A 54,760-nucleotide genomic window follows, 5' to 3' on the forward strand; every position below is an offset into this window, starting at 1 on the left:
TCCTTGGTTCCAAAATTACCAAGCAAAGCGTCTACAAATCTAGGGGCACCTCAGTCGCCTCGGTGCATTCCTCGTCCCCCCTGTCGTGTAGAAGATCACATCTGACATTAGCTGCGCCGCGGCAATTTTGAAAGATGGGCTCGAAGCGGACATGCGGCAGCCCGGAGAGCTGACGGCAACCGTCAGCTGCCGTCGCTTCCAGCCCAAAGCGGCAGTTCTGCAATTGCGCAAGATACTGCCACTGCAGCCCGCATTGCGGACATTGGCTCCTGCAATCGGTGTCTTTAACATCCACTGAAAAATAGAAAGGTCCTCAGGTGGAATGTGAATCCAACCTCGTCATTTCCATCGCCTCGCAGCGAAGTTAGACAGGATTGCCGCGCACGTTTATTACAAAGTCGCAACAGCTTGACCTGACACATTCGAATCGGAGCCAAAAGACACCGCACATCTAGGGCGCATCTAACATAGGAAAAAACGAGTAGTGGCACTTGATCAGAACATTAAGCTCGAACCTAAAAGTCTTGAACAAGGTGAACATCGCCTGACCGGTGCTGAAACGGAACAGGCGCTTGGCCATACCTTGCCGCGGGCACTCATTGATCTTCTGGACCCGATTAAAGCACCCGCTTTTTTCAATGGCTCCGTGCGCATCAAAGTGGAGGAATGCAATCCCCTGACGGACAAAGAGGGTCGGCAAAATGTGCTGATGCTGTTCGGGTTGACCTTAGGAAAAGACGGTATCTTGGCAAAGTATCAAAACTATAACGGGCGTTTTGCCCGACGGTGCATACCCTTCGCCGAGGATGGTTTGGGCAATCTCTTTGTTATTGATGCGGTTTCAGGCCAAGTTAAATTTTGGTATCATGAATGTATAGATGGCGAAACCAGCCCAAAGGCGCTGACCTTGGTCGCTGAAGATTTCGATAGTTTCATATCCGGTTTGGAACCTTTCGAAGAGGCGCAAAATCCTGCTCCATCGAGTGGCATCAAGAGGTTTCGGTTCGATTTTTGACAGTTTGCGGGTACACTCATCCGATGAAGCTCGCAGAAATGAAAAACTATTTGGCCGCCCATAGCGTCGAAGATGGCACCGCCTACAGTCATGGCAGGCTTGGCGGCGGCGACATCCACGGCATCGAAGAAATCGATGGCGTCTGGCACACCTATTACAGCGAACGCGGATATCGCGCCTGGCCCAGCGAAGAAGAGGCTGTGGCCTTTGTTGTGAAAGATGCCGAAAAGTTTGCGCGCGCTTACAACTTTTGGAAAGATTGAATATGTCTATGCGCCCTGACAAGGTTCATGCCTATTTCGCGCACCATGGACTGGAAGAAACCAGAAATCATGTTTTGAAAAACTTTGCCGTCCGCGCGCGTTGCCCCTTTGAACAAGCTGCCGAATAGGTCATAGCGCAGGCCAGATTGGCGCGATCTCAAAGCGCCCTATCCAATGACATATATTTGCGAAATCAAAGGCCGCAGCGGTAAAGAGAGGTGGGTTGGGAAAACTGAACAGCCGGGATAAGTGGATTTTCCGCGCAACAGCAGCATGATGCTGCAAGCGAGGAGATGACCATGACAAGACGACCGCGCCGGAATCACAGCCCGGCTTTCAAGGCGAAAGTCGCTGTCGCCGCGATCAAGGGTGAACGAACTCTGATTGAGCTGGCGCAGCACTTTGACGTCCATCCGAACCAGATCAAGCAGTGGCGTGACCAATTGCTTGAAGGCGCGAAAAGTGTGTTTGGCGATGCCGCCAAGGTTGATCTGGCGCCGGTGATCAACTTGAAGACGCTGCATGCCTAGATCGGAGGTAAGCGTTCCATCTGACCCCTTCCGACGATTCTATCTTAAGCTCGATCAAGTCCCTATATTGGCGCATAGCGCCAATACAGAGCGGTATAATTATACGCTTTCGGCCCTTAGGAGACATGTAACTAACCGTCCAGCGCTGCGCTGCAGCTTCACCAGAGCGGCCCTTCATCAGCGGCGCATTCAGCAAGCCTAGAGTTTGGGAAAGACAAATTCTAACTGACTGTCCGAAATTGAGCCTACGTTCAGTGCGCCTCAGACCACTGCCCGTTTCGGCTCCAAGTGCGCTGATCGTCAGCCGTTCGAGGGGCACCGCCGTCGCTTCAAACTCTCGTGCGACTGATTTATTGACCGAGCATTCCTCGGTCCTTGGGCTGTTTCATGTGGCCTTGCATTGCTTGCGGATCGCGTTGGTATGGTCGGCGTCTGACGAAGCCATCAATTCGAGTAAAGCGGCATTCGCATCCCGCGTCTCCTCAATCGTCATCGAAGAATGCGAGACGAGATCATCGAGGCTGTCAGAGTGCGATTCCACCTGGATCAAGCGGTCTAAAGCCTGGATACGGACGTCGTCGATATCTGGACACTTCTTCGCTAGGGCTTCGAGCTTCTGTTGCAGGGAGTGGCTACCTGGAACCTTGAAGGCGAGGAAAACGTCCAGAACCCGCCGGATCACATTGGGCATCATAAACCAGTACTCCGAGTATTTGCCTCCAGCTTCTTCGAATTGAAGCATCTTGTGGCAAAGGAAGTGGTATTCAGAGTCGTAGGCGCGCAGTTGGGACGGCAGTTCAACTATGCGGGCACTCCTGGCTTCTGTGCCCTCGGGCATTGAAACATCGAGAAATAGCAGCGCGGCTGTCGGCGGGTCTGCCTTACCCTGATTCCGCCAAGCTTTTTTGAACTCGTTCATGCAGTGCTGATTGTGGGTCAATATAAAAAGCTGGGCAGCCTTCGTCAGGCGCGATCGAATAAGCGAGCACGCATAGTTCATGGCCTTGGTGTCGAGGCTTGAGATGGGATCGTCGATGACGAGGATCAGGTCTTCAAGCGATTTCCCGTCGGCTTCCAGTGATGAGATGAAGTAGCAGAGCGCGATAGCAGTCTTCTCGCCTTCACTGGGCGGTCCTTTAACGATCTTGTTGTGACGACGTAGTTCATATCCTCCGTCGACCGCAAATATCGTCAGCTCACCGTGGCCCAGGTAGGCGCGAACAAGCTTCGTGATCTGGTCGGCGGCTGGGCCATGGATCCGCACCTTGGCGCTGAGTTCAGCAATCTCGCCTTCCAGCGTGCGAATCTCGTCTTCTAAGGAGTTCACCCGACCATTCGCTTCTGCCAGCGAATTTTTGAGCGCGGCGTAGGTCTCGTGCCCTTCGGCCAGATAGTGCTTTTTGATGGTCTCGCGGGCGTCGTCCTGGCGTTTAGCAAAATCAGCAGACGCTTCGTTATGCTCATTGATAACCGCATTTTGCACTGCGATGGCTTCTTTGAGGGCTTTATTCCTTGCCGCGATCTGATCGGGACTCGGTAGATTCTGCGCAATGGGTTTGGTTGGCTGTTCCACACGGGAAGAAAGAATTCGGCACGCTTCCTCCATGACAGGGACAAAGTCGTTCAGTATGCTGTCTGTGTCATGGCGAGCGGCAGTGTAACGCTCCGCAAACTGCAATTCGAGTTCGGCAGTCTTGGGCCAAGTGCTTGAAGCAGATCGGCTCTCGGTCAGAAGCGTTGAAGCCTTCGCGCCCGCTTCTTTAAGCTCTCCAAGCAGCTTTGAGAGCCGGTCGTCCAGTGCTTGAGCGAGCTTCTGTTTCCGAGCGTCGCTGATCGTGTTGCCGCAAAGCAGGCAATTTTCCAGGTCGTTTGCGCTGTGATAATCATGACCGGTCTTCAGCCAAGGAACCATAGCAGGGTGGCTTTCCATTTCTTCCAACGCAACCGTTCCAATACTCAGCTCGGCGAAGTGCCGTGCGCCTTCCACCGTTTTCCGTATGGCATCGACCTCTATTGCGACGACATTCAGAGCTGGCGGCGGCGCTGTGAGGCGGGTTACATCGACCAGAGCAGTGAGGGCTTCAGCCTTCAACCTAGCGCCTTTGTCGGACGGTAGCGTTTCGTAGTCCTTCTCCAGCTGTCTGGCTTCGTACCTGCGGTTGCCCAGATGCAGAGATGCCGCAACCAGCTTGGCCCGTTCTGTCCGGTAGTTCTTGAGCGCCTTTTCGCGCTCGTCAGCAATTCTTTTATCTGCCTCCCGTTTCCGCTCTTTGTCCGCGAGTGTCTGCTGAGCAGTACTGAGTTCGGCTGCAAGTTCGGACTGCTCTTCACTAATATAGAAAATTGAAGATGCGCGGCCCTCTTTCCACTGCAAATTTCGCGAGATGAAATCTTCATTGAATACGCGGACGTGGCTCTCAAGGCCTCCCAATGCGTTTGGTGCCTTGAACGTTGCGCCGCCATCGAGTGCAACCTCGAAGCTACAGCCTGTCGGAAGATTCTCCTGATGTTTCCCCTCCTCAAGGCAGGCAAATAACCTCGACAACGTACTCTTGCCGGATCCATTAAATCCGTAAACGAGATTAAGTTGGCGGAATGGAGGTATGTCTTCTCGTGCAGCTTTATTTGCCAGGACGCCGACGCCGCTCAGCGTCTTTATCGTTGCAATTGTAGCCATGCACGCCACCCCTTCTGCACATTTTGCCAAAGCCGCCTCTTTGCATTCGAGAGTAACAAAGTGCCTCGCGATTGAAATCCCCGTTGTAGCATAAAGAGGTGATTGGGGGTTCCGGTCTCGCCCTGAGGTCAAGACCGGCCGTTCGCGCACTAAGCAGCGAATGTCAGGTATCCGCCCATACTGTCCTACGTCTTGACCGCAGCAATCGAACATTTGCTGCTTTCACAAGATTTCCGTCCGCGTTGATCCAAGTGACCGGTGCTCAACCTGAATCCTTAAATTTCTGTCAGCCGGTTACGAAACTGCGAGTCTGCTCAAAGGTCGCCGCAGCACGGTGCTGTAGCTTACCTTCGCGGCTCCAGTTGCTCGAAAGCTCCGCTCTGCCTTGGTGGTGACATGAGACCAAATTCTGGGGTAAATCTGCGAGCTAAAATCTATCGACATAAAATTGAGATGGTCAGCCCTGAGCGTTTTTGTCGAACCAGTCTTCCATCATCCGCCGTATCATCTCTGGTCGCGATGGCTTGTCTGATTGAGCGTCGATCGCATCGTCCAGCCGTTTCAATGCATCCGGAGACACTCTTACCAGAACTGGTGTCGCGTCAGTTTTAGGGCGACCGATTTTTGCCATAATATCTCGGAACTTTCCAATATCGCCTATTGACTTTACAATATCGTATAGTAAGTTCGTGTAGACGCAAGGATTCAGCTTGCGCCTACACTAACCCCAACGATCCTGTGGAGATCATCATGGCTGACACTTTCCCTACCACGCTGAATAGCGTGTCTCAAACCCCGAATGCGGCGCTGGATTTGTCTTTGGCGAACGCCGCCGCCTTTTCGGAGTTTGATCGCTGCATGGCGCTGACGCGCGCTGCGATCGCGGCGGAGGCCTACGCCGATGCGGCAAATCAAGATCCCGCACTAGCGGGTTGCGACCAGGCCGCAGCCGATGCCTGGGCCATGGCCGACGAGGCGCTCTGGCGGTTCCACTCTGACCGGTCTGTGACCCTGTGGGATGTAAAGTATGCCGCATGGGTGCTTCTTCTGATGCTCGAAGACGACGGTGACGGCCTCGACACTCTGACGCAGCGTGCGCAAAGTCTGCGGTATCGGGCACAGCGGTTCGCCCGCAGTCCGTTGCCTGTCGAACTGCTCTCAGCACCGCGCATGGTCGTGGCCGCCGATCTTGTCGATGAGATTATCGCAGCTGCTCAAGAAGATCTGACCGCACGCGAGGCGCTCCGCGCGACGCCAGCTGTGAGCACCGATCTCGGGCTGTCATCGTCAAGGGTCGATGTGAAATGCGAAGAGATCGAGGACGGTTTGGACGTCAGTCCCGTCTGATCTGCCCCATTCCGATCTGATCGATTGCGGCATCCGAGCTTTCGGATGCCGCCGGTCTGCCTTTGCCTGCAGTTCATCCTTATTCAGGAGGTGCGTTCAATGAACGTTCATTCCCCCAAATCCGACACATTCATTATCGACGGCGATCCCTACCCTGCCCTCAACAAGCCGCTCAAGCCCGAGTGGGTGACATCAGCCGCGCACGCGGGCTTTGATCTGATCGGTCGCGCCCGTGACCGCTACCACGGCGTGTTGCGCTGTCGCACCTGCGCCACCGACGCGCTGGTGCGGATCAACGTCATTCGTGGCGCGACACCGCTGTGCCATGCCTGCATCCACGACCGGCGATCCCGTGCGGCCCAGGCTCTCGGCGCAGAGCTGATCGCCAAAAGTCCGAAGCATCGACACTACGGCCTGTTCCGCCTGTCCTGCGGCCATGTCGTGCGGCGTCAATACACACGTGTGGAGGCCGCCGCAGACGGCGGTCATGCTCTCGGATGCGAAGACTGCCGCGCCGCACGCGATGATGAGGCGGCGCGCGACTTTGGCTGGGTCTTGGTCGGTCCTGCCACGAGCGGACGCGCAGGGTATCGCGACTACCGCCACCATTGCGGCCACGTGCAATCCATCAGTGTCGGCAACATGCGCTGGGGGGACTGCACCTGTGCGGCCTGCGGTCAAGGATGGGCAGCCAAGCCGTCGTTCATCTACCTGTTCCGGATTGACCTGCCGGAGATGTCAGTCCTGAAGCTGGGCTATTCCGCCCGACCTGCCAAGCGCCTGCGCCACCAGCTTGGTCTGGACCGCAGCGTGTCGTCCGAAGTCATCCGGGTGCTCGCGCTCTCCTCCGGCAATCTCGCCGTGCGTGAAGAGAAAGCCTGTCATCGCCATATGCGCGACATGCATCCTGAACTGGCGTTGCCCAAGCGCGTGTTTGGCGACGCGATCAACACCCAAGGCGAGATCTATCATCTGCAGGCAGAACCCTTGCTGCAGGCCCTGATCGATGGCGTCACGGCGCGGGCCCGGTCCGCCGCAAACATCGCGCAGATATCCACCGCGCTGCAGGCAAACCGTCCGCGCCGCAAGACGCGCGCCACCTGACGCAGGCACTTGCGTCACTATCGCAAGATGAGACAGCGGTCCGCGACGGCCTTCGCCTGATCTCAGGCTTCGTCGCGGATCGCTGACACGTCAGAACATCGCCTACAGCACACCCACATCTCTGCCATTCACCGGTCGCCCCATCGGGCACCGAGCTCTTCTCTCATTCCGACAGATTGGATATCGCCATGACACATCCAAACACCGCACAAACAGACCTGAACACCCAAACGGCACCGTGCCTAACCCCGCCCGCCGCGGCTGCGACCACGCCTGACTGGCAACCGCTGGCCGACGCGGCCCTGCACCGGCTCTATCCGGATCGCCCGCGCGGGCTGCGGATCGGGGCGTTCCTGCGCAGCTTGCAAACCTCAGACGCAGAAGCCGACGCCTACGTTGATGCAACATGGAACGCGCATGCCAAGGATGATGCGCCATCGAACGCGGATGCGGTGTCACCCACGCCTGCTGACGGCCAAAGTAGCGCTGACGCGCTGCGGGCTTGGGAGATTGCCGAAGGTCTTGATGACGTGTTCGACCACGTTGTGGTCACAGATGACATCTCAGTGCCAAGCGGGATCCCCGCGGCAGTTGCCATGAGCGCTGGTGAGATCACCACAGCTTTTGCTGCGGGGGATGATCCATGGGCCACCGACAGCGTGACCCGGAACTGTCGCCCGCCCTACCCGGTTGCGGCCAGCACCGTGCTGGCCCTCGCGCAACTGGCCAAGACCTTTGGCGATCAGGCAGCGGTCAATGCGCTGCTGTCGGATGGGGCCGCCACCGTGCTGATCTGCGAGAGCACGGCGGAGGCGCAGCGCCTCAAAGATGCGCTGATGAAAGGGTTTCGCGCCAAGGGATCGCCCCCCGGTCAGCCGCCGTCGATGACCCCTCTCCGCCCGGAGGTCATCGTTCTTGATACGCGCACACCGTCCAAAATCTCGCTCGAACTGGCCCGCGCCGAGGACAAGCTGGCAGACCCCGCTCCGCTGGTGATCCTCGTTCCACCGGATCCGGAGCTGCCTGACGCGCTGTCGCTGCTGCCCGTCGTTCACATTGCCCGGCCCTGCGCCGAGGCGCTGATCTGGATCTTGCGGCTGACCCACAGTGCGACCGGCCAGATTGCCGAGGATGCGATGCACACGGCCCTGCCGCCTGACGCCGCGCTCGCAACGCTGCCGATGAGCACCGTCGACCTCGCCTTGCGCCAACCCAGCCCGTTACGTGTCGCGCGTAAGCTGGCAGAGCTGGCATTGCCGAAGACCATCGTCGCAGACGACGGGCCGACGCTCGATGATCTGCCGGGTCTTGGTGAGGCAGGCCAAACCCTGCGCCAGATCGCGGCTGATCTGAACGCCTACCGGGCGGGCACCCTGCCGTGGTCGGATGTCGCTAATGGCGTGCTGCTGACGGGCGCACCCGGCACCGGCAAGACCTTTGCAGCAGCGGCCCTCGCGCGTGCCGCTGGTGTGCCGCTGATTGCCACCTCATTGGGTGACTGGCAGACGGCGGAAGTAGGTCGCGGACACGAGATGATGCGCGCCATCGCCAAAAGCTTTGAGACCGCCATCGCGGCAGCATCGGGCCCGGCCAAGGGGGCCGTGCTGTTAATCGACGAGATTGACGCCATCCCCTCACGCGAAGGACCCTAGGATCACAATTCGAACTATTACCGCAATGTCACCAACATGCTGCTGGGACGGCTTGACGGGGCCATCGGTCGCGACGGCGTCATCGTCATCGGGGCCACAAACCATCCCGAACATCTCGACACCGCGATGGTCCGCCCCGGACGGCTGGGACTTCGGATCGATATGCAGCACCCCACGACCGCCGATCTGCCGGATGTGCTGCGTTATCATCTGCGCAATGATCTGCCGGACGCCGACCTGATCACCATCGCGCGCGCGGCCTCCGGTGCCACGATGGCGGACATCAAGGGGCTGGTGCAACGCGCACGCCAGACCGCCCGTGCCAATGGCCGCGATCTGGCGGTCAGTGATCTGATGACCGCCCTGCGGGATCAGCGCCCGCCGGTGCCGCAGGCGCTGCGTGCGCGTGTCGCCGTCGCCTGTGCCGCCAAGGCCGTCACAGCCCAGATCACCGGATACGCCCGCCCCGACCGGATCAGCCTGACAGTGGCACGGGAGGTCACGGCGCAAGTCGTGCTGACACCGCTGCCGGATGCGCGCACCCGCGCCGACATTCAGCGCGAGATGATCACCCTGTTGGCCGGGCGTGCCGCCGAAGAGGTGATCGTTGGATCCGTGTCCGGTCGCAGCGGCGGCGACGCGGCATCCGATCTGGCACGCGCCACCCGCCTGGCGATCGCCGCTGAACTCAGCTTCGGCCATGGGACGGGTCTGATCTGGTGCAGCGCCGACGCAGAGCCAGCCACGCTCTTCGCCCGGCACCGTGGATTGCGTGACCGCACCGCCCGCCGCCTCGACGCCGCCTACGCCCGCGCCTGCGATCTCGTCCGCACGCACCACACCCTGATCGCAGTGCTGGCCAGTGATCTGCTGGTCGATGGTATCGTGGAAAGTGAGGCTCTGCGTGATGTGATGGAAGTCGCAGCGCCGGAGAGCGATGGTGGCGGTGGGGGTGGGGGTGGGGATGATACGGCAGGGTTCTGGCCGAGGATGTAAATGATGCGCTCATCGCGGCACGGGCGGCGGGGATCGTCGCCCATGCCAGCCAAAAGCCTTTACGATTCCAGCTTGCGCCCGCCCGTCGCCAAATATCTTTTTTTAGATCGCGTGATCTGTGTCAGGACGATAGTCCGCCGGCTCCTCACTTTGGAGTTCGCCAGCATCCATCGAACGATGACGTGCTTCGCCTGATGGCGTCGCCATCCGCCCTGCCTGCGCGCGATCCGTTGCACATCTGGCAATGGTGCAGCGCTCCAATGCTTATCGAGGCGTGACGCCGGTGCGCAATGTTCTCTGTCGATAGGATCGCCCGGAGGCCTTTGAGGAGAACCATTGTTGGGTTAACCCAACGGCCAACGTCGTTTCCGGACATATAGACCGACCATCGTTGTCAGAACGACAATAGGTAAAGAAGGCCCGGCGGCAGGTAAAATGGGGGTGTTCAGTTAAAGGGTAAACGGCTCAGTTTTGCGAACAACGATCCACGGCTCAGTGGGTAACCCGTTCGAATTGTGGGGAACGAATAGGCGAGGTCAAACTCAGTCAAACCGGATTTTCACTTGTGATGTTCGTGTCGGCCCCAATTTATGAGTACAGCCTTTCATAAAGGAGCTGCATTTTTCTGAGTGGTGAACAGATGTTTGTTGGACGGCACCTTTTCAAAGAAACGGGTAGAGCGCGGCGCTATCCGACGAACGGCCTCATCGGGTTGCGCCGTCAAAATTGAAAGCAATCCACGAGACAAAAACGTTCACCATATAAAATAGGTACAATCATTTATTGATACTGATTGGCCAATATTCACGGCGGGCCTGTCACCTGCAAAGACGCAATCCATCAAACGGGGCTACCGTCATGTGCGCGTGTGACCCACAATTCAAAGTCTGCCTGTCGCTGTCGAACAAGTGTGGATCACAAACACTTTCCCGAAAGACAGACTGCCATCCCCTCAAGATCGGCTCCCTGCCAAAACCATCTCATTTCTTGCAGCCTGACAAAACCTACCCTTTCGTCGCGGGTCTGACAAAACCTGATTGATCTTCGGCCGTCTGACAGAACCTCCCTTATTGTCGTGCGTCTGACAAAACCGGTTCAAGTTCTGCGCCTCTGACAAAACCTTTCCTGAAGCCGTTCCCTGACAAAACCGGTCTGCATGCCGTGGCTCTGACACAACCTGTTTCTGTCTTGCCCCTCTGACAAGACCGTTTTGCAAATTCCGGGCCTGACAAAACCTGATGGGGTCGTGATGTTGGAAAGGGCGACCATCACTGCGGCATCATCGGCAGACCCTGGTCAGCGCCTGTCTTTGACAAGAACACCAGTCCGGCTGCGATCGTGATCTGTGATGCCCTCATCGACCGATCAACTTATCATCAACACCAGAACAAAGATGACCACTGATTGAACAGAACAGCACGTCAAGTCGGCGTTGATCACGCGCTGTAAGAAGCCCGTCCCCCCGAGTTGAGAACCGTTCCGTTCAAAAAGAAGCGTAAATCTCTTTGACGAGCGCATCTTGCGGTCAAAAGCGCCGCCGCACTGAGGCGCCCCGCGCGGTTTCAAGATCACCCAACATTATAAATCGACGAACACCTTCTTTCAGGCTGGCCCTGAATCCTCGTCCGGACCAATCCCCATCGTGCGATCCGTCGGCATCTTGTTCGATGTGCTCGTCCCATCATGTTCGATCTGCTCCTGCCCCGCGACCGCCCGCCGATAGGGCCGCAACGTCTCTGCATCCTGCGCGCGCTGCATCTGGCCGAACTGCCCTTCACGATAGGTTTGATAATCCACACGCTCGAGGGCAGCCCGGACCTCTTTGATCTTCTTGTCTGGGACGTCGGGCAACGCCTGCCTGATCCTGCGCAATAATCCACGCTCTGCGGCGGCGTCTTTCAGCAACAGTTTCAGAGGCCGCAAATAGTTTGCGATGATCGCTTCCAAATCAGCCACTCGCTTTTGCAGGCCGCTGACAGTCTCGGCGATGATCAGGTCCGCACGCGCGCGCTCCTGCGCACGGGCCTCCAGCACGGCCGCGTCTTTCAGATCAGCGATCTCGATAAAGGCTGCATCCAGTTCTGCATGTCGCGCTTTCAAACGGGCCGCTTCCTCGTTCACCCATTTGCGGGTCGTTTTTGGCTTGGGATCATCCTGCGTGCGAGGATAGCCCGGATGGATACCCAGCGCGGCAAAGGTCCGACCGAGCGCCTGGCGCAGCACCTCGAAGCTTCCCTCAAGCCGAAGCGTCGGATGCGACGCACGACCCACCGTGCGCACACCGGGCGAGGCCGCAACCTTGGCCTTGCGCGCCGCGAACGCGGCATCGGCCTCACCCTTTCTCCGACGGTCTACGGCACGCGGCTTGCGCAGATAGGTGGGTGCGACCAGCACATGCAGATGCGGCGTGTCCTCATCAAGATGAAGCGAGACATGCACCAGATCCGCGCCAAACTCTCGCTTCAGGGCCGTGGTTGCCACATCAAGCCAAGCCTCCAGTCGCGCCGCGTCCCATGTGCCGATCTGACCCGGCGCATCGGGCCGAAAGAAGTTTGCCGATGCCCCCAACACGATCCGCAAGTAGGGCAGACGCGCACGCCGGGACGGCATTTTGACCCCCGCTTTGTAGAAGTCCGCCAAGGCCGCCTTGGGACCTGCCGGATTGCCGAACAGCACCCGGTTCAAACAGGTGCGTGCGGGATCGATATTGGAGGAATCGGCCACGCGCTTGATCTCATGGATATCCATGTCCGTCACCATGTCGGCACTGGCAGGCTCACAATTGAACACCAAGAAAGATTGGTTGATCGTGTCTTTGGGCATGAGTTCATCTCGTAGGTTCGGCGCATTTTCTGCGGCATTCTTTTTCGAGGGTCAGGATTATCGTTCGGGCAGATCGGAGTTTCCTGTGGGCTCATAAGGAAACTCCGATCACCTGCTGGCCGTCCGGCGCGGTGTTGCCTGCAAAACCAGACAGCACGCGCCGGGATCACGCAGACATGTAAGGCCAGCTGACCTGCCAGGCCTGCAGCGACCGGCGCAACCTATTCCGGCTGCGGGGCCTGCCCCGACGGCCAGATCCGCGGGCTGATCGCAGCGCGCCGACTGGGCGCACCGCCCCGCGGCCCGCTGGGGGCCGCCTTCATCAGCCGCACAACATGTGCCCGCTGCAGCCAGGTCATCAGGTCCAAGAAGGCGTCACCTTTTTTGAACTTTTCAGGTGCCATGCGCTGCAATTCCCGCACGGGGATGGATGTAACCCTGTTGGCCTGCAACTTCTTGACGAGCTTGTAGGCCGCCAGTTCGGTCTCGCTGCACCCGTTCCGCCAGTAAACCGACCGTGCCATCGGCAGCAGGTAGTCGTCGAAGAGCCGACCCGCAGCGCGCACATCGTCGGCCTCGACAGTCTCCGGTGTATCGGGTCCGGTTGAGACCACGCGCATCAGAGCCAGCACCAACGCCAGCCGCGCGACCGTGCCGTCACTCTTGCCGATGAAGCGCATCAGCAATCCCTGACCTTGCGACTGCCGTGCGGCCGTGATGCGCGCAGCCATGAGCGCCCGCGCGTCATCAGTGAACGGCACCTCCTGCGGCGCGGGTCCGTGCATACCCTCATCCATCTGCAATGCCCTGAGACCGCGGAGCACATCCAGGATCGGACCATCATCGATGCGCGCATTCAGGTCGACGACCGACTCCGGAACACCCCACACCGGACAGAACCTGGCAAAAAGGCCGTCTGATGCGAGTTTGGGGACGTGCTTTTCGAGAACGTCAGGCTGGATACTGCCCACGATCGAAAGCAACACACCCGCAAGATCAGTATTCTCTTTGGCAGTATAACGCCGGAAAGGGGCACCATCGGCGCACTTGAGAAGCAGTGCGCGCAGGTCAGAAGGCATCGTCTTGACAAAGCCCGCGATCTCATCCGCCGTCATCAGCATACCGCGCCTGTGCTGCGCGAGCATCTCGATCAGCCCTGCATAGGTCATCATCTCGCACATCAGCAATGGTTTCGGACCGAGAGCGGCCTGAATATTCTCACCCCCGTCCGGCATCACTGCCTGCCGCCAGGCATGCGCGTCATCTTCCAAATCCGGCAGGCCAGCCGCCGCGTGCGCAGCCTGCTCTTCGGCCTCCAGCGTCCGGTATGGTTTGAGCGTCCGGCCCATGGCCGGACTTTTGGCGGCTGCCGGATCCCCGATCAGCAGGAACCACAAGATGCTGGGCACCGCCCACTCCGGACCGACACGCCCGACCCGCGCATTCCCGATCGCACCGGCCGCCATAGCCAAAAACGTTGCCACAACGTAACCCTCGGAGGCCCCGACCGCTTTCGCGACCGACCGAATGAAGTCAGCGATCATATCCGGAAAGATATCCAGCGGCACATCCACCTCAGGCAGCGCGCCAATCAGGTCCGGATCGACAGCCGGCTAATCCGCAAGATAGGCCCCGGCAGCGGTCTCGTCCGGAGCAAGTGCTGACGTCACGAACACAGGCTCTTCCGCAACCTGATCAGCAGACCCGAAGTCGTCAGCGTCGTCTTGCTGAGGCGCGTCCGGCGGCGGCAGTGGATCATCAACACTGTCAGCTGCAGGGGCCGGCGGATCGACGGAGTCAACATCGGCACCGCCCAGATCTTCAGCATCCATCGCAGGCTTGCCAGACTGCGACGTTGAACCATTGACCTGCGGCAGATCAGGTGTTGCAACCTCTTCATTTGCATCGGGCTCAGGCGTAGAGCTCTGCGCCGCTGGCGGGATCGCGACCGGCCCGTTGACGTTGTCATGCCGGATATCCTCTTCCGGAATGGAGGCGCGCATGACACCTGCCCCCACAATCGGCGAATTATCGGCGCTTGGTTCCGGATCATGGATTTTGGATTTGGAAAACATCGGAGATTTGGCCATTTGAAGTTCCTTTCAATGTTGAAGCCCCAATAATAGGAACTCAAAGCAGTATGGATACCCCTTGGCAAAGCTAATTGGACCGTTGTTTTGTCTTATTATACCCAAAAATGTGGACAAAAGTCGATGTCGGCGATTTTCGGCATGATGTGGCGCGAGCGCCGACAGATCTTCGAATCGGTGAATTATTCAAATGGCATATTTTTTTTTCGCATAAATATCGAATTCCAATTAATTTATTGGCCGACCAGCTTATCGTGTTCGAGGCGGCCGGAACTCGATTTTGGTGGCACGACATGACGGCAAACCAGCGTGTCAACGCAATCTCGTTCTCCACCCAGATTTAATTTCGATTTGTCCACCACTTTGTTCGCCGGACACGGTGCAATTCGTATTGACATCGGTTAGATTGCAATCACAGCGCCACCCGACACTCCCCCGTAATCGCAACCTTCAACAAACGCGCAGCCCGCGCACGGTATCACTTTGTCCAACGCACCGACATCAACGACAGCCAATGGCCCCGACCGCGCAAACGCGCGGGCGGACCGTCGGCGTGCGCTGCGTCAGGACAACGTCATCGATGCCGTACGCATCGAAAGGGCGCTGGAGACTGTCGCTCTGCTTCTGGAAGAGAACGAACGTTACCTGCCGATCTTCCTGCGGTTGGAATCCGAGCTCGAAGCGGCCCGTCGCTCGGCCAACGCACTGGCGCGGGCCAAGGCAATCGCGCGCAAGGCGCGCTGAGACCTCAGGCCAAGTGGTCCGGCACAGGCAGTGCGATGCGCGCGACAACATCGCGTCTCATCTGCAGCGCCATTTCGTCACCGTAGACCTCACGACCCCGGACTTCCTTGACGCTATGCCCCATGATCTCACCGCGATCGTCCATCGGCACTTGCGCGGCCTTCAACCGGCTTTCCCACGTATGCCGCACACCGCCAATGGTCACACCTGCCGGTAGCAAGCCGTTCTCGCGCAAAAACTTGTTCACGCCAGCCGAGTAGCTCCGTTTGTGGCGGTAGCGGGGAAAGCCCTCCGGATGGCGTTTCGCGGCCGCCAGCGCCAATCCGACAAGTGGCACCTGCCGTTCGGAATGCATGTTCTTGATTTCGCGCCTGTCGTCCGCGCTCTCGTCACCCTCCTCATTCGCGACCATCAAATGCGGGATCGGCGCGTCAAGTTTGAACGCCCGTGCGGGCAGATCCATGATTTCCGACTGACGGCACCCTGTCTCGATACTGATCAATAGGATATCGCGTGCCTCATCGTTCATTCCGTCCAGCGCACCTGGTGCCAACCATTTCTCCTTGATCAAATCGACTGGCACTTCTCGCTTGCGGGTCGGTTTGGCATGTCGGTCACGGATCGAGATACCGGCGTAAGGGTGTGGCGGTGCCGCTTGGCCGAGATCATCGTAAAACCGGCGCAGCATGCCTGCGATATAGTGGAAATCCTTGTTGGCAGAGGCGACCTTCAGTTTCCCGCTCTTCAGCCTGTCCTGCCACAGCCGACGATGCTGCAACGCTTCTGCCGCAGTCACGTCCACCACCCGACGATCTTCACCAATCGCCTCGATCAAATTGCGAACCGCGCGAATGCGCGGGTTCCGCCACAACCGCATCTGCTGCGCGCTTTTGAACCGGTTGTCATGCGATGCGATATCTTCGGTATGCGCGACAAGCCCGGACAGCATCAGGCCGGGCTCTTCAACGCCGCCCAACAGTGCCTCGGCTACCTCTGGCTGCACGTCATTGGACGGTGCTTGTGTCGCCTCAACACGGCGAAGCAAGTCAATCAGTTCCAGGTTCGCAACCGAGTCCGCAGATAGAAAAGCGTAACCCTGTCGCGCGGCCAGATCGCGCGCCGCCCGAAACCGGGCCTCCGCGTCGCCGTCACGCCCCGCAAGCCGCGCTTCCCATCCATCAAGGTATCCCGCCCAAACGCGCTCCACCTTCGACAGCGCGATCGCGCGCGAATCTGTTTTCAAGCTGTGCCAGATGACAGGCCGCGGCTCCACATCAGCAAACCGCGCAGGCACGCGCCGCTTCAGGTAAAACGTCTTGCCGCGTAAGGTGAGGTTGTCTGACATCGCACATCTCCGATACCCTCGGGTAGCAGAATGTGGTGCGAAATGGGTAGCAAATCAATAACATCAGAGTCAGCCCAGCCTCAGACTTTAGGCTAAATCACTGATAAAAAACGACATAAAACTTAAATTTTGGTTTGTTATGGCGGACTGGGGAGGATTCGAACCCCCGACCCCTTGATTCGTAGTCAAGTACTCTATCCAACTGAGCTACCAATCCGCGTAGGGCTGCATCTAGACCTAGCATCGGACCGATGCAAGCCCCCAAACCGGAAAATTCAGTCGTTCGTTGGGGAAAGTGCAAAATCCGCCTTGGGCAGTTTGATCTCGAACACGGTGCCGTTTTCGTTAGTCTGCGCCAGTGTCAGGCGGCCGCCGTGGCCTCGCACCAGATCGCCGGCGATCACCAGTCCCAGCCCGATCCCACCCTTGCGCGCGCCGCCCTGAAACGGCTGGAACAGGTGTTCGCGCGCCTTTGTGGGCAAGCCAGGCCCCGTGTCGGCCACGCGAATGCACCATGATGTGTCATCCTCGGCAGCCGTCACTGCGATTTCGCCAGCGCGGTGCGTCGCGGCGATGGCCTGCCGCGCGTTGCGCACAAGGTTGGTCAGCACCCGGTGCATCTGTTCCTCGTCGGCACGCAGCATCATCGTGGCCGGGATGTCTTCGGCAAAGGACACGGGATCATCGCCAGCGGCCAGACGTTCGCCCTCGATTACATCCGCCACGATGCGCGACAGGTTCACATGATCAAGGCGCGGCGCAGGTTCGTCCGCGCGACCGAACGCCAGGGTGCTTTCGCACAGGTGGACGGCACGGCTGATCGATCCGACCAGCTTGGGCGCCATCCGCTTGACCAGCGGGTCGTCGGATCCCTCGATCCGGTCGGTGAACAGCTGCGCAGCCGTCAGGATGTTGCGCAGGTCGTGACTGACCTTGGCCACAGCGCCCCCCAGTTGCGCAAGTCGGTCCTTTTGCTTGAGCGCGCCGGTCAACTGGGTCTGCATCGCCTGAAGCGCCACCTCGGCGTCACGCAATTCGCGCACCCCCGCGCTGGGTGCGATGATGCGGCGCGCGTCCTCTGGTGCGGCGGCATAGGCGGTCATGTGATCGACGACACCCTTGATCGGGCGCACCAGTAGCACGCGCACCGCCAGAAACAGCAAAAACGCGGTGATGACCGAAATCACCGCCGACAGCAGCAGCACGTTCAACCCGTATTCCAGCATCGCCGTGCGCAGCGGCACCTGCATCATCGTCACCTCGATCAGGCGCCCTGCCCCCTGGACCGGGTCACCGATCACGCGGATGATCCGCGGCTGGGTATCCAGCAAGGTCGCCATCGCATCGCGGATCAGCGTCGAGGCCGAGGGATCGCGCATGTCATAGGTGGCCGAGATCGGTGACGGAATCGGTGATGACAGCGCCAGCTGCCGCGCATCATCGCGCCGCAGCACGACGTTGAAGACGCCCGCGTTCTTCAGCAGTTCCGATTCCAGATCGGGCGAGATCATCGGCCCCGCCTCCACGGCGAGTGACGCGATCTGCGCCCGTTCCAGCCGGTCCAGCAGATAATCCTCGCGGAACCGCGCGACAGAGGGCACGAATATGAACACTTCTGCCAGCATCACAAAGATGACGGTCAGGATCAGGAAACGTCCTGAGAGTGTGTTCAGCATCGCCCCTCCTGAAAGGTCAGGGTAGCCAGCGCTGGACCAGACCGACCACCATTTTCACCGTATCGCTTTCGAACAGCTTGGGTGTGAAATAGGCGCCCGCCGCCCGTTTGTTAATCTCGTTATAGGTGGGATAGGGCAAAACGGTATTGGAAATCGCCGTCATCTTGAGTCCGTTGGCGATGGCCATGGACCACATGGCGATCAGCTCTCCGGCCATGTGTCCCGCGATGGATGCGCCGACCGGTTTGCCCTTGACCACCATGACCTTGATCAAGCCCTTGGTTTTCAGTTCCGTATTGGCGCGGTCGTTGTGTTCGAATTCGCTGCGCACCACGGTCAGCGCGGCCCCGTGTTTCTTGCGCGCCTGCGCCTCGGTCAGGCCGACCTGGGCCAGTTCGGGGTCGGTATAGGTGACCCAGGGGATATGATCGGTCCGCGCCTTGGCGGGCAGGCCGAACATCAGCGAACGGACCAACTGGCCGCCGTGATAGCCCGCAACATGGGTGAATTGCAGACCACCCGCCACGTCACCGGCGGCATAGACCCGCTTGTTCGTGACACTGCGCAGGTTGGCATCCACCTTCAGCCCGCCGCGGTCGTATTTCACCCGCCCTTTTTCCAGGTCCAGCCGGTCGACGTTGACCTTGCGACCAACCGCCATCAACAGATGCGAGCCGGTGAAATCACCCTGCGAGGTATGCACGGTGATCTGGCCCTCATCGCCGCTGACACGTTCGGCCTTGGCGTCCTCGATGATCTCGACGCCCTCGGCACGCAGATTGTCCAGCACCACGGCCGCCAGTTCGGGGTCATCCTTGCCCATGGCCTTGGCACCTTCGATCACGGTTACCTTGCATCCCAGCCGCCGATGCGCCTGCGCCATTTCCATGCCGATTGGACCACCGCCGATGACCAGCAGGTGATCGGGCCGTTCGCGCAGATCGAAAATCGTCTCGTTGGTATGCACCGTCACGCCGTCCAGCCCGTCGATCGGCGGCACGAGGGGGCTGGACCCCGTCGCCACGACAAATCGCCGGGCCGTGATGATCGTGTCACCCGCCTGCACCTCGGTGTCCGAGATGAATCGGGCGTTTTCACGGATCACGGTGCAGCCCAACCCCTCGAACCGCTCCTGACTGTCCACCGGCGCGATGGTGTCCACGACGCGTTGGACGTGGTCCTTGGCGGCGGCATAGTCCACGGCAGGCCAGACATCGGCCACGCCGTAGGGTTGGTTGTTGATGCCCGCATGGGCGTGCTTTGCGCTGGCGATCAGCGCCTTGGACGGGATGCAGCCGTAATTCAGGCAATCGCCACCCATCTTGTGCCCCTCGATCAGGACGACATCGGCCCCCATCTGTGCGGCCCCGGCCGCCACGGACAATCCGGCAGAACCAGCACCGATCACACAGAGATCCGTCTTGATGCGTTTGGTCATGTCAGACCCCTTTCTTGCCGCGCACGGCCTTGAGTACGATGGGCAGGGCGGCCAGCAGGCACAGACCCAGGATCGGCAACAGGATCGCCGGTTCAAAGATAATGCCCAGATCGGGTGTTTCACCCCTGTCAAAGACCTGGCTCAGCCCAGCACCGACCGAGGTATAGACGACCGCCCCCGGCATGATCCCGAAAAACGTGGACACCGCGAACCGGAACAGCGGCACACCGACCAGCGCCGGCACAAGGTTCGCCACGAAAAACGGCACCGCGGGCACCAGGCGAATCAGAAACAGCATCGACCACTGGTTTTCGTCGATCCCGTCCTTGATCCGTTTCACAACACCTTCGCCGGTGTCCATTTTGCGGGCCAGCGTGTCGCCCAACCCCCAGCGCGCTGCCAGAAACAGCGCAACCGCGCCCAGCGTCGCCCCGGTGACATTGTAGATGGCCCCCGGCAGCACGGGAAAGGCCTGCGGAAAACTGGCGAACAGGAACCCGCCCGTCAGGGTGGCGATCGTCGCCCCCGGCAGACTGAACGCCACGATGGCCGCATAGGCCCCGATGAACCCCAGCACGCACAGCAGGTAATTCGCGTCCCGAAACGCGATCAGCGTCTCGCGATTCTGGCGCAACGCATCAAAACTTAGGTAGTCGCGCAGCAGCCAAAAGCCCAGCAGAGCTGCAATTGCGATGCCGATCAGCGGCAAGCGCCGCAGGATAGGGTTGGCCGAATCTCGGGCATTGGGCGACATGGGTACTCTCTCTGTTTTGGCGCAGGTGACGGTTGTGACCCACAGTTGGCAGAATGTCGCAGCGGTGACAGGCCTCTCACAAGGGGTTGACCGATTTGACGCGATACCGTGCAACTGCGGCCGAATTGTAACATTTGTCACGCGTCGCATTTCGAAAATGTTTCAGCGCATTCCGGGCTTGTTTGCGTTGACAGCATGTATGGCACCGCCTAAAGGACGGGTCTGAATTGATACGGGCCTTGCATCCATCGGTGGATCGGCCCCCGAACCGGAGTTTTGCCATGAAGCGCACATTCCAGCCCAGCAACCGGGTCCGCAAGAACCGTCACGGTTTTCGCGCACGGATGGCGACCAAGGCAGGTCGCAACATCATCAACGCACGCCGCGCCAAGGGCCGGTCGAAGCTGAGCGCGTAAGCGCACAGGTTTTGAGCGACGTCAACATCAGGCCGCCGGAGGCACCCGACAGGGTTGCTCCGGCGGCCTTGTCGCGTTTGCCGGTCCTGAAAAAGCGGCGTGATTTCATTGCCGCGAGCCACGCACGCCGTCAGGGCACACCGGGCATCCATCTGCAGGGGCGCAACCGCGACGACGGCGATGACACCGTGCGCGTCGGTTTCACCTGTTCGAAAAAGGTCGGCAATGCCGTGGCGCGCAATCGCGCCAAGCGCCGCCTGCGCGAGGTGGCACGCCTGACCTTGCCGGAACACGCCCGCCCCGGCTGGGACTACGTTCTGGTCGGCCGCGCAGAACAGACAGCAAGCCTGCCGTTCACCCAGTTGCAATCCGACCTGATCCGCGCCCTGCGCAAGGTCCACGGGTGACGCCCGGCGCGCGATTTCTGGCGTTGCCAGTACGCGCCTACCGCTTGTTGCTGTCGCCCTGGGTCGGCCACGGCTGTCGCTATCACCCCACCTGTTCGGCCTATGCGCTCGAGGCGCTTGAACGACATGGCGCCATCAAGGGCGGTTGGCTGACCGTCCGCCGTATCGCGCGCTGTCACCCCTGGGGCGGCAGCGGTATCGACAACGTGCCGGATTAATCCGGTTTCTCGAACGAAATGCTGACATCACCGATATCGAACCCGTAGCGTTTGACATAGGCGCGGTTGAACAGCCGCGTGTCCGTCAGCAACCACATCCAGTCGTCAAAGGTCACGCGCAACGTCTCTGATGTGCCACCAGCCGCAGGGATCGGCAGGTCGATCTCGTAGCGCCAGTTGAAACGGTTGTCCTGTTCCTGTCCAACGGCCTGCCCGATCACGCCGGGCGCGGTGCCGACCCAGCTGTCCGGCCCGGTTTTCGTCAGCGACCAGATCCGCTGTTCGGTACTGCCGTCCTCATAGACGAAATCCTCGGTCAGGGTCAGCACCTCACCGTCCCATTCACCTGTGATATCCACCACAAAGCTGCGGCGCACTGTGCCTAGCACGTCCTGAAACTGACCGTAGGCCACCAGTTCGCCGTCGAAAAATTCCTCGAGGTTCAATTTCGGCCCACCAAGGGTTTCGTCATCGAACGACGGCTTGCCCGTGCAGGCTGCCAGTACCGCAAAAATCGCTACCGTGAAAAATCGCATGGGGTGACCTCCTGTTATGTAATGCAGGTAGCGCCACAGCATCGCGTGCCCAGCGCAATTTCACTTGGTCTCGGCCACCGATCGCAGTAGATGCAGCCCATGCTAGATGATCCAGAAATCCACCCGCTGTTTTACGGCGCACCCGACACGACCGAGTTTCGCAAGCTGCGCAAGCGGCTGGTGCGCGACACCCGCGAGGCGATCGACCGCTACGGCATGATCGAACCCGGCGCACGCTGGCTGGTGTGCCTGTCGGGCGGCAAGGACAGCTATACCCTGCTTGCCGTGCTGCACGAACTCAAATGGCGCGGCCTGCTGCCGGTGGATCTGCTGGCCTGCAATCTGGATCAGGGGCAACCGGGTTTTCCCGCGACAGTCCTGCCTGAGTTTCTGGAAAAAATGGGCGTCCCGCACCGTATCGAATACCGCGACACCTATTCCATCGTGATGGAAAAAACCCCGCAGGGCCGCACCCTGTGCACCATGTGTTCGCGCCTGCGTCGCGCCAACCTCTATCGTGTCGCGCGCGAAGAAGGCTGCAGCGCCATCGTGCTGGGCCATCACCGCGACGACATTCTGGAAACGTTCTTCATGAACCTGTTTCACGGTGGCAAGCTGGCGACCATGCCGCCCAAGCTGCTGAATGACGAAGGCGATCTGTTCGTCTATCGCCCCCTCGCCCATGTGGCCGAGGCGGATTGCGACAAATTCGCCCGCGCCATGAACTATCCGATCATTCCCTGCGATCTGTGCGGGTCGCAGGACGGTTTGCAGCGCCAGCAGGTCAAACAGCTGCTGGACGGTTGGGAGGCAAACGCCCCCGGCCGGCGCGGCAAAATGTTCAGCGCGCTGATGAATACTCGCCCCAGTCACCTGCTGGACCCTGCTCTTTTCGACTTCATGGGACTGGCGCGCGATCACAAAGACCCTGAAACCCCTTGACCTTTGGGGCCTTGGGGGGTTGAACCAACCGGATTCTAAATCAGCGATGGATAGGCCCGGTTCATGGACGACCAAAACAAGAATCTGATCTTGGCGACAGCCCTCAGCTTTGGGGTTATCCTCGTCTGGTTCCTGCTGTTCCCGCCACCCGCGCAATCGCCCGCCGCGCTCGAGGATGCGACCGCCCAGATGGAAGAGGCGACGGTGCCCAACGCGGCGCTGACCGACAGCGGTGTGACGGCCCCCACCGACGCCAGCGCCGACGCGCCGCGCGTGCCGATCGCAACACCTGAAATGGATGGCTCCATCTCTTTGCTGGGTGGTCGCATCGACGACATCAAACTGGTCCGCTACCGCGAAGAGGTTGATCCTGAATCGCCCGAGGTCACGCTGCTGTCCCCCGCAGGCACGCCCGACGCCTATTTCGCCAGCTTTGGCTGGGCGGCTGTGACCGGTGTTGACGCCGCCAACGTACCCGGCCCCGACACGCTGTGGTCGTTGGAAAGCGGCGAGACATTGACCCCCGACAGCCCCGTCACACTGGCTTGGGACAATGGTGCAGGACAGATTTTCCGCACCGAAATCGCGGTCGATGACAAGTTCATGTTCGACGTGACCCAATCCGTCGAAAACACCGGCACTGCCGAAATCGCGATGCGCCCCTATGGTCTGATCCGCCAGTACGGTATTCCGTCCGACGTCGAAAATTTCTTTATCCTGCACGAAGGTCTGGTTCGCATGACCGACGGCGAGCTGGAAGAAACGAAATACGGCAATATCGAGGATTACAACGTCGACCCCGCCGAAGGTACAAACGCCGAACGGCTGGACGTCACGGGCAGCGGCTGGATCGGCTATACCGGCCACTACTGGATGACGACGCTGATCCCGCAGGACGGCACGCCGTTCCGGTCCACGTCTAAATACTTCCCCAGCCGCGACATCTATCAGGCCGAGGCGGTGCAGATGCCCGTCAACGTGGCCGCAGGCGCGTCGGCTACCGTCACCACCCAATTGTTCGCCGGGGCCAAGGAATGGGAGGCCATCCGCGACTATGAACGTGCTGGCGTGCTGAACTTTGTCGACAGCATCGACTGGGGCTGGTTCTTTTTCCTGACCAAGCCGATTTTCTGGGTTCTGCACCACATCAACATCGTGATCGGCAACATGGGTTGGTCGATCATCGGCCTGACCTTTGTGCTGAAACTGATCGTGCTGCCGCTGGCCTACAAATCCTACGTCAGCATGGCCAAGATGAAAGAACTGCAGCCCGAAATGGAAAAGCTGAAGGAAAAGGCCGGCGACGACCGCCAGCAGCTTCAGCAGGGCATGATGAAACTGTACAAGGACAACAAGGTGAACCCCGCCGCGGGTTGTTTGCCGATCCTGTTGCAGATCCCGATCTTCTTTTCGCTGTACAAGGTGATCTTTGTCACCATCGAACTGCGCCACGCCCCTTGGGTCGGCTGGATCAACGACCTGTCCGCGCCTGACCCATCGTCGATCCTGAACCTGTTCGGCCTGCTGCCCTGGGGCGTGCCGGATCCGGCTTCGATCTTTGCACTGCTCAGCCTCGGTATCCTGCCGATCCTGCTGGGTATCTCGATGTGGTTGCAGCAGAAACTGAACCCGACCCCCACCGACCCCACGCAAAAGATGATCTTTGCCTGGATGCCCTGGGTGTTCATGTTCATGCTCGGCAACTTTGCATCGGGTCTGGTGCTGTACTGGATCACCAACAACACGATCACATTCGTGCAGCAGTACATCATCATGCGGAGCCACGGGGCCAAGCCTGACGTTTTCGGCAACATCAAGGAATCGTTCCAGCGTCGCAAAGACGCCAAGGCAGCGGTGCCCGCCAACACGAACAAGGCCCCCAAGGCCAAATCCAACAAGGACAAGGCCAAGTAGATGGCACCGCAACGGATGGGGAGCGTCGCCGCCCTGTGGCGTCACCCCATCAAGAGCCATGGCCGCGAGGCGCTGAATAGCGTGACATTGACCAAGGGGCAGACGATGCCCTGGGATCGCCGCTGGGCCGTGACCCACGACCGCAGCCGTGACCGTGACGGCTGGGACGTTTGCCGCAACTTCATGATCGGGGCGATCACGCCGGGGCTTGCCGGACTGTGGGCGCGTCTCGACACGGCGACAGCGACCGTGACCCTATCGCACGTCGATCTGGGCGACCTGACATTCCGCCCCGACGATTCCGACGATATCGCGCGGTTCCTCGAATGGGTCGCGCCGCTGACCGGTGACGGCCCGCAGCCGCGGGGCATCGTCAGCGCAGGCGACCGCGGCATGACCGACAGCGATTTCCCCAGCCTCTCGCTGATGTCGACCGCCAGCCATGCCGCCGTCGCTGACGCATGCGGCGCTGCGCTGGAACAGACCCGCTGGCGTGGCAACGTCTGGCTGGACGGTTTTGCCGCATGGGACGAATTCAACTGGTATGGCCGCAGCCTGCGGATCGGTGACGTCGTCCTCGACATCGGCGACCCGATCGAACGTTGCGCCCATACCCGTGCAAACCCCGTGACGGGCCAGCGTGATCTGGATACTGTCGCAGTATTGCGCGATAGGTTCGGTCATACGGATTTTGGCGTTTACGCCACCGTCGCCCAAGGCGGCACAATCGCACTTGGCGACACGGCAGAGGTGATCTGATGCAACTACCCTTCCCCGAGGCAGAACGCCCCGACGACGCAGCCCTGGAAAAGGGCCGTCTGCTGTTCGCCGGTGAAACCGAATTCGTCAAAGGCGTCGTCGCCATGGACGGCCTGCCAGAAGCCGACCGGCTCGAGGTTTGCTTTGCCGGGCGGTCGAACGTGGGCAAATCGTCCCTCATCAACGCGCTGACGGGCCGCAAGGGGCTTGCCCGTGCATCCAATACGCCGGGCCGCACGCAGGAAATCAATTTTTTCACGGCTGGTGACCTCTATGTGGTCGACCTCCCCGGCTACGGTTTCGCCAATGCGCCTGTCGCCGTCGTCGCAAAATGGCAGGCCCTGCTGAAACAATACCTCTCGGGCCGTCCGACCCTGCGCCGGGTCTTTGTGCTGATCGACGCACGGCACGGGGCCAAGGCCGTGGACGAGGAAATCATGACGCTGTTGGACCGATCCGCGGTGACATTCCAGGTCGTGATGACCAAGATCGACAAGGTCCGAGGTGCGGCACTGGAAGAATCATTGGCCAAGACCCGCGCGGCGCTCGCCAAACACCCTGCCGCCTACCCGGAACTGATTTTGACCAGTTCTGACAAGGGTGATGGAATCGACGTGCTGCGCGCCATCATCGCGACCATCTGAAATAAAATCCGGTTTTTACGCGACACGGTGCGATCGTGGCCTAACTCAGACGTGTTGGGTCAGGAGCCTTTGTCATGTTTGATCAGTTTACGCGCGCTTTTTGGAAAAAGTTCTTTGCCGTGGTTGCCGCCGCAGGCGTCGTGGTGGGGATTTTGGGGGTCGCGGCCATCAGCCTCGGCTTGATGCCCATATCTGCCCGCACCCCGCACATGCAGGTGACGACGCAGCTTCTGCACTTTGTGTTCAAACGGTCCACCGCACGCACTGCCGAACAGTTCACCGCCCCCGATGACCTGATGTCCCCGGAACGCATCGCCCTTGGCATGCAGCACTACAACAACGTCTGTTCCAGCTGCCACGGTGGCCCGGAACTGGGACAATCGCCAATCGCCCTGTCACAACGCCCGCGCCCGCAGCACCTGCCCGCCGTCGTCGACCAGTTCTCTGACGAACAGCTCTATGTGATCCTGCGCAACGGGGTGAAATTCTCGGCCATGCCGTCCTGGCCTGCCGACAGCAATTTTGACGAAATCTGGTCTGTCGTGGCGTTCATCCGCAATCTGCCCAACATGACCGCCGAGGAATATATCGCCGGCACCACCCGCACCATGCCCGAAGGTGCGCCCGCGTTGCCGTTCGAGGCACCGGTCGCACTTAGCCCGATGGATCGCGGTCCCCAAGCCTACCCGATCGACGAATACCTCTACGCGGCCCCGGGCACAGGCTGGCACGAATACGCCAGCAACAACGATATCATCGCAACCTGCACCTCCTGCCACGGTGCCGACGGCAGCGGCAGCCCGACGCTGGGCCTGGCCCCGAACCTGACCGTGCAATCGGCCGACTATCTGGCCAAGGCGCTGCGCGAATACGCATCCGGTGCCCGGCCCTCTGGCATCATGATGACCGTCGCCGCCAGCCTGACGAACGACCAGATCGACGGCCTCGCCGCCTATTATGACAGCCTGCCCGACGTGCCGTCGCCGCAAGATCAGGCCTCTGCCGCCGATCTCGCCGCCGGTGAACAGATCGCGCTGATGGGCAAGCCGGACGCCGTCATCCCAGCCTGCTATACGTGCCACCAGAACATCGCAACACAGGCCAACATGGTCGTCCCCGGCATTTCCGGTCAATCAGAGGCCTACCTGCGCAACAAGCTGGACCAATTCGCCACAGGCACCTGGTATGGTGACGGCGCGTGGCAGCCGATGGGCCACATCAGCCAAGCGCTGACGCCCGAGGACCGCGCCAACCTCGCCGCCTACTTCGCAGCACAGCCGGCGGGTGAAACGGCACCAGCCCTGACCATGGCCACCGCCGATCTGGCGAATGCCGAAACGATCGTGGGACAGGTCTGCGCCGAATGTCACACCGAATCCGGCGTGGGCGTGGATTCGGGCGAATTTCCGAACCTGACGATCCAGACCGCCACGTATCTTGCCCAGCAGTTGCGCGCCTTTCATGCGCGCGAACGCGACAACGAAACGATGTCGATGGTGGCCGGGCGCTTGTCGGATCAGGACAAGACCGACCTTGCCCAATACTTTGGCAACGCCGTCGCGCAGCCATCACCTGCACCGTCCGCCCCCTTCGCGACCGCTGCCGAAATCACCAACGGCCAATTGATCGCGCAGAACGGCATCGCGGACAAAAATATCCCCGCCTGCCTGTCCTGCCACGGTGCCGAACCCACGGACGATCTGCCGATCGTGGCGCGCCTGCACGGTCAGGCCGGCCGTTATATCGAAAACCGCCTGCAGGCTCTCGGGTCCGACGCGAATACGGGTCTTTACAGTCTCAGCCCCATGCACGGCATCGCCCGCGACATGAACGTGCAGGAACGCCATGACGTTGCGGCCTGGTTTGCCGCGCAGGACCCGCTGCCCAAGTGATCCCCGCTTGAGGCCGCACGCGCCCTCGTCTACCGTCCGCCAAGTTTCGAACGGGAGCACAGGCGATGAGGGCGCAGAATATGGACCGGGACTGGATCAGCACGGCACGGACACTGTCTGAGGCAGTGCCATTCCTGCAGCGCTACGCAGGTGCTGTGGTCGTTGTCAAATTCGGCGGCAACGCCATGGGCGATGCCGAAGCAATGGCCAGCTTTGCCCGCGATATCGTGTTGATGAAACAGGTAGGCATGAACCCGGTCGTGGTTCACGGCGGCGGCCCGATGATCAACCAGATGCTGGACAAGCTGGGCATAAAATCCGAATTCATCCGCGGCAAACGCGTCACCGATCAGGCCACGGTCGAAGTGGTCGAAATGGTGCTGACCGGCCTTGTCAACAAACGCATCGTGCAGGCGATCATGGACGAAGGCGGCCGCGCTGTCGGCCTCTCGGGCAAGGACGACGACCTCATGGTCGCAGAGGCCGACGATCCCGAACTGGGGTTTGTGGGCCGCCCTGTCGAAATGAACGTGCAGGTGCTGCGCGACCTTTATGGTGCGGGCATCATCCCCGTCGTGGCCCCCGTCGCCACCGGCATGAACAGCTTGGAAACCTTCAACGTGAACGGCGACACGGCCGCTGGCGCGATTGCCGGGGCACTTCAGGCCGACCGCCTGCTGTTGCTGACCGATGTGTCAGGGGTCAAGGATGCGGATGGCAAGGTCGTCACCCAGCTGTCGCCCGAACAGGTCCGCCAGATGACGCAGGACGGCGTGATAGCGGGTGGCATGATCCCAAAAACCGAAACCGCGCTCAAGGCGATCGAGGATGGCGTGCGCGCCGTCGTGATCCTGGACGGACGCCTCCCCAATGCATCACTGCTGGAGCTGTTCACCGAACATGGCGCGGGTTCGATCATCCGCAGCTCTGAATCGCGTGTCAAAACCCGCGGCAACGCCACGTGACGCACAAGCTGATCCTGATCCGGCACGGGAAATCTGGCTGGGACGACGACGCGCTGGACGACTACGACCGTACCCTGACGGACCGCGGGCGCACCGACGCCGCCGCGATGGGCGCATGGCTGCGCGCACAGGGGCACGCCCCCGACGTCATCCTGTGCTCATCGGCGCAGCGCACACGCGAAACCGCCGCGGCCCTCGATTTGCCCGGCACACTGACGCTGGTGGATGCGCTTTATCTTGCGTCCAGCGACCAGCTGCTGCGGCACATCGCGAAACAGACGGACGCGACCATAGCCGTCATCGCCCATAACCCCGGGATTGGTGATCTGGCCACAAGACTCGCCCGCCAGCCCCCGACTGACCCGCGTTTTGGCAGCTATCCGACATCCGCAACCACGGTTCTGACCTTTGATGTGCCGGATTGGTCCAGCATCACCACGGGCATCTGCACCGCCTTCGTGACCCCACGTTCCCTGAACGCATAAGGGCCGCACCCCCGGTGCGACCCTCACTTCTTCTGGTCGAAAATATCCCCGCCGGAGGCATCGGTTTTGCCAGCGGCAAAGCCGACCCTAGTGTCCCAGGATCTGGCTCAGGAACAGCTTCGTCCGGTCCGACTGCGGGTTGTTAAAGAATTCCTTAGGCTCGTTCTGTTCGACGATCTGACCCTGATCCATGAAAATGACCCGGTTGGCGACGGCCTGCGCAAATCCCATTTCGTGCGTCACGCACAGCATGGTCATACCCTCTTCCGCCAGCTCGATCATCGTATCAAGCACTTCCTTGATCATCTCTGGATCCAGCGCCGAGGTCGGTTCGTCGAACAACATGATCCGCGGTTTCATGCACAGCGACCGCGCGATGGCGACGCGCTGCTGCTGACCACCGGACAGCTGGCCGGGATATTTGTGCGCCTGATCCGGAATCTTGACCTTTTCCAGGAAATGCATCGCCGTGGCTTCGGCCTCTTTCTTGGGCGTCTTGCGCACCCAGATCGGGGCCAGCGTGCAGTTCTCCAGGATCGTCAGATGCGGGAACAGGTTGAAGTGCTGAAAGCACATGCCGACCTCTGACCGGATCTTGTCGATGTTCTTCAGGTCGGACGACAGTTCAGTGCCGTCGACGATGATGCTGCCCTTCTGGTGTTCTTCCAGACGGTTGATGCAGCGGATCAGCGTCGATTTGCCGGACCCCGACGGGCCGCAGATCACGATACGCTCGCCGCGTTGCACGGTCAGGTTGATGTCGCGCAGCACGTGAAACGTGCCGTACCACTTGTTCATGTTGCTGATTTCGATCGCAACCTCGTCGCTGACCTTCATCTGGCTGCGGTTGATGGTGCGGTCCTGAACGGCTTCAGACATGTCTGGCCTCCCTTAGCGGTTTTCACGCTGAAGCTTGCGCTCCAGGTACATGGAATATCGGCCCATCGCGTAGCAGGCGACAAAGAACAGCAGACCGATAAAGACATAGAGTTCCCAATAGATCCCGTTCCAGTCGGTGCTGGCGCGGATCGAATTGGTCAGACCCAGCGGGTCCAGCAGGCCGATGAACACGACCAGCGTGGTATCCTTGAACAACCCGATAAAGGTGTTCACGATTCCAGGAATCGAAATTTTCAGCGCTTGCGGCAGCACGATCAGACGCATCGACTGCCAGTAATCCAGACCAAGGCTGTCCGCGCCTTCGTACTGGCCCTTGGGCACGGCGGCCAGACCACCGCGCACGACCTCGGCGATATAGGCCGCCGAAAACAGTGTCACCATAATGATGACGCGCAGTGTCAGGTCAAACGTGGTGCCCGGCGGCAGGAAATAGTTCAGCAGCAGCGATGCGGTGAACAGCCAGACGATCAGCGGCACACCCCGGATGACCTCGATGAAACCGACCGACAGCTTGTTCACGATGAACAGATCGGACGCGCGGCCCAGTGCAAGGATGATCCCCAGCGGCAGCGACAACACGATGGCAGCCACACCGATGACGATGGACAACATGAAACCGCCAAATTGCTTGGATTCGATGGCCATGATGCCGATGGGCAGAATACCTTGCAGGATGTTCACCAGCGGCATCATCACGACGAACCAATAGAGGATCGGCACGATAATCGCCCCCAGAACAGCGACAATCTGGTTTACCGATGCCAGCGCCCGCGCGACATAGAACCCGATGACGAAACCGACCGCAGTCATGATCGGCAGCCAGATCGACCCGCCCCACAGCAGGAAAAAGATGATGAACGGCGACGCCAGCGAAAATGCCATGAACCGGCGCGGGATCGACCCGAACAGCACCGGTGCCAGACCGGCCAGCAGGATCACCAGCGCCACAACGGGCCGCCAATAGGCCTCGGACGGGTAGAATCCGAACAACAGCTGCTGCCAGCGATCGCTGATCACGGCGAAACAGGCAGCAGAGGCATCCGGCCCCAGCGTTGCGTCGCGGATTTCGCGGCATTCCGACAGCGACGACGCGTTCCAGATCCCGTTCAGGAACCAGGGCGCAACATGGCTGAGGATGAAATAGATCACATACAGCGAAACCACGGTCCCGATGGCGTTCAGCCAGGTGGGAAACAGGTTTTCGCGCAACCACTTGATCGCCCCGGTTTCCGTCGCGGGTGGCGGTTGCTGGGCGATCATGGTTTCGCGGAAATAGGCGTTCGTGACGTGTGCGTCGGTATCGCTCATCTTAACGCTCCTCCAGCTTCATGGAATTGTTGATGATGTTCATCACGAAAGAGATGATCAGCGACAGCGCGAGGTAGAACAGGCCCAGCAGCAACATGCATTCCAGCGCGCGGCCCGTCTGGTTCAGCGTGATGCCGCCCAGCGTGGCGCGCACATCCGGGTAACCCACGGCAATCGCCAGCGAAGAGTTCTTGGTCAAGTTCAGATACTGCGACGTCAGCGGCGGGATGATGACCCGCATAGCCTGCGGCAGGATCACTAGGCTCATGGTGCGGTTGGCACGCATGCCCAGCGCCTCGGATGCCTCGGACTGCCCCTTGGACACGGCCAGGATACCGGCCCGGACGATTTCGGTGATGAACGCGCCCGTATACAGCGCCAACGCCAGCCACAGTGCGACCAGCGGCGTGCTGATCTGCAATCCGCCACTGAAATTGAAGCCACCCAGCGCGGGGTAATCCAGCGTCACCGGACGGCCCAAGATGAAATAGAACAGGATGGACGGCACGATCGCGATCAGGATCGCGGGCCAGACCAATGGCAGCAGGCGCCCTGTGTCGAACAACAGTTTCTTGGCCCAGCGGCGATAGAAAAAGGCACCGACCAGGGACGCGGCAAAGATGGCCACCAGAATACCGGAATTCGCCCCCCAGACCGGCCCGGGAACATAGACGCCGCGATTGGTGATCGCGATGGCGTCCCAGATCATCGAAGCGCCGCCACCTTCGCGGAAATCGCGCGGCTGCGGGGTTGATTCGCTCATCACCGCGTAGATCAGCACGATCCACAGCAGCAGCGGTACGTTGCGGAATGCCTCGACGTAGACGGCCATCAGACGGCTGACCAGCCAGTTTTTCGACAGGCGCAGGACCCCTGCGATCACGCCAAGCACGGTCGCGAGCACAATCCCGAGCGCCGCCACAAGCAATGTGTTCAGAATACCGACATAGGCCGCATCCAGATGCGAACTGGCCGAGGAATAGGGAATCAGCGTCATCCCGATGTCGTATCCGGCACGGCTGCTCAGAAAGCTGAAACTCGGCTCAATGCCCAGATCCGTGAGGTTGGCCAGCAGGTTGTCCACCAGCCACCAGATTCCGACGCACACCAGACCCAGTGTCACGACCTGAATCGTCATGGACCTGTAACGTGTGTCGTAGATAAGTTGGCTCAGGTGGAAACTGTTGCGCGGCGGGTTTTCCGACATCGATGACATAGGGTGTCTCCCGGTTGCAGTGCTAACGATCAAATAGGTGCACGGGTTTAGACCAGCGCACCACGGTCAGTTCTGCATTTTTTTGTTTTTGGGTCGCTGTGGCGAAAGGCCCGGCAATTTGCCGGGCCTTTGCCTAACGTTTTAGCGGAACGGAGGTGCGTACAGCAGGCCGCCGTCGGTCCACTGTGCGTTCAGACCACGCGCCAGACCGATCGGGGTGTTCTCACCGATGTTGCGCTCAAAGATCTCGCCGTAGTTGCCGCCGGCCATGATCGCGTTCTTGGCCCAGTCAGCCTCGAGGCCGATCATCGCGCCCAGCTCGCCTTCGGTGCCCAGGATACGGTTCACTTCAGGGTTGTTGGTCGGTGCAGCAGACATGTCAGCGATGTTTGCAGAGGTGATGCCCAGCTCTTCGGCAGCGATCAGTGCGTTCAGCACCCACATCGTCAGATCGCCCCACTCGTTGTCACCGTGACGGACCAGCGGACCCAGCGGTTCCTTGGAGATGATTTCGGGCAGCAGCACGTGGTCTGCGGGTGCCTCGAACGTCGCACGGGTTGCGGCCAGGCCGGATGCGTCCGTCGTATAGACGTCACATGCACCAGCCAGATACTGCTGCTGTGCTTCGGCGTTGGTCTGGATCGGAACCGGCTCATAGCTGATGTTGTTGGCGCGGAAGTAGTCGGCCAGGTTCAGCTCGGTCGTGGTGCCGGTCTGGATGCACACGGTGGCACCGTCCAGTTCCTTGGCAGAGGTCACACCCAGCTCGCGCGGGACCATGAAGCCCTGACCGTCGTAGTAGTTCACGCCGATGAAATCGAACTTCAGGTCGGTGTCACGGGACATGGTCCACGTGGTGTTACGCGCCAACAGGTCGATTTCGCCGGACGACAGCGCGGTGAAACGGGTTTCACCAGTTGTCGGGACGAATTCGACAGCGTTTTCGTCGCCAAAGATCGCGGCAGCGACGGCACGGCACACGTCGACGTCGAAACCTTCCCAGACGCCGTTTGCGTCGGGTGCTGCGAAACCGGTCAGACCAGTCGTCACACCACAGTTCAGATTGCCGCGTGCCTTGACGTCGTCAAGTGTTGCCGCACTTGCAGCGGCAGCACACAGACCGGCAACGGTCAGCGTTCCGAGAAAAATCGTCTTTTTCATGTATACCTCTTCCTGAGTTCCCGCCCCACATCGGGGGCAGCCAATTATTTCGTCCAGACGGACGTTAGCGGTAAGAAGGTTGATCCTTCACCTGCATACAAACTGGGCGATAAGCCGCCGAAAGGTCAAGGGCATGTTGCACAAGACAGCGTGTCAAATGCCCATTCATTCGACATCTGCTGCCCAAATGGGCGGGATTGACTGCTAAACGGACCGGGCCATGACCATGAATCGGGCACCGTCGGAAAACGCCTGCGCCTTGATCTCGGCCACATGGGTGGCCTCTTCGTCATCGCCCCACTGGCTGATCTGGAAATCCTCGTCAATCCGGCTCAGGGTCCAGGCTTCATCCGGGGTCAACTTGCCTGCGGCCACCGCCAGCGCCAGAACAAGCGATCCCGACAGCTGCACCAGGTCATGAAATCCTGTCAGCTCCCAGGCATCAAATGCGGCGACCCGGTCGTGCAGGCGCTGCAACGATTCAGCGGGCTGGTCGATCGGCATGATCCCCGCCGTCACATGAAGGGGGGCATCCAATGCCTGCGCCGCCCAGGACAGCCAGGGGTTCCACGCCGCATCCTGCTGCGCGATCAGCGCCTCGGGGGCGGTCGCGCGGTAGCATAGCAGATCGGTTTCGGCATAGGACGCCAGCATCGCGGCGACCTCGGCTCGTTGCGGCATCACCTTGTCTATCGCGGAATTGGCGGCACGGGTTACGGGCATGGTCTGGGGATCGATCAGCTCGACCTGGGCCTGCCATTCGGCCGCCACCGCCTCTGCCAGGGCGCGGGTCGGCATCACCAGAGGTGTCTTGTAAGGCGTCTTGACGGGGCGACCGTCCAGATCGACGGCGAATCCGCCTTCACGGGTCACGACCTCGGCCATGGTCCAGAATCGTTTCGGTGCCCAGTCACTCATGGGTGTCCTCCTGTCAGCGCATCGACAGCCGCGTCGAGCTGCGCGAAATCGGTGATGATCTGGTCGGCGTCCAGTGCCTCTGCCGGATGATAGCCCCAGCTGACACCGATGGTCGCGACGCCTGCCGCCCGTCCCATCTGCATGTCGAAACTGGTATCGCCCACCATGACCGCGCGTGCAGGGTCGACACCGGTATCTGACAGCACCTGATGGATCATGGACGGATGCGGCTTGGACGGATGATGGTCGGCGGTCTGCACGCTTTGGAAATAGCCCTCCAGCCCGTGATCCGCGATCATCGCCTGCATGCCGCGCAGCGATTTCCCTGTCGCCGCCGCCATCAAGAGCGTGTCCTGCGCGCGGAACCGGTCCAACGCGTCGCGGGCACCGTCGTAGAATGGTGCCATCGCCTCACTCCCAAGTGAGGCGCGGTGATCGTAATAGGCCTGCTGATAGGCACTGCGCAGTGCGACCAGTTCTGTGTCCGGTGCATCGGGCACGAGTGCGCGAAACATCACGTCGACCGACAGGCCGACGCCGCGCAGGCAGGCGGCGTCACCCGGATAATCGCGCCCCACGGCAGCAAAGCCTGCCCGCATGGCATGAACGATGGCGGCGCGGCTGTTTACCAGAGTGCCGTCCACGTCGAATATGACCAGCCGCAGGTCCATCAGTCAGGCATGTTGAACGGATCGACGGGCGCATGCGCCTCGACCCAGCCCACAAAGTCCCAGGTGCGTTTCATGTGGTCGGGCATCGGCGCGGTCAGATGCAGGATGGCACCGGTTTCGGGATGTTCGATCGTCAACGACCGGGCATGCAGGTGCATCTTGCGGCTGATATCGCCGCCCATGCCGGCGCCCCAGCCATCGCCCAGGTTTTCCTGGCTCGACCCGCCGTATTTGCCGTCACCGATAATCGGATGCCCCATCTCGGCCATATGGGCGCGCAGCTGGTGCGTGCGACCCGTGATCGGGACCAGCGCCACCCAGGACGCGCGACCACCCAAGGTATCCAGCACCGCATAATCGGTCGTCGCACGCTTGGCGCCCTCGGTGGTGTCGACATCGCGCGGGTGGATGCAGTGCATCTTTTCACCCTCGCCGTGGTGGCCGTGACCGCCTGCCTTGACCAGACCGTATTTGATCGTGCCGGCCCGCGGATGCGGGGTGCCGGCAACAGCGGCCCAATAAATCTTGCGCGTGGCGTGATGCTTGAGGTTTTCGGTCAGTGCCTTGGCCATCATGCGGGTACGCGCCAGCAGCAATACGCCGCTGGTGTCACGGTCCAGACGATGCACCAGACGCGGTTTTTCGTCGTATCCGAACATCAGCGCCTCGGCCATGCCGTCCACATGGCGCGTGGTTTTCGATCCGCCCTGCGTCGCCAGCCCCGCCGGTTTGTTGATCGCGATGATATGATCGTCGCGGTAGATCACACAGGACTGGATCAGCGCGGCATCCGCCTTGGTCACACCCTGTTTGAGCAGCGACCGTTCGGCGGCGACCTGTTCCTCGGTCGGCAGCGGCGGGATGCGGATCGTTTGCCCCACCTCCAGCCGGGTATTGGATTTCACCCGGCCGCCGTCGACGCGCACGTCGCCCTTGCGGCACATCTTTTCGATGCGCCCCTGCGTCAGGTGCGGGAACAGCCGCCGCAGATAGCGGTCCACCCGCTGATCGCCATCGTCGTCACCGATTGTGCGTGTTTGTACGCCACTCATATCATCATCCTTGTCACGATCAGGCCCGCGAACAGCGCCAACAGGGCCACGCCCACGCTGGCCCCCACATATAATCCCGCCAGCCCCAGCTGGCCCGTCTCGATCAGGCGGATCGCGTCGAGTGAAAACGCGGAAAACGTGGTGAACCCACCCAGCACCCCGGTCATCAGAAACGGTGCGAACCGATTGCCGGACTTTTCCGCCAGCACCACGACCAGCACACCCATCAGGAACGACCCGACCACGTTGACGCACAACGTGGCCCACGGGAACCCCGGCCCCATGACGCGCAGCGCCCACAGCCCGGTCAGCCACCGCAGGGTCGCGCCAATCGCGCCGCCCAATGCCACAGAGATGCCTGTCAAAATCATCCGCGCTCTCTGGCCCCTGACGCGGTAGAAGTCAATTCTGGCGGGCCTTGCGCTTGGCCCGCAACCCGGCAAAGAAATCCAGCCGCTTTTTCAGATCACGCTCGAACCCGCGATCGACGGGCAGATAATAGATGCCGCGCTTCATGCCTTCGGGGAAATAGTCCTGACCGGAAAACCCGTCCTCTGCGTCGTGGTCGTAGGCATAGCCTGCGCCGAACCCCTGCTCTTTCATCAGCGTGGTCGGTGCGTTCAGGATATGGGCCGGCGGCGGTTCGGATCCGGTCTTTTTCGCGGCCACCATCGCGGCCTTGAACGCGACGTAGCCGGCGTTGGATTTCGGCGCGAGCGCCAGATAGGTCACCGCCTGTCCCAGCGCCAATTCGCCCTCTGGACTGCCCAGCCGTTCATAGGTTTCCCAGGCTTGCAGGCAGACGTGTTGTGCCTGCGGATCGGCCAGTCCGATATCCTCGACCGCCATCCGCACGATACGCCGCGCCAGGTATCGCGGGTCCTCGCCGCCGGTCAGCATCCGTGCCAGCCAGTACAGTGCTGCATCAGGGTCCGACCCCCGCACGGATTTGTGCAAGGCAGAGATCAGATTGTAATGCTCATCGCCGGATTTGTCGTATTTTGCGGCCCGCTTCATCAGACGGCTGGTCAGGGTATCGACGCCCAGCGGTTTGTCGGTTTTCCAGCCCGCGATCTGTTCGATCAGGTTCAGCAGCGACCGCCCGTCACCATCCGCCATGTTGATCAGCGCCGCACGCGCGGGCGTATCCAGCGGCAGCGCGCGACCCAGTTCCGCCTCGGCCCGCTGGGCCAACAGTTCGAGGTCATCCTCGTTCAGCCGCGTCAGGATCAGCACCTGCGACCGCGACAAAAGCGCGGCGTTCAGTTCGAAACTGGGATTTTCCGTCGTGGCCCCGACCAGCAGGATGGTGCCATCCTCCATATACGGCAGAAATCCGTCCTGCTGCGCCTTGTTGAACCGGTGGATCTCGTCCACGAACAACAGCGTGCCCTGCCCGTTCGCGCGCCTGATCTTGGCCGCCTCGAACACCTTGCGCAGGTCCGGCACACCCGTGAAAATTGCACTGATCTGAACGAAATGCAGGTCGGATTCATTCGCCAACAGCCGCGCAATCGTCGTCTTGCCAACGCCCGGCGGCCCCCAGAACACCAGTGACGACAAACTCCCAGACGCCAGCATCGCACCCAGCGGTGCATCCGGACCCAGCACCTGTTGTTGCCCGATCACCTGCGACAACGCGCGTGGCCTCAGCCGATCCGCGAGGGGGCGCGGACCGGCTGGTTTTTTGGGAGGGAGGTCAGAGTCGAACAAATCAGCCATCTGTGACAGATAAGCCTTGCCCGGCAGCTTGGCAAAGCGTCAGTGCATCTGGCTGGCAAATCCGATCCAGACAGCCTGATAGTCGATCCCACCCATGTTCATGTTGCGCCCGGCGGGTTCCATCGTCAGATGACAGCGCCCGGCCCAGCGGCCCCAATTCGACGGCAAGAGCGCGATCATGCGGCCGATGCCTTCGGTGCGGGCGGTGCGCAGCATCTGATTGACCAGCCGGATACGCACCCGCTGACGCTGGGCTGCGGGCAAGTCATGGACGATGAAGCCGCGCGTGACCTCCCATGTGCCGCTGTCGACAGGTGCCGCGCCAAACAGCAGGTCATCGGGGATCGACGACAACAGCCCGTTTTGCGCATCGCGGATCATGTAGGAATAGACCCCGCATTGTGCCGTTGTCGGGGTCAGACGCACACCGGCCAGCACCCGGCCGTCGACATCGTGAACAGCGAGCCAGCGTGATGCGGGCGTGTCGTACTGGTCGAATTCCATGCCCATGCTTTCGGGCAGTTTCCAGTTGTTTCGCACGATGAACGATTCGCGCCGTGCGCGCAGGATGTTGGCGAAAAGCTCGCCATGATTGTGCAGATTCGCAAAGGATAGCGTGGTTGCTTGCATGATTGTTTCTCCGATGAATGAAATGGCGACGACGGCTGGTCATCGTCTCGGAGTCATGCTTAAAAAAGTGTTTAGAGCAACTTGTAGTTGCGAGCCCTCTGGATCGCCTCAACCGTTGTTCTTGCTTTCAGATTGGTACGTGCGGCAGCAAGTCGCGCCTTGAGAGCGCTTTCTGAAATGCCCAGCTTTGCAGCAGCGGCGGCATGGCGATCCCCACCCGCAATCAGCGCCAACGCCTCGATCTGTGCAGCGGACAGCGAACCGGGTGGTTCAACCAGACGATGCATCGTCTCGATCGTCTCGGCGAACTGGGTGATTTCGCTCTGCGTGAATTCGCGATCGGCGCGGGCGGCGGACGCAATGGTCCGGGATTTGATCGACCCCGTCGCCACGACAAATCCGTAGTTCATGCCGAATTCGCGGGCCTGCCCAATGATGTTCTCCGGATCAGGTAGCTCGATATCCGACCACCGGGCGGTGCCGGAATTCCCAAATCCCCACAGAATGACCGGATCCCGCAGCGCATAGGCCCGTTCGGTATAGCGGTCGGTCCAGTCGCGCGGATAGCTGTGATAGTGCATCAGGGGCAGCGCGAACCGAAAATGCAGCGCATAGAACAGCCCCGACGGCGCCATTTTTACCAGTTCGCGCGTGTGGCGTTCGATTTCGGATTGGACGGTCATGGCCTGATCTATATTGGGTCACCGACAGTATGCTGCGGTTTTATAAAATTGTTTCTAATAGATATTTTCGCCGCGTGGCGAATTTTTGACCTTTAAACACAAAAAAGGCCCGATCTTGCGACCGGGCCTCTTTGACGAACTGCCGTCAGCTTAGCTTTCGGCGGAATCTTCTTCGGCCAGACGTGCCTTGTCCGATGCGCCCTTGGCATCGCGGTCGCGGTCGACCAGTTCGATGATCGCCATCGGGGCCATGTCGCCGTAACGGAAACCGGCCTTCAGAACGCGGCAGTAGCCGCCCTGACGGTCCTGGTAGCGTGGCCCCAGGATTTCGAATAGTTTCGCTGTGTGCATTTCCTGCTTCAGCTGCGCATTGGCCATGCGGCGGGCGTGCAGGTCGCCGCGCTTGCCCAGCGTAATCAGCTTGTCGATGACGCGCTTGAGTTCTTTGGCCTTGGGCAGGGTTGTCTTGATCTGCTCATGTTCGATGAGCGAGCCAGCCATGTTCGCGAACAGCGCCTTGCGGTGTTCATGGGTGCGGTTCAGGCGGCGGTATCCACGTGCGTGACGCATGTTAAGTCTCCATTACGTTTTATGATGGGCCCGCGATGCGATGACGCGTAGCTCCGTTATTGGGGCACCATGCCCGGTTCTTCCCCGCCATTGCGGGCATTGCCGCGCCCCGATCGTGACCGGGGCGCGTAGCTCTTAGAACTGGTCTTCGAACTTCTTGGCCAGATCTTCGATGTTGTCTGGCGGCCAGTCCTCGACGTCCATGCCAAGGTGCAGACCCATGCCGGACAGCACTTCCTTGATCTCGTTCAGGGACTTGCGGCCAAAGTTCGGCGTGCGCAGCATTTCGGCTTCGGTTTTCTGGATCAGATCGCCGATATAGACGATGTTGTCGTTCTTGAGGCAGTTTGCCGAACGGACAGACAGTTCCAGCTCGTCGACCTTCTTCAGCAGCAGCGGGTTGAATTCCAGACCATCATCATCGCCACCGGCGGATGCGGATTCCGGCTCGTCAAAGTTGACGAAGACCTGCAGCTGATCCTGAAGAATACGCGCGGCATAGGCCACTGCATCGTCGGGGGTCAGCGAACCGTCTGTTTCGATTTTCATCGTCAGCTTGTCATAGTCCAGCACCTGGCCCTCGCGGGTGGGCTGCACGTCATAGCTGACCTTTTTGACCGGGGAGTAGATCGCGTCGATGGCGATCATGCCGATTGGCGCATCCTCGGGCTTGTTCTTGTCGGCGGCGACATAGCCCTTACCGGTGTTGACGGTCAGTTCCATGTACAGATCGGCGCCGTCATCCAGGTGACAGATCACGTGATCCTTGTTCAGGATCTCGATCCCTGCCGTTTCCGAGATATCGCCGGCGGTCACGATGCCCGGACCCTTGGCCTGGACACTCAGACGCTTGGGGCCTTCGACGTCCATGCGGATCGCAACACCCTTGAGGTTCAGAACGATGTCGGTCACGTCTTCACGCACACCGGCCACGGACGAAAATTCGTGCAGGACGTTGTCAATCTGGACGGCGGTGATGGCAGCGCCTTGCAGCGACGACATCAGAACGCGGCGCAGCGCGTTGCCCAGCGTCAGACCAAAGCCGCGTTCCAGCGGTTCGGCGGTCACGGTCGCCTGGCGTGCGGGGTCGTTGCCCGGCTTGACGTCCAGTTGCGACGGTTTAATCAGTTCGGCCCAGTTCTTGTGGATCATATGTCCCTCCATCCTTGCCCGACCCTATGTCCAAAAGGTCCGACGCTCGAGGTTTCAAAACGGCGCAACGGGGCCGTGCGGATGCACGGCCCCATCACCATAAATAGGCTTAGACGCGGCGACGCTTTGGGGGGCGGCAGCCGTTGTGGGCCATCGGGGTCACATCACGGATCGAGGTGATGTTGAAACCGACGGCGGCCAGAGCGCGCAGCGCGCTTTCGCGGCCGGAACCGGGGCCCTGCACTTCGACTTCCAGCGTTTTCACGCCGTGGTCCTGTGCTTTCTTGCCGGCGTCTTCTGCGGCCATCTGGGCGGCGTAGGGTGTCGATTTACGCGACCCCTTGAAACCCATGGTACCGGCAGAGGACCACGCAATTGCGTTGCCCTGAACGTCAGAAATCAGGATTTTCGTGTTGTTGAACGAAGAGTTCACATGCGCCACACCAGCGGCGATGTTCTTGGAGACCTTCTTCTTGCCCCCACGACGAGTATCACGTGCCATGATGGAGCCTCCTTATTTCTTCTTGCCGGCGATGGCCTTTGCGGGGCCCTTGCGCGTGCGTGCGTTGGTGTGGGTCCGCTGACCGCGAACCGGCAGGTTCCGGCGGTGACGCAGGCCACGGTACGAACCGAGGTCCATCAGACGCTTGATGTTCATCTGGGTCTCACGACGCAGGTCACCCTCGACGGTCAGATGCTCGTCGATATACTCGCGCACCTTGAGGATTTCGGCGTCGGACAGGTCGTTCACGCGGCGCGCGCGGTCGATGCCAACAGCTTCACAGATGGTTTCAGCGGTCGTGTTGCCGATACCGGTGATATAGGTCAGTGCGATGGGAACGCGCTTACCAGACGGGATGTTAACCCCAGCGATACGTGCCAAAATAGCAATCCTTTTCGTTGCGGGTCCGTCATGCCAGACCCTTTTTTCACAACGCAGGCCTACCGATTTTCGCGGCAGGCCGGTGTCATATGAGGTAATCTTGGCGGCGTGGGTGCGACCCGGACACCAAGAATGATTCCCTCGCGGGATGCGGGTGTTTAGGAGTAAGGCAACAGGGGGTCAACCCCCTGTTCACCATTGGCGCATCAGGTCAGTGCAGCGCGGATCGCAGCCGATACATCGTCCATCGATTGCAGGCCGTCGACCGTGCTCAGGTCGCCGTTCGCATAGTAGTAACCGACCAGCGGACTGGTCTGTTTGTAATAGGCCAGCAAACGGGTTTTCAGGCTGTCCTCGTTGTCGTCCGAACGGCGCGTGAACTCTGCCTTTTCGCCGCAGCTGACGCAGACGCCGTTGTCGGGGACAGGTTTGGTGTTGTCGTTATAGACCTCACCACAGTTGGCACAGGTCGAACGTGCCGTGATCCGGGCGACCAGTGCCTCGTCGTCGACTTCCATCAGGACAACGCGGTCCAGATCCTCACCCAGCTCCTTCAGCAGATCACCCAGCGCATCGGCCTGGGCCAGGGTGCGGGGAAATCCGTCAAAGATATAGCCGTCAGCGCCGTCGTCGTTGGTCAGTTGCTCGCGGATCAGACCAATCACGATCTCATCGGTGACCAACTCGCCCCGGTCCATGACCCCGGCAACCATCTGGCCCATCTCGGTGCCCGATGTCCGGGCGGCGCGCAGCATGTCACCTGTGGACAGCTGCACCAGATTGCGTTCTTCGACCAGGCGACGCGCTTGCGTGCCCTTACCCGCCCCCGGCGGTCCCAACAGGATAATGTTCATCGGCGCGCTGGCCCCCTCCGCTTCGTGCCGCCGCGCTTGCCGCGCAACTGTGATTTCTCGATCAGTCCCTCATACTGATGCGCCAGCAGATGTGACTGTATCTGCTGGATCGTGTCCATCCCCACCGACACGATAATCAGCACGGATGTGCCGCCGAAATAGAACGGGATCGCGAACTGGCTGCGGATGATTTCCGGCAACAGCGCGACCAGCGCCAGATAGCCGGACCCCAGCACCAGAACACGGGTCACAACATAGTCGAGGTATTCCTTGGTTTTCTGACCCGGACGAATACCGGGTACGAAACCGTTCTGGTTCTTTAGGTTTTCGGCAACCTCGTCCGTCTTGAACGCGACCTCACGGGTGTAGAAGTAGGTGAAGAACACAATCATCACCGTAAAGAACAACAGATACAACGGCTGCCCCGGACCGAAATAGGCCAGCAGCGCCGACATGATCGGACTGTTGGACCCGCCAGAGAAGGTGCTGATCGTGGTCGGCAACAGCAGCAATGCGCTTGCGAAAATCGCAGGGATCACGCCAGCCGGGTTCACCTTGATCGGCAGGTGGCTGGACGATCCGTCATAGACCTTCATGCCGCGTTGCTGGCGTGGATACTGGATGTGGATCTTGCGCAGCGACCGTTCCATGAACACCACGAATGTCAGCACCGCAATTACCATCACGATCACGCCAACGATGACAAAGGGGCTGATCGCACCGGACCGGCCTTGGCTCAGGAATTGCGCCAGAGCGGCGGGAACCTCGGCGATGATGCCGACGAAAATGATCAAGGAGATACCGTTGCCGATGCCACGTGCGGTGATCTGCTCACCCAGCCACATCAGGAACATCGTGCCACCCACGATGGTGATCACACAGCTTGCGGTAAAGAAAAGCCCCGGATCAGCAGCCAGACCGCCTGCCTCCAGCGACTTGGCCAAACCGTAGGCCTGTGCCGTGGCAAGTGCCACGGTGCCGTAACGGGTGTACTGGTTCATCTTGCGACGCCCCTGCTCACCCTCTTTTTTCAGGTTTTTCAGCGGCTCCCACATCGCGCCCAGCAGCTGCACGATGATCGAAGCCGAAATATAAGGCATGATGCCCAGGGCAAAGATACCCATCCGCGACAGCGCACCACCTGTGAACATCGACAGGATGCCACCGATTCCGGCGGCCGCGTCGTCCATGAAGGCGCGCAACTGCACGCCGTCGATCCCCGGCACCGGGATATAGGTGCCCAGACGGTAGACACACAAAAGTCCGATGGTGAAAAGGATTCGGCTGCGAAGTTCCTTCGCCTTGCCGAAAGCGCCCCAACTCATGTTGGATGCCATTTGTTCTGCTGCGGATGCCATGCAAAGGCCTCTTCGATAATAAAAACGCCGCCCAACGGTTTCCCGGTCGGCGGCGTTTGGAAAACGTTGATCCTATCTAGGGCAGGTTTCCCTGACCCACAAGCGATCAGGCGTCTGCGGCCGCTTTCGGGGCTGCGACGGTGACGGAACCACCTGCCTTCTCGACCGCTTCGATGGCACCCTTGGATGCGCCGGTCACGTTCAGCGTGATCTTGGACGTCAGATCGCCCTTGGCCAGAACGCGGATACCGTCCTTGCGGCGGCGGATCAGACCGGATGCGATCAGTGCGTCCTCGGTCAGCTCGTTGCTGGCGTCGATCTTGCCGGCGTCGATGAATTTCTGGATCAGGCCCAGGTTCACGACGGAATAGGTCTTGGCGTTGATGTTGTTGAAACCACGCTTGGGCAGGCGCTGGTACAGCGGCATCTGGCCGCCTTCATAGCCCTTGATCGCCACACCAGAGCGCGACTTTTGACCTTTGATACCACGGCCACCGGTCTTACCTTTGCCGGAACCTGCACCACGGCCAACGCGCTTCTTGCGGTGGGTTGCGCCTTCGTTGTCGGACAGTTCGTTCAGTTTAAACATTGTCGCTATCTCCTTGGCCGGAGGACCTCACCCAGCGACGGGAACGAGGCACACGGCATTACAGTGAGTCGCACCCGACGGGTGCAGACTGGCGGCGTATAGCGGCGCACCTGCAGCGCGTCAAGAATGGCCGGCGACCGGCAGTTCGGGTCGCGACCTGAGACGCAAAACGCCCCGCCAAAACTGGCAGGGCGTCCTGAATCTTGCGTCGGTGGCGGCTTAGCCAGCCAGTGCAGCGGCCTCGCGCGCGACGGCGGGGATCATGCTGCGGTTGATGCCGATGTCGGCCAGTTCGCGGCTGGACATGGCGTGCAGCTCGTCACGGGTGCGCACATAGGCCTTGTGGCGGGCGCGTGCGGTGCGCAGTGTCGTTGCCAAGCGGCCCATCAGGCTGTCGGCGTTGGCGGTGTTGAATGTGCTTGCAAAAGTCATCTGTACGTCCTTCGGGTTTAGGTGCCCGCGGTTCTGTGCAGGCCGGTTATCTCTCGTGACCCTTAGATAGAACCGTCCAGACATTCCCACAACGCACAGAACTTCAGACCCGCCATGCAAATGCTGCAACGCAGAACGCCCGCAGCGTGCTGCTGCGGGCGTTCCAAAATCTTGCCGTTGAAAGAGGCCTTAGCCCTTTTCTTCGATGATCTGCACCAGGTGCGGGATCGAATTCACCATGCCGCGGACGGAAGGTGTGTCTTCCAGTTCGCGGGTGCGGTGCATCTTGTTCAGGCCCAGGCCGATCAGCGTTTTGCGCTGCTTTTCGGGGCGACGGATGGGCGAACCCACCTGCTTGACGACGATTGTTTTAGCCATTGTCATCTACTCCTTACGCGTCAGCGGTTGCTTCGGCTTCGGTGGCGTTGTGTGCCACGTCAGACTGCTGATCGACGTTGTTCTGCTTTGGCAGAATGTCGGCGACCTTCTTGCCACGACGCTGTGCCACATTGCGGGGCGACTGCTCCTTGCGGAGGCCGTCCAGCGTGGCGCGGATCATGTTGTACGGGTTCTGCGAACCCAGCGACTTGGACACGACGTCCTGCACACCCAGCATCTCGAACACGGCACGCATCGGACCACCGGCGATGATACCGGTACCTGCGGGTGCCTGACGCATCACGACGCGGCCAGCGCCGTGGCGGCCTTCCATGTCGTGGTGCAGCGTCCGGCCATCCTTGAGGGCGACACGGATCATGTTGCGCTTGGCGGATTCGGTTGCCTTGCGGATCGCCTCGGGGACCTCTTTGGCCTTGCCCTTGCCGAAACCGACGCGACCCTTCTGGTCACCGACAACGACGAGTGCGGCAAAGCCGAAACGCTTACCACCCTTGACGGTCTTGGACACGCGGTTGATCGCGACCAGACGGTCGGCAAATTCCGGTGTTTGCTCTTCGCGGCGGCCGCGGCCACCCCGGTTATCACGTTCTGCCATGTCTGGCTGTCCTTTCTGTTTCAGGCTCGCGCCTTGTGGATACGATCGCAGTGCCCCACCGGGCCCCGATCATCGAGACGGCCCCACCGGGGGGCCGCCTACGTTTGGTTTAGATCTTCAGGCCAGCTTCACGGGCGGCGTCGGCAACAGCCTTCACCTTGCCGTGGAACAGGAAACCACCGCGGTCGAAATAGGCTTCTTCCACGCCGGCTTTCTTGGCGCGCTCGGCAATCGCCGCGCCCACCTTCTTGGCGGCCTCGATGTTGTTCGTGCCGACGACGCCCAGATCTTTCTCCAGGGTGGAGGCAGAGGCGACGGTCACGCCGTTCACATCGTCGATCAGCTGAACGCTGATGTTCTTGTTGCTGCGGTGGACGCTCAGACGCATCCGACCAGCATTGACGCTGCGCAGCTTGTTCCGGACGCGCAGACGGCGCTTGAGGAACAGGGTTCTTTTGCTGTTGGCCATGTTACTTCTTCTTCCCTTCTTTGCGGAAGATGTACTCATCTTTGTACTTGATGCCCTTGCCCTTGTAGGGCTCGGGCTTGCGCCAAGCACGGATGTTCGCGGCAACCTGACCAACCTGCTGTTGGTCGATGCCCTCGACGATGATCTCGGTCTGCTTGGGGGCCGTCACGGTGACGCCCTCGGGCACATCGAAATTCACGTCGTGGCTGTAACCCAGCGCCAACTTCAGGACGTTGCCCTGCATCTGTGCCCGGTAACCCACGCCGTTGATCTCAAGCTCTTTCTTGAAGCCGGTGGTCACACCGGTCACAAGGTTCGACACCTGCGTGCGGGTCATGCCCCACTGCTGGCGTGCGCGCTTGGACTTCCCGCGCGGAGTCACGCTGACTGCGCCGTCTTCGACCGTCAGTGTCACATCGTCGGTCGCCTTGAAGCTGCGGGTCCCCTTGGGGCCTTTCACTTCGATGGTCTGGCCGGAGACTTTCGCCTCAACCCCGGAGGGCAGCTCGACCGGTTTTTTACCAATACGAGACATTAGTCCCTCCTTAGAATACGGTGCAAAGCACTTCGCCGCCAACATTGGCTGCGCGTGCATTTGCATCAGACATCACACCCTTGGGGGTGGAGACAATCGACACGCCCAGGCCCTGACGGACGCTCGGCAGGTCATTGACGGCCATGTAAACACGACGACCGGGCTTGGACACGCGCTTCACCTCTTGGATGACGGGCGTACCTTCGTAGTACTTCAGCTCGATCGAAAAGGCCGGGTGACCGTCCTTGCCGTCTTTTTTCTCGTAACCGCGGATGTAGCCTTCGTCAGCCAGCACATCCAGCACCCAGCCACGCAGCTTGGATGCAGGTGTCTCGACCGAGGCCTTGCCGCGCATCTGACCGTTACGAATGCGGGTCAGCATATCACCGATAGGATCGTTCATACTAAATTCTCCTTACCAGCTCGACTTGACCATGCCGGGGATCTCGCCGTTGGAACCAAGGTCCCGCAGCGCGATCCGGCTGATCTTCAGTTTACGATAATACGCGTGCGGACGACCCGTCAGCTGGCAGCGGTTGTGCAGACGCACCTTGCTGGAGTTGCGGGGCAGTTCGGCCAGCTTCAGGGACGCCTTGAAGCGCTCCTCGACGGGCTTTTCACGGTCGTTGATGATTGCCTTCAGGGCCGCGCGCTTTTCAGCGTACTGCGCCACCAGGCGTTCGCGCTTTTTCTCGCGCTCGATCATGGATTTCTTAGCCATATCTTTGTTCTCCTGACGCGATCAGCTGTTGAAGGGCATGTTGAAGGCTTTCAACAGGCTCTTGGCTTCAGCGTCGGTTGCGGCGGTGGTGCAGATCACGATGTCCATGCCCCAGTTCTCGTCGATCTTGTCGAAATTGATCTCGGGGAAGATGAGGTGTTCCTTGATGCCCGTGGCATAGTTGCCGCGGCCATCGAAGGATTTGCCAGAGACACCACGGAAGTCGCGGATGCGCGGCATTGCGACGGTGATCAGGCGGTCCAGGAATTCGTACATGCGGTCACCGCGCAGGGTCACCTTTGCACCCAGGGGCATGTCCTCACGGACGCGGAAGCCAGCGATCGACTTCTTCGCACGTGTGGTCATGGCCTTCTGGCCAGCGATGGTCGTCAGGTCTTCCTGAGCGGTCTTCGCCTTCTTGGAATCGCGCACGGCCTCTGCACCGCAGCCGATGTTCAGGACGATCTTGTCCAGCTTCGGAATCTGCATGTCGTTCTTGTAGCCGAATTCTTCCTTCAGCGCAGCGCGGATCGTGTCCATGTACTGCTGCTTCAGGCGCGGGGTGTAGTTCGCTTGGTCAAGCATCAGATCGCATCCCCTGTCGTCTTGGCGTAACGCACCTTGTTGTCGCCATCCATGCGGAAACCGACGCGGGTGGCTTTGCCGTTCGCATCAACAACAGCCAGGTTGCTCAGCTGGATCGGCATCGCCTTGGGCGTGCGACCACCTTCGCTGGACTGGCTCTGCTTCACGTGGCGGATCGCCATGTTCACACCTTCGACCACGGCCTTGCCAGCCTTGGGGTCGACGCTCTTGATCTCGCCGGTCAGACCTTTGTCCTTGCCAGCCAGAACGATGACCTTGTCACCTTTGCGGAGTTTTGCAGCCATGGTTACAGCACCTCCGGAGCGAGAGAGATGATCTTCATGAAGTTCTTTGCACGAAGCTCACGCACGACCGGCCCAAAGATACGGGTGCCGACCGGCTCGTTGTTGTTGTTGAGGATGACAGCCGCGTTGCGATCGAAACGGATCGCGGTTCCGTCTTCACGGAAGACTTCCTTGGCGGTGCGCACGACGACTGCTTTGCGCACGTCGCCTTTTTTCACGCGGCCGCGGGGAATGGCCTCTTTCACCGATACGACGATGATATCGCCGACCGATGCGTAACGACGGTGCGAACCGCCGAGAACCTTGATGCACTGCACACGGCGTGCGCCGCTGTTGTCAGCAACATCCAGGTTGGTCTGCATCTGGATCATGTGATGTCCTTTTTCGACCTATGGGGTATGCCCGATTTCCGACCGGGGCCCCAGGGTTTCGTTGAATTGGGGGTGGGCGCCGATTAGGACGCGATCACTTCCCAGCGTTTGGTTTTCGACTTCGGCGCGCATTCCTGAATGCGGACCTGGTCGCCGACGTTGAACGTGTTGTTCTCGTCGTGGGCGCGGTACTTCTTGGACTTACGCACTGTCTTGTGCAGCAGCGGGTGCTTGAAGCGACGCTCGACCGACACGGTGACGGTCTGTTCGTTCTGGTTGGAGGTGACGACCCCGGACAAAATACGCTTTGGCATGGGCTCAGGCCTCCGAATTGGCCGCGTCAGCGGCTTTCTGGTTGAGAATCGTTTTGACGCGGGCCGCGTTGCGACGTGCAGCGCGGATCGCAGCGGTGTTTTCCATCTGGCCGGTGGCCTGCTGGAACCGCAGGTTGAACGATTCTTTCTTAAGGTTTACAAGCTCTTCCCGCAGTTGGTCGGGCGTCTTGTCACGCAGTTCGTTGGCTTTCATGCCGTATCCTTTCAACATCACTGGAGGGCCCTTTCGGGTCACCCTGCATCCAGTGGAGTTCGTGATGAAGGGGCCTCATAGAAGGGATGCGGCCAGTTGGCAAGGGGAGTTGGCGATGCTAGCTGACTGATTTATGTATACTGGTAGCAAGCTGGAAACTAGCGAATGAGAAAACAGGATGTCTGACCCAGATGATGAGAGCACTGAGCCAAGCGCCGAAGGCGCAGCATCTGCTCCATCCGGGAAGGGAAAACGTCGAGCAATGTCGAACGTGGGCTTGGAGATTAAAGAGAGCGATCTCAGCAACCCCATTGTCGCAAAGTTTTTAGCGGATGAGCTGGAAGACCTCCGAGGCGAACTAGGCGACGCACGAAAAATTATTGCAGAATCTCACAGCACGAACATTAAGGTAGCAGTCCTTGAAGAGCGATTGAATACAAAGAGGGCAGTTGAAATATTGAGTACCGGAGCGGTTGCAACCGGATCAATTCTAATAGGTCTAGCCGGCGGCAATCTTCTTTCAGATTCTTCTACTAGCCGTAGTGTCGATGTGGTTGCAGAACCCCTTATCCTCCCAGCTTCAACAGATAGCGGCCTCGTTTGGATCATACTGTCTCTGGGTGTAATTCTTCTAATCTGCGGCGTTGCAGCTAAGGCTATAAAATCATGAAACTAGAAATCAGGTCCATTTTGGCTGCAGGAGATATTCAAAAGGAGCGCCTCACCCTACGCGTCAAGGCTGACACTGACATCGGTGACTATCTCATTTGTCAGACTGGAAGCTTGGGTGATACACCGAATACCGACATTGCTGTAACGTGCTGGCTTCCCTATAAAGAGTTGCTCGAAGGCGACTTAGTGGTTGTTTACACAAAAAGTGGCGACCCCGGTGAGAAAGTTCTTAAATCTGGAAAGAAAGCTCATTTCTATTACATTGGCTCAGATCGGCCAGTCTGGAATACAGCCAATCGGGGTGCGCTTTTGCTTTACGCTCCTAACTGGGACTTCAAATTAGCTAGCGACCTCGTCAAATAGATCACCTTTAATTGCCCCATCCATAATTAAAACTCACGCTCACACGATCCTCTTCCGCCATGTTCATCGGCACTTCATGCCTTAGCCAGCTTTCCCACAGCAGCACGTCACCGACCTCGGGTGCCACATAGATGAACTGGCGTAGCGCCTCGTCCGCGTCCTTGGTGCGGCCGGGGGCGGCCATCATCATGGGCAGGCGCGGGTCCTCGAACTTGATCGCGGATGTGCCGGACGGCATCGCGACATAGGTCGTGCCGGAAATCACCGAATGTGGGTGGATGTGGGCTGTGTGGATGCCGCCCTCTGGCAGGATGTTGATCCAGAGGTCTTCGAGCTTCAGCTTCTTATCGCCCAGATCGAACGACAGGTCCTTGGCGAATGCCTTCACATGCTTGTCCAACGCCTTTTTCAGCGTCTTGAAGATCGGCATGCGCCACGGCAGGTCCGTCAGCGAGGCATAGGACGTATAGCCGGGAAAGCTGTTTTCCTCGCACCAGTCCTGCCCCGCCTCGTCATCCTCTGCGATGGACAGGCATGTCGCCTCCAATTCTTCGGGGTCAATGGGTTTGCCATGCGCGGACAGGGGCGCTTGGTACAGGCGGGTCACAAAGAGGGATCTGATCTGGGTCATGCGCCACATCTACCCCCATTGCCGGACCTGCGCCACGGGGCGTCAGAATTTTCGCGAAAATTCTGGCACCTCTGGCGGGCCGGGTGGACTCGTTTTCGGCGAAAACGTGTCTGGACCGCACGCAGGGGTGAACGCTTTATGCCATCCAGGACAAGCCGTTGATCGCCCGCGCCATTCACCCCGATTGCCAATTGGCAATCCAAACGCAAAAGGCCCCCACCTTTCGGCAGGGGCCTTCTATCATTAACGAACGACCGGGTTTACCAGTCTTCGCGGACCACGGTGCGGGTCTTGATCGGCAGCTTCATCGCGGCCAGGCGCAGGGCCTCGCGTGCGGTGACTTCGTCGACGCCGTCGATCTCGAACATCACGCGGCCAGGCTTCACCTTGGCTGCCCAGAAATCGACGGAACCCTTACCTTTACCCATCCGGACTTCGACCGGCTTGGAGGTCACGGGCAGATCCGGGAAAATCCGGATCCAGACGCGGCCCTGACGCTTCATGTGACGCGTCATGGCACGACGTGCCGCTTCGATCTGGCGTGCGGTGATCCGCTCGGGCTCCAGTGCCTTCAGGCCAAAGGTGCCAAAGTTCAGGTCAAACCCACCCTTTGCTTCACCCTTGATGCGGCCCTTGTGCATCTTGCGGAATTTTGTGCGTTTCGGTTGTAGCATTGGTTCTACTCCTTACCGGTCGCGACGCGGGCCACCAGGACCGCGCGGAACAGCGCCTTCCTGAAGCTCGGCATGTTTGCGATCGTGCGCCTGCGGATCATGTTCCATGATCTCGCCTTTGAAGATCCAGACCTTGATCCCGATGATACCATAGGGGGTCATTGCCTCGTACAGCGCGTAATCGATGTCGGCCCGCAGGGTGTGCAGGGGCACGCGGCCCTCGCGATACCATTCGGTCCGTGCGATTTCGGCACCACCCAGACGACCAGCGAGGTTCACCCGGATGCCCAGGCCACCCATGCGCATGGTGTTCTGCACCGCACGCTTCATCGCGCGACGGAAGGACACACGGCGTTCCAGCTGCTGACCGATGTTTTCGGCAACCAGGGCTGCGTCCAATTCGGGCTTGCGGACTTCGACGATGTTCAGGTGCAGTTCGGACGCCGTCAGTTTCGCCAGCTTCTGACGCAGACCTTCGATGTCTGCACCTTTCTTGCCGATGATGACGCCGGGACGGGCTGCGTGGATCGTGACGCGGCACTTGCGGTGCGGACGCTCGATGATCACGCGGCTGACGCCGGATTGTGCACATTCCTTGCGGATGAACGCCTTGATGGCCAGGTCTTCCAGCAGCAGATCACCATAGTCCTTGGTGTTTGCAAACCAGCGGCTGTCCCACGTGCGGTTCACCTGAAGACGCATGCCGATAGGATTAACTTTGTTACCCATTACGCTTGCTCCTCAACTTGGCGCACCAGAATGGTGATTTCAGAGAACGGCTTGACGATCTTGCCGAAACGGCCACGGGCCCGGGGGCGTCCGCGCTTCATCAACAGGTTTTTGCCCACATAGGCCTCGGCGACGATCAGTTCATCGACGTCCAGGTTGTGGTTGTTCTCTGCGTTGGCGATGGCCGACTGCAGGCACTTCTTCACGTCAGCTGCGATGCGCTTCTTGCTGAAAGTCAGGTCGGTCAATGCCCGCTCGACTTTCTTGCCACGGATCAGCTCTGCGACGAGGTTCAGTTTCTGCGGCGAGGTACGCAGCATGCGCAGTTTTGCGCGGGCTTCGTTGTCGGCCACGCGGCGGGGATTCTTATCCTTGCTCATGACTTACTTCCGCTTCGCTTTTTTGTCGGCGGCGTGACCGTAATAGGTCCGCGTCGGGGAATATTCACCGAACTTCTGACCGATCATGTCTTCGCTGACGTTGACGGGGATATGCTTCTTGCCGTTGTACACACCAAAGGTGAGACCAACGAACTGAGGCAGGATGGTGGAGCGACGCGACCAGATCTTGATCACTTCGTTACGACCGCTTTCGCGCGCAGCTTCGGCTTTTTTCAGCACATAAGCGTCGACGAACGGGCCTTTCCAGACGGAACGAGCCATATTAGCGGCCTTTCTTCTTTTGGTGACGCGTACGGATGATCAGGCTGCTGGAAGCCTTCTTCCGGTTACGGGTCTTGGCGCCTTTGGTGGGCTTGCCCCAGGGTGTCACGGGGTGACGACCACCGGAGGTCCGACCTTCACCACCGCCGTGCGGGTGATCGATCGGGTTCATCGCGACACCGCGGACCGAAGGACGCTTGCCCTTGTGGCGGGTGCGACCGGCCTTACCAAAGTTCTGGTTGGAGTTGTCGGGGTTCGACACGGCACCGATGGTGGCCATGCATTCCTGACGCACCAGACGCAGTTCGCCCGAGGACAAACGGATCTGAGCGTAACCACCGTCACGACCGACGAACTGGGCGTAAGTGCCGGCGGAACGTGCGATCTGACCGCCCTTGCCTGCCTTCAGCTCGATGTTGTGAACGATCGTACCGATCGGCATGCCCGAGAACGGCATGGCGTTGCCCGGCTTGATGTCGGCCTTTGCGGACGCGATCACCTTGTCGCCGATGGACACACGCTGCGGTGCGAGGATGTAATTCTGAGTGCCGTCTTCGTACTGGATCAGCGCGATGAATGCGGTGCGGTTCGGGTCATATTCGATCCGCACGATAACAGCGGACATGTCCAGCTTGTTACGCTTGAAATCGACGATGCGGTACAGACGCTTTGCGCCCCCACCAATACGACGCGACGTGATCCGTCCGGTGTTGTTCCGGCCGCCCGATTTCGTCAGACCCTCGGTGAGGGATTTGACGGGACGTCCTTTCCAAAGCTCCGAACGGTCGAT

At 60.0% G+C, this 54,760-nt stretch carries 63 protein-coding genes, 1 tRNA gene and 2 pseudogenes (1 of these 66 cut by a window edge); 20 read left to right on the forward strand and 46 right to left on the reverse strand.

The window, feature by feature from the left end:
- Window positions 1-484: 484 nt before the first annotated feature.
- The 3 genes and pseudogenes from LGQ03_RS14830 to LGQ03_RS14840 all read left to right on the forward strand — a co-directional run.
- Entirely contained in the window at window positions 485-1,015 is a 531-nt protein-coding gene (locus LGQ03_RS14830) for an SMI1/KNR4 family protein (RefSeq protein ID WP_226749036.1), read from the forward strand.
- A gap of 23 nt (window positions 1,016-1,038) precedes the next feature.
- Window positions 1,039-1,278, forward strand: a complete 240-nt coding sequence (locus tag LGQ03_RS14835; RefSeq protein ID WP_226749037.1) for a hypothetical protein — start codon at window positions 1,039-1,041, stop codon at window positions 1,276-1,278.
- A 299-nt stretch (window positions 1,279-1,577) separates the two neighbouring features.
- Window positions 1,578-1,805, forward strand: a pseudogene (locus LGQ03_RS14840) (transposase); the annotation flags it as partial.
- Window positions 1,806-2,193: 388 nt separating this feature from the next.
- Here LGQ03_RS14840 and LGQ03_RS14845 read toward each other — a convergent pair.
- Window positions 2,194-4,485 carry an AAA family ATPase gene (locus LGQ03_RS14845; RefSeq protein ID WP_226749038.1) on the reverse strand — a complete coding sequence of 764 codons (2,292 nt, stop codon included), beginning with the start codon at window positions 4,483-4,485 and terminating at the stop codon, window positions 2,194-2,196.
- A gap of 750 nt (window positions 4,486-5,235) precedes the next feature.
- On the opposite strand from LGQ03_RS14845, the gene LGQ03_RS14850 reads away from it, so the two are divergent.
- The 4 genes and pseudogenes from LGQ03_RS14850 to LGQ03_RS14865 all read left to right on the forward strand — a co-directional run bounded on the left by LGQ03_RS14850 (window position 5,236) and on the right by LGQ03_RS14865 (window position 9,584).
- Window positions 5,236-5,832, forward strand: a complete 597-nt coding sequence (locus LGQ03_RS14850; RefSeq protein ID WP_226749039.1) for a hypothetical protein — start codon at window positions 5,236-5,238, stop codon at window positions 5,830-5,832.
- A 24-nt stretch (window positions 5,833-5,856) separates the two neighbouring features.
- Entirely contained in the window at window positions 5,857-6,936 is a 1,080-nt protein-coding gene (locus LGQ03_RS14855; protein WP_226749040.1) for a GIY-YIG nuclease family protein, read from the forward strand.
- Between the two features lie 596 nt (window positions 6,937-7,532).
- Window positions 7,533-8,741: pseudogene (locus LGQ03_RS16815) on the forward strand (AAA family ATPase); the annotation flags it as partial.
- Window positions 8,715-9,584: an ATP-dependent metallopeptidase FtsH/Yme1/Tma family protein gene (locus LGQ03_RS14865; RefSeq protein ID WP_404807671.1), complete on the forward strand. Its 870-nt coding sequence runs from the start codon at window positions 8,715-8,717 to the stop codon at window positions 9,582-9,584. The pseudogene LGQ03_RS16815 and the gene LGQ03_RS14865, both read left to right, overlap by 27 nt.
- Window positions 9,585-11,186: 1,602 nt before the next feature.
- On the opposite strand, the gene LGQ03_RS14870 is transcribed toward LGQ03_RS14865, so the two are convergent.
- The 3 genes from LGQ03_RS14870 to LGQ03_RS14880 all read right to left on the reverse strand — a co-directional run bounded on the left by LGQ03_RS14870 (window position 11,187) and on the right by LGQ03_RS14880 (window position 14,482).
- Window positions 11,187-12,407, reverse strand: a complete 1,221-nt coding sequence (locus LGQ03_RS14870; RefSeq protein ID WP_226749041.1) for a plasmid recombination protein — start codon at window positions 12,405-12,407, stop codon at window positions 11,187-11,189.
- 221 nt (window positions 12,408-12,628) lie between these two features.
- The gene (locus tag LGQ03_RS14875; RefSeq protein ID WP_226749042.1) at window positions 12,629-13,975 is read right to left on the reverse strand and encodes a DUF3987 domain-containing protein; all 1,347 of its coding nucleotides are present in this window, start codon (window positions 13,973-13,975) and stop codon (window positions 12,629-12,631) included.
- Between the two features lie 45 nt (window positions 13,976-14,020).
- Window positions 14,021-14,482 carry a hypothetical protein gene (locus LGQ03_RS14880; protein WP_226749043.1) on the reverse strand — a complete coding sequence of 154 codons (462 nt, stop codon included), beginning with the start codon at window positions 14,480-14,482 and terminating at the stop codon, window positions 14,021-14,023.
- A 498-nt stretch (window positions 14,483-14,980) separates the two neighbouring features.
- Here LGQ03_RS14880 and LGQ03_RS14885 point away from each other — a divergent pair, with 498 nt between their 5' ends.
- Window positions 14,981-15,241, forward strand: a complete 261-nt coding sequence (locus tag LGQ03_RS14885; RefSeq protein ID WP_226749044.1) for a hypothetical protein — start codon at window positions 14,981-14,983, stop codon at window positions 15,239-15,241.
- A 4-nt stretch (window positions 15,242-15,245) separates the two neighbouring features.
- On the opposite strand, the gene LGQ03_RS14890 is transcribed toward LGQ03_RS14885, so the two are convergent.
- The 5 genes from LGQ03_RS14890 to LGQ03_RS14910 form a co-directional block, all read right to left on the reverse strand.
- Window positions 15,246-16,586 (reverse strand): DUF6538 domain-containing protein, encoded by a 1,341-nt coding sequence (locus LGQ03_RS14890; protein WP_226749045.1) that lies wholly within the window; start codon window positions 16,584-16,586, stop codon window positions 15,246-15,248.
- A 140-nt stretch (window positions 16,587-16,726) separates the two neighbouring features.
- Window positions 16,727-16,803 (reverse strand) — tRNA-Arg (locus LGQ03_RS14895).
- Window positions 16,804-16,861: 58 nt separating this feature from the next.
- Window positions 16,862-18,262, reverse strand: a complete 1,401-nt coding sequence (locus tag LGQ03_RS14900) for a sensor histidine kinase (protein ID WP_090159719.1) — start codon at window positions 18,260-18,262, stop codon at window positions 16,862-16,864.
- A 16-nt stretch (window positions 18,263-18,278) separates the two neighbouring features.
- Entirely contained in the window at window positions 18,279-19,700 is a 1,422-nt protein-coding gene (locus tag LGQ03_RS14905; protein ID WP_226749046.1) for a dihydrolipoyl dehydrogenase family protein, read from the reverse strand.
- A gap of 1 nt (window position 19,701) precedes the next feature.
- Window positions 19,702-20,454, reverse strand: a complete 753-nt coding sequence (locus tag LGQ03_RS14910; protein WP_226749047.1) for a TVP38/TMEM64 family protein — start codon at window positions 20,452-20,454, stop codon at window positions 19,702-19,704.
- Window positions 20,455-20,735: 281 nt separating this feature from the next.
- On the opposite strand from LGQ03_RS14910, the gene rpmH reads away from it, so the two are divergent.
- From rpmH to yidD, 3 genes are read left to right on the forward strand one after another with little or no spacing between them, the layout of a single operon-like run.
- On the forward strand, window positions 20,736-20,870 hold the full coding sequence (gene rpmH / locus LGQ03_RS14915; RefSeq protein WP_056038884.1) for a 50S ribosomal protein L34: 135 nt from the start codon (window positions 20,736-20,738) through the stop codon (window positions 20,868-20,870).
- 11 nt (window positions 20,871-20,881) lie between these two features.
- Window positions 20,882-21,277 carry a ribonuclease P protein component gene (gene rnpA / locus LGQ03_RS14920; protein ID WP_404807670.1) on the forward strand — a complete coding sequence of 132 codons (396 nt, stop codon included), beginning with the start codon at window positions 20,882-20,884 and terminating at the stop codon, window positions 21,275-21,277.
- The gene (yidD, locus tag LGQ03_RS14925) at window positions 21,274-21,495 is read left to right on the forward strand and encodes a membrane protein insertion efficiency factor YidD (protein ID WP_226749048.1); all 222 of its coding nucleotides are present in this window, start codon (window positions 21,274-21,276) and stop codon (window positions 21,493-21,495) included. Before rnpA ends, yidD begins: the two co-directional genes overlap by 4 nt.
- On the opposite strand, the gene LGQ03_RS14930 is transcribed toward yidD, so the two are convergent.
- Complete coding sequence (locus tag LGQ03_RS14930; protein ID WP_226749049.1) at window positions 21,492-22,031, reverse strand: DUF3833 domain-containing protein; 540 nt, start codon at window positions 22,029-22,031, stop codon at window positions 21,492-21,494. The genes yidD and LGQ03_RS14930 overlap by 4 nt on opposite strands.
- Window positions 22,032-22,130: 99 nt before the next feature.
- Here LGQ03_RS14930 and ttcA point away from each other — a divergent pair, with 99 nt between their 5' ends.
- The 7 genes from ttcA to LGQ03_RS14965 all read left to right on the forward strand — a co-directional run bounded on the left by ttcA (window position 22,131) and on the right by LGQ03_RS14965 (window position 29,632).
- Window positions 22,131-22,973, forward strand: coding sequence for a tRNA 2-thiocytidine(32) synthetase TtcA (ttcA, locus tag LGQ03_RS14935; RefSeq protein ID WP_226749050.1), 843 nt, complete (start codon window positions 22,131-22,133; stop codon window positions 22,971-22,973).
- A 63-nt stretch (window positions 22,974-23,036) separates the two neighbouring features.
- Window positions 23,037-24,887, forward strand: coding sequence for a membrane protein insertase YidC (yidC, locus tag LGQ03_RS14940; protein ID WP_226749051.1), 1,851 nt, complete (start codon window positions 23,037-23,039; stop codon window positions 24,885-24,887).
- Complete coding sequence (locus tag LGQ03_RS14945) at window positions 24,888-25,646, forward strand: MOSC domain-containing protein (protein ID WP_226749052.1); 759 nt, start codon at window positions 24,888-24,890, stop codon at window positions 25,644-25,646.
- Window positions 25,646-26,290, forward strand: coding sequence for a ribosome biogenesis GTP-binding protein YihA/YsxC (yihA, locus tag LGQ03_RS14950; RefSeq protein WP_090159711.1), 645 nt, complete (start codon window positions 25,646-25,648; stop codon window positions 26,288-26,290). The genes LGQ03_RS14945 and yihA overlap by 1 nt, the downstream gene beginning before the upstream one ends.
- 74 nt (window positions 26,291-26,364) lie before the next feature.
- Complete coding sequence (locus LGQ03_RS14955) at window positions 26,365-28,182, forward strand: c-type cytochrome (protein WP_226749053.1); 1,818 nt, start codon at window positions 26,365-26,367, stop codon at window positions 28,180-28,182.
- 65 nt (window positions 28,183-28,247) lie between these two features.
- A complete protein-coding gene (argB, locus tag LGQ03_RS14960) occupies window positions 28,248-29,147 on the forward strand; it encodes an acetylglutamate kinase (RefSeq protein ID WP_226749054.1) in 900 nt (299 codons plus the stop codon).
- A complete protein-coding gene (locus tag LGQ03_RS14965) occupies window positions 29,144-29,632 on the forward strand; it encodes a SixA phosphatase family protein (RefSeq protein ID WP_226749055.1) in 489 nt (162 codons plus the stop codon). Before argB ends, LGQ03_RS14965 begins: the two co-directional genes overlap by 4 nt.
- 87 nt (window positions 29,633-29,719) lie before the next feature.
- On the opposite strand, the gene LGQ03_RS14970 is transcribed toward LGQ03_RS14965, so the two are convergent.
- The 30 genes from LGQ03_RS14970 to rpmC form a co-directional block, all read right to left on the reverse strand.
- Window positions 29,720-30,511: an amino acid ABC transporter ATP-binding protein gene (locus tag LGQ03_RS14970; protein WP_090159707.1), complete on the reverse strand. Its 792-nt coding sequence runs from the start codon at window positions 30,509-30,511 to the stop codon at window positions 29,720-29,722.
- Between the two features lie 12 nt (window positions 30,512-30,523).
- Window positions 30,524-31,840, reverse strand: coding sequence for an amino acid ABC transporter permease (locus LGQ03_RS14975; RefSeq protein ID WP_226749056.1), 1,317 nt, complete (start codon window positions 31,838-31,840; stop codon window positions 30,524-30,526).
- 1 nt (window position 31,841) lies between these two features.
- Entirely contained in the window at window positions 31,842-33,056 is a 1,215-nt protein-coding gene (locus LGQ03_RS14980) for an amino acid ABC transporter permease (protein WP_226749057.1), read from the reverse strand.
- A 141-nt stretch (window positions 33,057-33,197) separates the two neighbouring features.
- The gene (locus LGQ03_RS14985) at window positions 33,198-34,217 is read right to left on the reverse strand and encodes an amino acid ABC transporter substrate-binding protein (RefSeq protein ID WP_056038918.1); all 1,020 of its coding nucleotides are present in this window, start codon (window positions 34,215-34,217) and stop codon (window positions 33,198-33,200) included.
- Window positions 34,218-34,421: 204 nt separating this feature from the next.
- The gene (locus tag LGQ03_RS14990) at window positions 34,422-35,135 is read right to left on the reverse strand and encodes an ATP12 family chaperone protein (RefSeq protein ID WP_226749058.1); all 714 of its coding nucleotides are present in this window, start codon (window positions 35,133-35,135) and stop codon (window positions 34,422-34,424) included.
- On the reverse strand, window positions 35,132-35,806 hold the full coding sequence (locus LGQ03_RS14995) for an HAD-IA family hydrolase (protein ID WP_226749059.1): 675 nt from the start codon (window positions 35,804-35,806) through the stop codon (window positions 35,132-35,134). The genes LGQ03_RS14990 and LGQ03_RS14995 overlap by 4 nt, the downstream gene beginning before the upstream one ends.
- On the reverse strand, window positions 35,806-36,858 hold the full coding sequence (locus tag LGQ03_RS15000; protein WP_226749060.1) for an RluA family pseudouridine synthase: 1,053 nt from the start codon (window positions 36,856-36,858) through the stop codon (window positions 35,806-35,808). The genes LGQ03_RS14995 and LGQ03_RS15000 overlap by 1 nt, the downstream gene beginning before the upstream one ends.
- Window positions 36,855-37,229, reverse strand: coding sequence for a fluoride efflux transporter CrcB (crcB, locus tag LGQ03_RS15005; protein ID WP_226749061.1), 375 nt, complete (start codon window positions 37,227-37,229; stop codon window positions 36,855-36,857). Before crcB ends, LGQ03_RS15000 begins: the two co-directional genes overlap by 4 nt.
- 31 nt (window positions 37,230-37,260) lie before the next feature.
- On the reverse strand, window positions 37,261-38,580 hold the full coding sequence (locus LGQ03_RS15010) for a replication-associated recombination protein A (protein WP_226749062.1): 1,320 nt from the start codon (window positions 38,578-38,580) through the stop codon (window positions 37,261-37,263).
- 39 nt (window positions 38,581-38,619) lie between these two features.
- Window positions 38,620-39,210 (reverse strand): acyl-homoserine-lactone synthase, encoded by a 591-nt coding sequence (locus LGQ03_RS15015; RefSeq protein WP_226749063.1) that lies wholly within the window; start codon window positions 39,208-39,210, stop codon window positions 38,620-38,622.
- Between the two features lie 71 nt (window positions 39,211-39,281).
- Complete coding sequence (locus LGQ03_RS15020) at window positions 39,282-39,893, reverse strand: autoinducer binding domain-containing protein (RefSeq protein ID WP_226749064.1); 612 nt, start codon at window positions 39,891-39,893, stop codon at window positions 39,282-39,284.
- Window positions 39,894-40,043: 150 nt separating this feature from the next.
- Window positions 40,044-40,463, reverse strand: coding sequence for a 50S ribosomal protein L17 (rplQ, locus tag LGQ03_RS15025; protein ID WP_090159697.1), 420 nt, complete (start codon window positions 40,461-40,463; stop codon window positions 40,044-40,046).
- 135 nt (window positions 40,464-40,598) lie between these two features.
- Window positions 40,599-41,615 carry a DNA-directed RNA polymerase subunit alpha gene (locus LGQ03_RS15030; protein WP_056039029.1) on the reverse strand — a complete coding sequence of 339 codons (1,017 nt, stop codon included), beginning with the start codon at window positions 41,613-41,615 and terminating at the stop codon, window positions 40,599-40,601.
- 109 nt (window positions 41,616-41,724) lie between these two features.
- On the reverse strand, window positions 41,725-42,117 hold the full coding sequence (gene rpsK, locus LGQ03_RS15035; RefSeq protein ID WP_056038943.1) for a 30S ribosomal protein S11: 393 nt from the start codon (window positions 42,115-42,117) through the stop codon (window positions 41,725-41,727).
- A 12-nt stretch (window positions 42,118-42,129) separates the two neighbouring features.
- Window positions 42,130-42,498: a 30S ribosomal protein S13 gene (gene rpsM, locus LGQ03_RS15040; protein WP_056038946.1), complete on the reverse strand. Its 369-nt coding sequence runs from the start codon at window positions 42,496-42,498 to the stop codon at window positions 42,130-42,132.
- A gap of 206 nt (window positions 42,499-42,704) precedes the next feature.
- On the reverse strand, window positions 42,705-43,352 hold the full coding sequence (locus LGQ03_RS15045) for an adenylate kinase (protein ID WP_226749065.1): 648 nt from the start codon (window positions 43,350-43,352) through the stop codon (window positions 42,705-42,707).
- The gene (secY, locus tag LGQ03_RS15050; protein ID WP_090159994.1) at window positions 43,349-44,689 is read right to left on the reverse strand and encodes a preprotein translocase subunit SecY; all 1,341 of its coding nucleotides are present in this window, start codon (window positions 44,687-44,689) and stop codon (window positions 43,349-43,351) included. The genes LGQ03_RS15045 and secY overlap by 4 nt, the downstream gene beginning before the upstream one ends.
- A 127-nt stretch (window positions 44,690-44,816) precedes the next feature.
- Complete coding sequence (gene rplO, locus LGQ03_RS15055; protein ID WP_090159694.1) at window positions 44,817-45,299, reverse strand: 50S ribosomal protein L15; 483 nt, start codon at window positions 45,297-45,299, stop codon at window positions 44,817-44,819.
- A 219-nt stretch (window positions 45,300-45,518) separates the two neighbouring features.
- A complete protein-coding gene (locus LGQ03_RS15060; protein WP_090159693.1) occupies window positions 45,519-45,731 on the reverse strand; it encodes a DUF1127 domain-containing protein in 213 nt (70 codons plus the stop codon).
- A 189-nt stretch (window positions 45,732-45,920) separates the two neighbouring features.
- Window positions 45,921-46,109, reverse strand: a complete 189-nt coding sequence (gene rpmD / locus LGQ03_RS15065) for a 50S ribosomal protein L30 (RefSeq protein ID WP_090159692.1) — start codon at window positions 46,107-46,109, stop codon at window positions 45,921-45,923.
- A 13-nt stretch (window positions 46,110-46,122) separates the two neighbouring features.
- Window positions 46,123-46,725: a 30S ribosomal protein S5 gene (gene rpsE / locus LGQ03_RS15070; protein ID WP_090159691.1), complete on the reverse strand. Its 603-nt coding sequence runs from the start codon at window positions 46,723-46,725 to the stop codon at window positions 46,123-46,125.
- A gap of 109 nt (window positions 46,726-46,834) precedes the next feature.
- Entirely contained in the window at window positions 46,835-47,194 is a 360-nt protein-coding gene (gene rplR, locus LGQ03_RS15075) for a 50S ribosomal protein L18 (protein WP_056038964.1), read from the reverse strand.
- A 1-nt stretch (window position 47,195) separates the two neighbouring features.
- A complete protein-coding gene (gene rplF / locus LGQ03_RS15080) occupies window positions 47,196-47,729 on the reverse strand; it encodes a 50S ribosomal protein L6 (protein ID WP_056038967.1) in 534 nt (177 codons plus the stop codon).
- A 10-nt stretch (window positions 47,730-47,739) separates the two neighbouring features.
- Complete coding sequence (gene rpsH / locus LGQ03_RS15085) at window positions 47,740-48,132, reverse strand: 30S ribosomal protein S8 (protein WP_056038970.1); 393 nt, start codon at window positions 48,130-48,132, stop codon at window positions 47,740-47,742.
- 12 nt (window positions 48,133-48,144) lie between these two features.
- Window positions 48,145-48,450 (reverse strand): 30S ribosomal protein S14, encoded by a 306-nt coding sequence (rpsN, locus tag LGQ03_RS15090; RefSeq protein WP_056038972.1) that lies wholly within the window; start codon window positions 48,448-48,450, stop codon window positions 48,145-48,147.
- 21 nt (window positions 48,451-48,471) lie between these two features.
- A complete protein-coding gene (gene rplE, locus LGQ03_RS15095; RefSeq protein ID WP_056038975.1) occupies window positions 48,472-49,035 on the reverse strand; it encodes a 50S ribosomal protein L5 in 564 nt (187 codons plus the stop codon).
- Window positions 49,035-49,340, reverse strand: a complete 306-nt coding sequence (gene rplX / locus LGQ03_RS15100) for a 50S ribosomal protein L24 (protein ID WP_056038978.1) — start codon at window positions 49,338-49,340, stop codon at window positions 49,035-49,037. The genes rplE and rplX overlap by 1 nt, the downstream gene beginning before the upstream one ends.
- Before the next feature lie 2 nt (window positions 49,341-49,342).
- Complete coding sequence (gene rplN / locus LGQ03_RS15105; RefSeq protein ID WP_056038981.1) at window positions 49,343-49,711, reverse strand: 50S ribosomal protein L14; 369 nt, start codon at window positions 49,709-49,711, stop codon at window positions 49,343-49,345.
- 83 nt (window positions 49,712-49,794) lie between these two features.
- A complete protein-coding gene (gene rpsQ / locus LGQ03_RS15110) occupies window positions 49,795-50,025 on the reverse strand; it encodes a 30S ribosomal protein S17 (RefSeq protein ID WP_056038985.1) in 231 nt (76 codons plus the stop codon).
- Window positions 50,026-50,029: 4 nt separating this feature from the next.
- On the reverse strand, window positions 50,030-50,239 hold the full coding sequence (gene rpmC / locus LGQ03_RS15115) for a 50S ribosomal protein L29 (protein ID WP_056038989.1): 210 nt from the start codon (window positions 50,237-50,239) through the stop codon (window positions 50,030-50,032).
- Between the two features lie 178 nt (window positions 50,240-50,417).
- On the opposite strand from rpmC, the gene LGQ03_RS15120 reads away from it, so the two are divergent.
- Window positions 50,418-50,909, forward strand: coding sequence for a hypothetical protein (locus LGQ03_RS15120; RefSeq protein ID WP_226749066.1), 492 nt, complete (start codon window positions 50,418-50,420; stop codon window positions 50,907-50,909).
- Window positions 50,906-51,274 (forward strand): hypothetical protein, encoded by a 369-nt coding sequence (locus LGQ03_RS15125; RefSeq protein WP_226749067.1) that lies wholly within the window; start codon window positions 50,906-50,908, stop codon window positions 51,272-51,274. Before LGQ03_RS15120 ends, LGQ03_RS15125 begins: the two co-directional genes overlap by 4 nt.
- 7 nt (window positions 51,275-51,281) lie before the next feature.
- On the opposite strand, the gene LGQ03_RS15130 is transcribed toward LGQ03_RS15125, so the two are convergent.
- From LGQ03_RS15130 to rplB, 6 genes are all read right to left on the reverse strand, one after another.
- Window positions 51,282-51,905 carry a TIGR02466 family protein gene (locus tag LGQ03_RS15130; protein ID WP_226749068.1) on the reverse strand — a complete coding sequence of 208 codons (624 nt, stop codon included), beginning with the start codon at window positions 51,903-51,905 and terminating at the stop codon, window positions 51,282-51,284.
- Between the two features lie 260 nt (window positions 51,906-52,165).
- A complete protein-coding gene (gene rplP, locus LGQ03_RS15135) occupies window positions 52,166-52,579 on the reverse strand; it encodes a 50S ribosomal protein L16 (protein WP_056038998.1) in 414 nt (137 codons plus the stop codon).
- Window positions 52,580-52,591: 12 nt separating this feature from the next.
- Window positions 52,592-53,308, reverse strand: a complete 717-nt coding sequence (gene rpsC, locus LGQ03_RS15140; RefSeq protein WP_056039002.1) for a 30S ribosomal protein S3 — start codon at window positions 53,306-53,308, stop codon at window positions 52,592-52,594.
- Complete coding sequence (gene rplV / locus LGQ03_RS15145) at window positions 53,308-53,688, reverse strand: 50S ribosomal protein L22 (RefSeq protein ID WP_056039005.1); 381 nt, start codon at window positions 53,686-53,688, stop codon at window positions 53,308-53,310. Before rplV ends, rpsC begins: the two co-directional genes overlap by 1 nt.
- Window positions 53,689-53,691: 3 nt before the next feature.
- The gene (rpsS, locus tag LGQ03_RS15150; protein ID WP_024088539.1) at window positions 53,692-53,970 is read right to left on the reverse strand and encodes a 30S ribosomal protein S19; all 279 of its coding nucleotides are present in this window, start codon (window positions 53,968-53,970) and stop codon (window positions 53,692-53,694) included.
- 1 nt (window position 53,971) lies between these two features.
- A protein-coding gene (gene rplB / locus LGQ03_RS15155) for a 50S ribosomal protein L2 (RefSeq protein ID WP_056039008.1) crosses the window boundary here: on the reverse strand, window positions 53,972-54,760 show its 3' portion. The gene runs 54 nt beyond the window's last position; only the last 789 of its 843 coding nucleotides appear in the window; its start codon lies off the right edge, out of view — the gene reads right to left on this strand; its stop codon occupies window positions 53,972-53,974.

This window comes from Loktanella gaetbuli (genome assembly GCF_020531945.1).
Taxonomy (GTDB): Bacteria; Pseudomonadota; Alphaproteobacteria; order Rhodobacterales; family Rhodobacteraceae; genus Loktanella; species Loktanella gaetbuli.

What these genes read in the sequence shown, in the direction of transcription:
- rplN (WP_056038981.1), bottom strand. Translation starts at nt 49,711, where the DNA reads ATGATCCAGATGCAGACCAACCTGGATGTTGCTGACAACAGCGGCGCA.
- LGQ03_RS14850 (WP_226749039.1), top strand. Translation starts at nt 5,236, where the DNA reads ATGGCTGACACTTTCCCTACCACGCTGAATAGCGTGTCTCAAACCCCG.
- LGQ03_RS15015 (WP_226749063.1), bottom strand. Translation starts at nt 39,210, where the DNA reads ATGCAAGCAACCACGCTATCCTTTGCGAATCTGCACAATCATGGCGAG.
- yihA (WP_090159711.1), top strand. Translation starts at nt 25,646, where the DNA reads ATGCAACTACCCTTCCCCGAGGCAGAACGCCCCGACGACGCAGCCCTG.
- LGQ03_RS15000 (WP_226749060.1), bottom strand. Translation starts at nt 36,858, where the DNA reads ATGAGTGGCGTACAAACACGCACAATCGGTGACGACGATGGCGATCAG.
- rpsS (WP_024088539.1), bottom strand. Translation starts at nt 53,970, where the DNA reads ATGGCTCGTTCCGTCTGGAAAGGCCCGTTCGTCGACGCTTATGTGCTG.
- LGQ03_RS14900 (WP_090159719.1), bottom strand. Translation starts at nt 18,262, where the DNA reads ATGCTGAACACACTCTCAGGACGTTTCCTGATCCTGACCGTCATCTTT.
- LGQ03_RS15130 (WP_226749068.1), bottom strand. Translation starts at nt 51,905, where the DNA reads ATGACCCAGATCAGATCCCTCTTTGTGACCCGCCTGTACCAAGCGCCC.
- rpmC (WP_056038989.1), bottom strand. Translation starts at nt 50,239, where the DNA reads ATGAAAGCCAACGAACTGCGTGACAAGACGCCCGACCAACTGCGGGAA.
- rpsC (WP_056039002.1), bottom strand. Translation starts at nt 53,308, where the DNA reads ATGGGTAACAAAGTTAATCCTATCGGCATGCGTCTTCAGGTGAACCGC.
- LGQ03_RS15125 (WP_226749067.1), top strand. Translation starts at nt 50,906, where the DNA reads ATGAAACTAGAAATCAGGTCCATTTTGGCTGCAGGAGATATTCAAAAG.
- LGQ03_RS14890 (WP_226749045.1), bottom strand. Translation starts at nt 16,586, where the DNA reads ATGTCAGACAACCTCACCTTACGCGGCAAGACGTTTTACCTGAAGCGG.
- LGQ03_RS14985 (WP_056038918.1), bottom strand. Translation starts at nt 34,217, where the DNA reads ATGAAAAAGACGATTTTTCTCGGAACGCTGACCGTTGCCGGTCTGTGT.
- LGQ03_RS14955 (WP_226749053.1), top strand. Translation starts at nt 26,365, where the DNA reads ATGTTTGATCAGTTTACGCGCGCTTTTTGGAAAAAGTTCTTTGCCGTG.
- rplO (WP_090159694.1), bottom strand. Translation starts at nt 45,299, where the DNA reads ATGTTTAAACTGAACGAACTGTCCGACAACGAAGGCGCAACCCACCGC.
- rpsQ (WP_056038985.1), bottom strand. Translation starts at nt 50,025, where the DNA reads ATGCCAAAGCGTATTTTGTCCGGGGTCGTCACCTCCAACCAGAACGAA.
- argB (WP_226749054.1), top strand. Translation starts at nt 28,248, where the DNA reads ATGAGGGCGCAGAATATGGACCGGGACTGGATCAGCACGGCACGGACA.
- LGQ03_RS14905 (WP_226749046.1), bottom strand. Translation starts at nt 19,700, where the DNA reads ATGACCAAACGCATCAAGACGGATCTCTGTGTGATCGGTGCTGGTTCT.
- rplX (WP_056038978.1), bottom strand. Translation starts at nt 49,340, where the DNA reads ATGGCTGCAAAACTCCGCAAAGGTGACAAGGTCATCGTTCTGGCTGGC.
- rplR (WP_056038964.1), bottom strand. Translation starts at nt 47,194, where the DNA reads ATGGCCAACAGCAAAAGAACCCTGTTCCTCAAGCGCCGTCTGCGCGTC.
- rplP (WP_056038998.1), bottom strand. Translation starts at nt 52,579, where the DNA reads ATGCTACAACCGAAACGCACAAAATTCCGCAAGATGCACAAGGGCCGC.
- rpmH (WP_056038884.1), top strand. Translation starts at nt 20,736, where the DNA reads ATGAAGCGCACATTCCAGCCCAGCAACCGGGTCCGCAAGAACCGTCAC.
- LGQ03_RS15020 (WP_226749064.1), bottom strand. Translation starts at nt 39,893, where the DNA reads ATGACCGTCCAATCCGAAATCGAACGCCACACGCGCGAACTGGTAAAA.
- yidC (WP_226749051.1), top strand. Translation starts at nt 23,037, where the DNA reads ATGGACGACCAAAACAAGAATCTGATCTTGGCGACAGCCCTCAGCTTT.
- secY (WP_090159994.1), bottom strand. Translation starts at nt 44,689, where the DNA reads ATGGCATCCAACATGAGTTGGGGCGCTTTCGGCAAGGCGAAGGAACTT.
- LGQ03_RS15030 (WP_056039029.1), bottom strand. Translation starts at nt 41,615, where the DNA reads ATGATCCACAAGAACTGGGCCGAACTGATTAAACCGTCGCAACTGGAC.
- LGQ03_RS14970 (WP_090159707.1), bottom strand. Translation starts at nt 30,511, where the DNA reads ATGTCTGAAGCCGTTCAGGACCGCACCATCAACCGCAGCCAGATGAAG.
- LGQ03_RS15060 (WP_090159693.1), bottom strand. Translation starts at nt 45,731, where the DNA reads ATGACTTTTGCAAGCACATTCAACACCGCCAACGCCGACAGCCTGATG.
- ttcA (WP_226749050.1), top strand. Translation starts at nt 22,131, where the DNA reads ATGCTAGATGATCCAGAAATCCACCCGCTGTTTTACGGCGCACCCGAC.
- rpmD (WP_090159692.1), bottom strand. Translation starts at nt 46,109, where the DNA reads ATGGCTAAAACAATCGTCGTCAAGCAGGTGGGTTCGCCCATCCGTCGC.
- rpsN (WP_056038972.1), bottom strand. Translation starts at nt 48,450, where the DNA reads ATGGCTAAGAAATCCATGATCGAGCGCGAGAAAAAGCGCGAACGCCTG.
- crcB (WP_226749061.1), bottom strand. Translation starts at nt 37,229, where the DNA reads ATGATTTTGACAGGCATCTCTGTGGCATTGGGCGGCGCGATTGGCGCG.
- LGQ03_RS15120 (WP_226749066.1), top strand. Translation starts at nt 50,418, where the DNA reads ATGTCTGACCCAGATGATGAGAGCACTGAGCCAAGCGCCGAAGGCGCA.
- LGQ03_RS14980 (WP_226749057.1), bottom strand. Translation starts at nt 33,056, where the DNA reads ATGTCATCGATGTCGGAAAACCCGCCGCGCAACAGTTTCCACCTGAGC.
- LGQ03_RS14870 (WP_226749041.1), bottom strand. Translation starts at nt 12,407, where the DNA reads ATGCCCAAAGACACGATCAACCAATCTTTCTTGGTGTTCAATTGTGAG.
- rplE (WP_056038975.1), bottom strand. Translation starts at nt 49,035, where the DNA reads ATGCTTGACCAAGCGAACTACACCCCGCGCCTGAAGCAGCAGTACATG.
- LGQ03_RS14880 (WP_226749043.1), bottom strand. Translation starts at nt 14,482, where the DNA reads ATGTTTTCCAAATCCAAAATCCATGATCCGGAACCAAGCGCCGATAAT.
- LGQ03_RS14835 (WP_226749037.1), top strand. Translation starts at nt 1,039, where the DNA reads ATGAAGCTCGCAGAAATGAAAAACTATTTGGCCGCCCATAGCGTCGAA.
- LGQ03_RS14910 (WP_226749047.1), bottom strand. Translation starts at nt 20,454, where the DNA reads ATGTCGCCCAATGCCCGAGATTCGGCCAACCCTATCCTGCGGCGCTTG.
- rpsH (WP_056038970.1), bottom strand. Translation starts at nt 48,132, where the DNA reads ATGAACGATCCTATCGGTGATATGCTGACCCGCATTCGTAACGGTCAG.
- LGQ03_RS14975 (WP_226749056.1), bottom strand. Translation starts at nt 31,840, where the DNA reads ATGAGCGATACCGACGCACACGTCACGAACGCCTATTTCCGCGAAACC.
- LGQ03_RS14865 (WP_404807671.1), top strand. Translation starts at nt 8,715, where the DNA reads ATGGTCCGCCCCGGACGGCTGGGACTTCGGATCGATATGCAGCACCCC.
- rplQ (WP_090159697.1), bottom strand. Translation starts at nt 40,463, where the DNA reads ATGCGTCACGCACGTGGATACCGCCGCCTGAACCGCACCCATGAACAC.
- LGQ03_RS14930 (WP_226749049.1), bottom strand. Translation starts at nt 22,031, where the DNA reads ATGCGATTTTTCACGGTAGCGATTTTTGCGGTACTGGCAGCCTGCACG.
- LGQ03_RS14995 (WP_226749059.1), bottom strand. Translation starts at nt 35,806, where the DNA reads ATGGACCTGCGGCTGGTCATATTCGACGTGGACGGCACTCTGGTAAAC.
- LGQ03_RS15045 (WP_226749065.1), bottom strand. Translation starts at nt 43,352, where the DNA reads ATGAACATTATCCTGTTGGGACCGCCGGGGGCGGGTAAGGGCACGCAA.
- LGQ03_RS14990 (WP_226749058.1), bottom strand. Translation starts at nt 35,135, where the DNA reads ATGAGTGACTGGGCACCGAAACGATTCTGGACCATGGCCGAGGTCGTG.
- LGQ03_RS14845 (WP_226749038.1), bottom strand. Translation starts at nt 4,485, where the DNA reads ATGGCTACAATTGCAACGATAAAGACGCTGAGCGGCGTCGGCGTCCTG.
- rplF (WP_056038967.1), bottom strand. Translation starts at nt 47,729, where the DNA reads ATGTCTCGTATTGGTAAAAAACCGGTCGAGCTGCCCTCCGGGGTTGAG.
- LGQ03_RS14945 (WP_226749052.1), top strand. Translation starts at nt 24,888, where the DNA reads ATGGCACCGCAACGGATGGGGAGCGTCGCCGCCCTGTGGCGTCACCCC.
- rplV (WP_056039005.1), bottom strand. Translation starts at nt 53,688, where the DNA reads ATGAGCAAGGATAAGAATCCCCGCCGCGTGGCCGACAACGAAGCCCGC.
- LGQ03_RS15010 (WP_226749062.1), bottom strand. Translation starts at nt 38,580, where the DNA reads ATGGCTGATTTGTTCGACTCTGACCTCCCTCCCAAAAAACCAGCCGGT.
- rpsE (WP_090159691.1), bottom strand. Translation starts at nt 46,725, where the DNA reads ATGGCAGAACGTGATAACCGGGGTGGCCGCGGCCGCCGCGAAGAGCAA.
- rpsK (WP_056038943.1), bottom strand. Translation starts at nt 42,117, where the DNA reads ATGGCACGTGATACTCGTCGTGGGGGCAAGAAGAAGGTCTCCAAGAAC.